This window comes from uncultured Helicobacter sp. (assembly GCF_937906905.1).
In the GTDB taxonomy this organism is placed as follows: domain Bacteria; phylum Campylobacterota; class Campylobacteria; order Campylobacterales; family Helicobacteraceae; genus Helicobacter_B.
This window is the reverse complement of the sequence record NZ_CALERY010000021.1, coordinates 1-57,671: the sequence shown is the minus strand read 5'-3', so window position 1 is coordinate 57,671 and position 57,671 is coordinate 1. Positions and strand designations below refer to the sequence as shown.

General features: G+C 46.0%; 59 protein-coding genes and 4 pseudogenes (1 of these 63 running past the window's edge). 27 read left to right on the top strand and 36 right to left on the bottom strand.

Going from position 1 to position 57,671, the window contains the following annotated elements:
• A protein-coding gene (thrB, locus tag Q0171_RS05065) for a homoserine kinase (protein ID WP_299327402.1) crosses the window boundary here: on the top strand, window positions 1-873 show its 3' portion. It extends 42 nt beyond the left edge of the window; the window shows 873 of its 915 coding nt (coding positions 43-915); the start codon falls outside the window, past its left edge; its stop codon occupies window positions 871-873.
• 72 nt (window positions 874-945) lie between these two features.
• Here thrB and Q0171_RS05060 read toward each other — a convergent pair whose 3' ends face one another.
• The 3 genes from Q0171_RS05060 to Q0171_RS05050 form a co-directional block, all read right to left on the bottom strand.
• Entirely contained in the window at window positions 946-2,448 is a 1,503-nt protein-coding gene (locus Q0171_RS05060) for a mannose-1-phosphate guanylyltransferase/mannose-6-phosphate isomerase (RefSeq protein WP_299327400.1), read from the bottom strand.
• Between the two features lie 227 nt (window positions 2,449-2,675).
• Window positions 2,676-3,878 carry a hypothetical protein gene (locus Q0171_RS05055; RefSeq protein WP_299327398.1) on the bottom strand — a complete coding sequence of 401 codons (1,203 nt, stop codon included), beginning with the start codon at window positions 3,876-3,878 and terminating at the stop codon, window positions 2,676-2,678.
• 63 nt (window positions 3,879-3,941) lie between these two features.
• A complete protein-coding gene (locus Q0171_RS05050; RefSeq protein WP_299327396.1) occupies window positions 3,942-5,543 on the bottom strand; it encodes a hypothetical protein in 1,602 nt (533 codons plus the stop codon).
• Between the two features lie 283 nt (window positions 5,544-5,826).
• Here Q0171_RS05050 and secG point away from each other — a divergent pair.
• The 7 genes and pseudogenes from secG to Q0171_RS05015 form a co-directional block, all read left to right on the top strand.
• Window positions 5,827-6,090 (top strand): annotated as a pseudogene (gene secG, locus Q0171_RS05045) (preprotein translocase subunit SecG); the annotation flags it as partial.
• A gap of 120 nt (window positions 6,091-6,210) precedes the next feature.
• Window positions 6,211-6,768, top strand: a complete 558-nt coding sequence (gene frr / locus Q0171_RS05040; RefSeq protein ID WP_299327392.1) for a ribosome recycling factor — start codon at window positions 6,211-6,213, stop codon at window positions 6,766-6,768.
• Complete coding sequence (gene pyrE, locus Q0171_RS05035) at window positions 6,768-7,415, top strand: orotate phosphoribosyltransferase (RefSeq protein ID WP_299327390.1); 648 nt, start codon at window positions 6,768-6,770, stop codon at window positions 7,413-7,415. The genes frr and pyrE overlap by 1 nt, the downstream gene beginning before the upstream one ends.
• A gap of 10 nt (window positions 7,416-7,425) precedes the next feature.
• On the top strand, window positions 7,426-8,019 hold the full coding sequence (locus Q0171_RS05030; RefSeq protein WP_299327388.1) for an RDD family protein: 594 nt from the start codon (window positions 7,426-7,428) through the stop codon (window positions 8,017-8,019).
• A gap of 56 nt (window positions 8,020-8,075) precedes the next feature.
• On the top strand, window positions 8,076-8,717 hold the full coding sequence (locus Q0171_RS05025; protein WP_299327387.1) for a hypothetical protein: 642 nt from the start codon (window positions 8,076-8,078) through the stop codon (window positions 8,715-8,717).
• 5 nt (window positions 8,718-8,722) lie between these two features.
• Window positions 8,723-9,328, top strand: coding sequence for a hypothetical protein (locus Q0171_RS05020; protein WP_299327385.1), 606 nt, complete (start codon window positions 8,723-8,725; stop codon window positions 9,326-9,328).
• Window positions 9,329-9,345: 17 nt separating this feature from the next.
• Entirely contained in the window at window positions 9,346-9,543 is a 198-nt protein-coding gene (locus Q0171_RS05015) for a hypothetical protein (RefSeq protein ID WP_299327383.1), read from the top strand.
• Between the two features lie 170 nt (window positions 9,544-9,713).
• On the opposite strand, the gene lolA is transcribed toward Q0171_RS05015, so the two are convergent.
• From lolA to Q0171_RS04890, 25 genes and pseudogenes are all read right to left on the bottom strand, one after another.
• Window positions 9,714-10,211, bottom strand: a complete 498-nt coding sequence (gene lolA / locus Q0171_RS05010) for a LolA-like outer membrane lipoprotein chaperone (RefSeq protein ID WP_299327381.1) — start codon at window positions 10,209-10,211, stop codon at window positions 9,714-9,716.
• A gap of 42 nt (window positions 10,212-10,253) precedes the next feature.
• Window positions 10,254-10,820 carry a peptidylprolyl isomerase gene (locus Q0171_RS05005; RefSeq protein ID WP_299327379.1) on the bottom strand — a complete coding sequence of 189 codons (567 nt, stop codon included), beginning with the start codon at window positions 10,818-10,820 and terminating at the stop codon, window positions 10,254-10,256.
• 2 nt (window positions 10,821-10,822) lie between these two features.
• Entirely contained in the window at window positions 10,823-11,755 is a 933-nt protein-coding gene (locus Q0171_RS05000; RefSeq protein WP_299327377.1) for a tetratricopeptide repeat protein, read from the bottom strand.
• 60 nt (window positions 11,756-11,815) lie between these two features.
• Complete coding sequence (locus tag Q0171_RS04995; protein ID WP_299327375.1) at window positions 11,816-12,310, bottom strand: OmpA family protein; 495 nt, start codon at window positions 12,308-12,310, stop codon at window positions 11,816-11,818.
• Window positions 12,311-12,392: 82 nt separating this feature from the next.
• Window positions 12,393-13,649, bottom strand: a complete 1,257-nt coding sequence (tolB, locus tag Q0171_RS04990; RefSeq protein WP_299327373.1) for a Tol-Pal system protein TolB — start codon at window positions 13,647-13,649, stop codon at window positions 12,393-12,395.
• Window positions 13,650-13,663: 14 nt separating this feature from the next.
• Window positions 13,664-14,218 (bottom strand): TonB C-terminal domain-containing protein, encoded by a 555-nt coding sequence (locus tag Q0171_RS04985; RefSeq protein ID WP_299327371.1) that lies wholly within the window; start codon window positions 14,216-14,218, stop codon window positions 13,664-13,666.
• 148 nt (window positions 14,219-14,366) lie between these two features.
• Window positions 14,367-14,768: a biopolymer transporter ExbD gene (locus Q0171_RS04980; RefSeq protein WP_299327369.1), complete on the bottom strand. Its 402-nt coding sequence runs from the start codon at window positions 14,766-14,768 to the stop codon at window positions 14,367-14,369.
• A gap of 8 nt (window positions 14,769-14,776) precedes the next feature.
• Window positions 14,777-15,331 (bottom strand): MotA/TolQ/ExbB proton channel family protein, encoded by a 555-nt coding sequence (locus Q0171_RS04975; RefSeq protein WP_299327367.1) that lies wholly within the window; start codon window positions 15,329-15,331, stop codon window positions 14,777-14,779.
• 12 nt (window positions 15,332-15,343) lie between these two features.
• Complete coding sequence (gene atpC / locus Q0171_RS04970) at window positions 15,344-15,733, bottom strand: ATP synthase F1 subunit epsilon (protein ID WP_299327365.1); 390 nt, start codon at window positions 15,731-15,733, stop codon at window positions 15,344-15,346.
• A gap of 71 nt (window positions 15,734-15,804) precedes the next feature.
• Entirely contained in the window at window positions 15,805-17,202 is a 1,398-nt protein-coding gene (gene atpD, locus Q0171_RS04965) for a F0F1 ATP synthase subunit beta (protein ID WP_299327363.1), read from the bottom strand.
• Between the two features lie 22 nt (window positions 17,203-17,224).
• On the bottom strand, window positions 17,225-18,133 hold the full coding sequence (gene atpG / locus Q0171_RS04960) for an ATP synthase F1 subunit gamma (RefSeq protein WP_299327361.1): 909 nt from the start codon (window positions 18,131-18,133) through the stop codon (window positions 17,225-17,227).
• A gap of 19 nt (window positions 18,134-18,152) precedes the next feature.
• On the bottom strand, window positions 18,153-19,664 hold the full coding sequence (gene atpA, locus Q0171_RS04955) for a F0F1 ATP synthase subunit alpha (RefSeq protein ID WP_299327358.1): 1,512 nt from the start codon (window positions 19,662-19,664) through the stop codon (window positions 18,153-18,155).
• 22 nt (window positions 19,665-19,686) lie between these two features.
• Window positions 19,687-20,214, bottom strand: a complete 528-nt coding sequence (locus tag Q0171_RS04950) for a F0F1 ATP synthase subunit delta (protein WP_299327357.1) — start codon at window positions 20,212-20,214, stop codon at window positions 19,687-19,689.
• Between the two features lies 1 nt (window position 20,215).
• Window positions 20,216-20,740: a F0F1 ATP synthase subunit B gene (locus Q0171_RS04945; RefSeq protein ID WP_299327356.1), complete on the bottom strand. Its 525-nt coding sequence runs from the start codon at window positions 20,738-20,740 to the stop codon at window positions 20,216-20,218.
• Window positions 20,741-20,757: 17 nt separating this feature from the next.
• The gene (locus tag Q0171_RS04940) at window positions 20,758-21,186 is read right to left on the bottom strand and encodes a hypothetical protein (protein ID WP_299327355.1); all 429 of its coding nucleotides are present in this window, start codon (window positions 21,184-21,186) and stop codon (window positions 20,758-20,760) included.
• A 54-nt stretch (window positions 21,187-21,240) separates the two neighbouring features.
• Entirely contained in the window at window positions 21,241-22,104 is an 864-nt protein-coding gene (locus tag Q0171_RS04935; RefSeq protein ID WP_299327354.1) for a ParB/RepB/Spo0J family partition protein, read from the bottom strand.
• Window position 22,105: 1 nt separating this feature from the next.
• Window positions 22,106-22,915, bottom strand: coding sequence for an AAA family ATPase (locus Q0171_RS04930; RefSeq protein WP_299327353.1), 810 nt, complete (start codon window positions 22,913-22,915; stop codon window positions 22,106-22,108).
• A gap of 3 nt (window positions 22,916-22,918) precedes the next feature.
• Complete coding sequence (locus Q0171_RS04925; protein WP_299327352.1) at window positions 22,919-23,704, bottom strand: biotin--[acetyl-CoA-carboxylase] ligase; 786 nt, start codon at window positions 23,702-23,704, stop codon at window positions 22,919-22,921.
• Window positions 23,698-24,621 carry a methionyl-tRNA formyltransferase gene (gene fmt / locus Q0171_RS04920; protein ID WP_299327472.1) on the bottom strand — a complete coding sequence of 308 codons (924 nt, stop codon included), beginning with the start codon at window positions 24,619-24,621 and terminating at the stop codon, window positions 23,698-23,700. Before fmt ends, Q0171_RS04925 begins: the two co-directional genes overlap by 7 nt.
• 239 nt (window positions 24,622-24,860) lie before the next feature.
• Window positions 24,861-25,622: pseudogene (gene motB / locus Q0171_RS04915) on the bottom strand (flagellar motor protein MotB); the annotation flags it as partial.
• 15 nt (window positions 25,623-25,637) lie between these two features.
• Window positions 25,638-26,408 (bottom strand): flagellar motor stator protein MotA, encoded by a 771-nt coding sequence (gene motA, locus Q0171_RS04910; protein ID WP_299327350.1) that lies wholly within the window; start codon window positions 26,406-26,408, stop codon window positions 25,638-25,640.
• A gap of 269 nt (window positions 26,409-26,677) precedes the next feature.
• Entirely contained in the window at window positions 26,678-27,721 is a 1,044-nt protein-coding gene (locus Q0171_RS04905; protein ID WP_299327349.1) for a radical SAM/SPASM domain-containing protein, read from the bottom strand.
• 169 nt (window positions 27,722-27,890) lie between these two features.
• Window positions 27,891-29,102 (bottom strand): outer membrane beta-barrel protein, encoded by a 1,212-nt coding sequence (locus Q0171_RS04900; RefSeq protein WP_299327348.1) that lies wholly within the window; start codon window positions 29,100-29,102, stop codon window positions 27,891-27,893.
• Window positions 29,103-29,115: 13 nt separating this feature from the next.
• Entirely contained in the window at window positions 29,116-29,808 is a 693-nt protein-coding gene (locus Q0171_RS04895) for an outer membrane beta-barrel protein (RefSeq protein ID WP_299327347.1), read from the bottom strand.
• 61 nt (window positions 29,809-29,869) lie between these two features.
• Window positions 29,870-30,577 (bottom strand): hypothetical protein, encoded by a 708-nt coding sequence (locus Q0171_RS04890; protein WP_299327346.1) that lies wholly within the window; start codon window positions 30,575-30,577, stop codon window positions 29,870-29,872.
• A gap of 198 nt (window positions 30,578-30,775) precedes the next feature.
• Between Q0171_RS04890 and panB the strand changes: the two genes are divergently transcribed.
• From panB to recG, 8 genes and pseudogenes are all read left to right on the top strand, one after another.
• Complete coding sequence (gene panB, locus Q0171_RS04885; RefSeq protein WP_299327470.1) at window positions 30,776-31,582, top strand: 3-methyl-2-oxobutanoate hydroxymethyltransferase; 807 nt, start codon at window positions 30,776-30,778, stop codon at window positions 31,580-31,582.
• Window positions 31,583-31,593: 11 nt separating this feature from the next.
• Entirely contained in the window at window positions 31,594-32,679 is a 1,086-nt protein-coding gene (gene ruvB / locus Q0171_RS04880; RefSeq protein WP_299327345.1) for a Holliday junction branch migration DNA helicase RuvB, read from the top strand.
• A 36-nt stretch (window positions 32,680-32,715) separates the two neighbouring features.
• Window positions 32,716-33,375: a hypothetical protein gene (locus Q0171_RS04875; protein WP_299327344.1), complete on the top strand. Its 660-nt coding sequence runs from the start codon at window positions 32,716-32,718 to the stop codon at window positions 33,373-33,375.
• Between the two features lie 19 nt (window positions 33,376-33,394).
• On the top strand, window positions 33,395-34,753 hold the full coding sequence (locus Q0171_RS04870) for a sigma-54 dependent transcriptional regulator (RefSeq protein ID WP_299327343.1): 1,359 nt from the start codon (window positions 33,395-33,397) through the stop codon (window positions 34,751-34,753).
• Between the two features lie 297 nt (window positions 34,754-35,050).
• Window positions 35,051-36,781: pseudogene (gene thrS / locus Q0171_RS04865) on the top strand (threonine--tRNA ligase); the annotation flags it as partial.
• The gene (gene infC / locus Q0171_RS04860; protein ID WP_299327341.1) at window positions 36,778-37,290 is read left to right on the top strand and encodes a translation initiation factor IF-3; all 513 of its coding nucleotides are present in this window, start codon (window positions 36,778-36,780) and stop codon (window positions 37,288-37,290) included. The pseudogene thrS and the gene infC, both read left to right, overlap by 4 nt.
• Window positions 37,291-37,340: 50 nt before the next feature.
• Window positions 37,341-38,990 carry a ribosome biogenesis GTPase Der gene (der, locus tag Q0171_RS04855; protein WP_299327340.1) on the top strand — a complete coding sequence of 550 codons (1,650 nt, stop codon included), beginning with the start codon at window positions 37,341-37,343 and terminating at the stop codon, window positions 38,988-38,990.
• Window positions 38,956-40,908 (top strand): ATP-dependent DNA helicase RecG, encoded by a 1,953-nt coding sequence (gene recG / locus Q0171_RS04850; protein ID WP_299327339.1) that lies wholly within the window; start codon window positions 38,956-38,958, stop codon window positions 40,906-40,908. Before der ends, recG begins: the two co-directional genes overlap by 35 nt.
• A gap of 201 nt (window positions 40,909-41,109) precedes the next feature.
• Here recG and Q0171_RS04845 read toward each other — a convergent pair whose 3' ends face one another.
• Both Q0171_RS04845 and fumC read right to left on the bottom strand, forming a co-directional pair.
• Window positions 41,110-41,769 (bottom strand): hypothetical protein, encoded by a 660-nt coding sequence (locus tag Q0171_RS04845; protein ID WP_299327338.1) that lies wholly within the window; start codon window positions 41,767-41,769, stop codon window positions 41,110-41,112.
• A gap of 13 nt (window positions 41,770-41,782) precedes the next feature.
• Complete coding sequence (fumC, locus tag Q0171_RS04840; protein WP_299327337.1) at window positions 41,783-43,174, bottom strand: class II fumarate hydratase; 1,392 nt, start codon at window positions 43,172-43,174, stop codon at window positions 41,783-41,785.
• Between the two features lie 175 nt (window positions 43,175-43,349).
• Here fumC and Q0171_RS04835 point away from each other — a divergent pair, with 175 nt between their 5' ends.
• Both Q0171_RS04835 and Q0171_RS04830 read left to right on the top strand, forming a co-directional pair.
• Window positions 43,350-43,598, top strand: a complete 249-nt coding sequence (locus tag Q0171_RS04835) for a hypothetical protein (protein WP_299327336.1) — start codon at window positions 43,350-43,352, stop codon at window positions 43,596-43,598.
• Window positions 43,532-44,530, top strand: a complete 999-nt coding sequence (locus Q0171_RS04830; protein WP_366113802.1) for a sugar-transfer associated ATP-grasp domain-containing protein — start codon at window positions 43,532-43,534, stop codon at window positions 44,528-44,530. The genes Q0171_RS04835 and Q0171_RS04830 overlap by 67 nt, the downstream gene beginning before the upstream one ends.
• A gap of 104 nt (window positions 44,531-44,634) precedes the next feature.
• Here the strand turns inward: Q0171_RS04830 and Q0171_RS04825 are convergent, their stop codons facing one another.
• The gene (locus tag Q0171_RS04825) at window positions 44,635-44,844 is read right to left on the bottom strand and encodes an alkylphosphonate utilization protein (protein ID WP_299327335.1); all 210 of its coding nucleotides are present in this window, start codon (window positions 44,842-44,844) and stop codon (window positions 44,635-44,637) included.
• A gap of 55 nt (window positions 44,845-44,899) precedes the next feature.
• Window positions 44,900-45,556 carry a hypothetical protein gene (locus tag Q0171_RS04820; RefSeq protein ID WP_299327334.1) on the bottom strand — a complete coding sequence of 219 codons (657 nt, stop codon included), beginning with the start codon at window positions 45,554-45,556 and terminating at the stop codon, window positions 44,900-44,902.
• 184 nt (window positions 45,557-45,740) lie between these two features.
• On the opposite strand from Q0171_RS04820, the gene Q0171_RS04815 reads away from it, so the two are divergent.
• From Q0171_RS04815 to Q0171_RS04775, 9 genes are all read left to right on the top strand, one after another.
• Window positions 45,741-45,983 (top strand): hypothetical protein, encoded by a 243-nt coding sequence (locus Q0171_RS04815; RefSeq protein WP_299327333.1) that lies wholly within the window; start codon window positions 45,741-45,743, stop codon window positions 45,981-45,983.
• A 74-nt stretch (window positions 45,984-46,057) separates the two neighbouring features.
• Complete coding sequence (locus tag Q0171_RS04810; protein WP_299327332.1) at window positions 46,058-46,558, top strand: RNA pyrophosphohydrolase; 501 nt, start codon at window positions 46,058-46,060, stop codon at window positions 46,556-46,558.
• Window positions 46,552-47,763: an aspartate kinase gene (locus Q0171_RS04805; RefSeq protein WP_299327331.1), complete on the top strand. Its 1,212-nt coding sequence runs from the start codon at window positions 46,552-46,554 to the stop codon at window positions 47,761-47,763. The genes Q0171_RS04810 and Q0171_RS04805 overlap by 7 nt, the downstream gene beginning before the upstream one ends.
• 16 nt (window positions 47,764-47,779) lie before the next feature.
• Window positions 47,780-48,328 carry a HobA family DNA replication regulator gene (locus Q0171_RS04800; protein WP_299327330.1) on the top strand — a complete coding sequence of 183 codons (549 nt, stop codon included), beginning with the start codon at window positions 47,780-47,782 and terminating at the stop codon, window positions 48,326-48,328.
• Window positions 48,329-48,352: 24 nt separating this feature from the next.
• The gene (locus tag Q0171_RS04795) at window positions 48,353-49,021 is read left to right on the top strand and encodes a DNA polymerase III subunit delta' (protein WP_299327329.1); all 669 of its coding nucleotides are present in this window, start codon (window positions 48,353-48,355) and stop codon (window positions 49,019-49,021) included.
• The gene (gene folP / locus Q0171_RS04790; protein ID WP_299327328.1) at window positions 49,008-50,219 is read left to right on the top strand and encodes a dihydropteroate synthase; all 1,212 of its coding nucleotides are present in this window, start codon (window positions 49,008-49,010) and stop codon (window positions 50,217-50,219) included. The genes Q0171_RS04795 and folP overlap by 14 nt, the downstream gene beginning before the upstream one ends.
• 51 nt (window positions 50,220-50,270) lie before the next feature.
• Window positions 50,271-52,298 (top strand): hypothetical protein, encoded by a 2,028-nt coding sequence (locus Q0171_RS04785; RefSeq protein WP_299327327.1) that lies wholly within the window; start codon window positions 50,271-50,273, stop codon window positions 52,296-52,298.
• Window positions 52,295-53,566, top strand: coding sequence for a glutamate 5-kinase (proB, locus tag Q0171_RS04780; protein ID WP_299327326.1), 1,272 nt, complete (start codon window positions 52,295-52,297; stop codon window positions 53,564-53,566). The genes Q0171_RS04785 and proB overlap by 4 nt, the downstream gene beginning before the upstream one ends.
• A gap of 8 nt (window positions 53,567-53,574) precedes the next feature.
• Window positions 53,575-54,915, top strand: coding sequence for a glutamate-5-semialdehyde dehydrogenase (locus tag Q0171_RS04775; protein ID WP_299327325.1), 1,341 nt, complete (start codon window positions 53,575-53,577; stop codon window positions 54,913-54,915).
• 32 nt (window positions 54,916-54,947) lie between these two features.
• Here Q0171_RS04775 and Q0171_RS04770 read toward each other — a convergent pair whose 3' ends face one another.
• From Q0171_RS04770 to Q0171_RS04755, 4 genes and pseudogenes are all read right to left on the bottom strand, one after another.
• On the bottom strand, window positions 54,948-55,913 hold the full coding sequence (locus tag Q0171_RS04770; protein WP_299327324.1) for an HTH domain-containing protein: 966 nt from the start codon (window positions 55,911-55,913) through the stop codon (window positions 54,948-54,950).
• 45 nt (window positions 55,914-55,958) lie between these two features.
• Window positions 55,959-56,048, bottom strand: a pseudogene (locus tag Q0171_RS04765) (methyl-accepting chemotaxis protein); the annotation flags it as partial.
• A 121-nt stretch (window positions 56,049-56,169) separates the two neighbouring features.
• Entirely contained in the window at window positions 56,170-56,880 is a 711-nt protein-coding gene (locus tag Q0171_RS04760; protein WP_299327323.1) for a glycosyltransferase, read from the bottom strand.
• 41 nt (window positions 56,881-56,921) lie between these two features.
• Window positions 56,922-57,206: a glycosyltransferase gene (locus Q0171_RS04755; protein WP_299327322.1), complete on the bottom strand. Its 285-nt coding sequence runs from the start codon at window positions 57,204-57,206 to the stop codon at window positions 56,922-56,924.
• Window positions 57,207-57,671: the final 465 nt, after the last annotated feature.

The window sequence follows — 57,671 nt, the reverse complement described above, 5'->3', positions numbered from 1 at the left end:
GGGCTTGATGTCCTAGGGCTTAGCCTAGATTTTCGCAATGAATTTCATATCGCAAGAGCCAAAGAGACAAGTGTCGAAATCCTGGGCGAGGGACAAGGCGTGCAGCGCTTCCTTGCAGATAATATGTTTGTCAAAATATTCCGCAAGACACTAGAATCCATAGACGCAGAAGATGAAGCGAGAAATGGGCATTTTCATTTTAGATTCTGCAACAAAATCCCTGTGTCGCGTGGTATGGGCAGTAGCTCGGCGGTGATTGTAGGGGCAATTACTGCTGCATATAAGCTTGCCAATCGCCCGATAGATAGAAACGAGATTCTGCGTCAAGCACTTGCCTATGAACCCCACCCTGATAATATCACCCCAGCGGCGGTTGGGGGATTTACTATGTCTATGCTTGGCACTGGGGCAGATTCTGGGAAAGTGATCTACATCAAGCATGCCATGCCCTCCTACCTACGCGCCGTCATGGTTATCCCCAATCGCTCAACCTCCACAAAATACTCCCGCCAAACCCTGCCTAAAAAATATTCCAGCCACGAAGTAGTTTTTAACATGTCGCACACTAGCATACTCTGCGCAGCAATCATGCAAGAAAAATGGGATATGCTTGCTCTAGCTAGCCGGGATAAACTTCACCAAGAACGCCGTATGCGCCAGTATCCAATCCTCTTTAGCGTGCAAAAATGCGCACTGGAAAATGGCGCACTCATGAGCACACTCTCTGGAAGTGGCAGTAGCTTTTTCAATCTCTGCCTAGCAGATGACATGAGCCATCTGCTCCAAAGCCTACAGGAGCGATTCTACCGATTTCGAGTCGTGCCCATGCGACTTGATAATGATGGGCTTATCATTACTGATGAAAAGCTCTAAAGAGCCAGGTTTTCACCACTTTACCGGCAAACGCACTCCAACACGAGCAAAGCGCGTGCCTATGCCTAGAATCTAGCTACGCTGGTAGTCATCGGCTAGGCGCACAATATCATCTTCACCAAGGTATTCGCCCATTTGCACCTCGATAAGCACAAGTGGGATTTTGCCCGGATTTTCCAGCCTATGGGGCTGCCCCATAGGGATATAAGTAGATTGATTGGTCTGCAAAAACACTTCACTCTCGCCAATTTGCACAATCGCGCTGCCATTGACAATAATCCAATGCTCATTGCGGTGAAAATGCTTCTGCAAGCTTAGGCGAGATTTTGGCTTGACGATGATCTGCTTGATTTTATAAAAACTAGATTCTAGGAGGATTGTGTAGCTCCCCCACGGGCGATATGTCGTGCGGTGTGTGCGTGTAAGCTCCGGGTAGGTTTCACGCAATAGCGGGAGAAGCTCTTTTATCCCAGCAGATTCACCCGCTTTGCTAATAAGCAAGCAGTCATCACTATCTATGACAATCATATCACTAATCCCCACGCCCACGACCGGGCGCGATGAGAGAACAAAATTATCCTTGCTATTTTTGGCGATGAAATGCGTGTTTGTCGCGTTATTTTGCGCATCTTTGGGGTATTCTTCACGCAAGGATTCAAAGCTCCCTACATCGCTCCAGTGTATCTGGCTTGCCACACAGGCGATATTTTGCGCTTTCTCCATGAGCGCATAGTCGATACTCTCATCGCTCAATTTTTCGCTTAGTGTGCGATCTAGCCGCACACATTCCTCGCCATCTATGCTAGTGCTTTGACTTTTGGCAAAAATCTCTTCGCAAAGCAAATAAATCCCACTAGCGTGCTCTCTAAGCCCCTCAAGCAGCGTGCTAGCCTTGAAGCAAAACATTCCACTATTCCAAAAATATTCTCCAGAATCCACATACTCGCGTGCTTTGCTGGATTCTGGCTTCTCATAGAAGCCTAGCACTCGCCCACTACCCTGCTCCACGCGGATATAGCCATAGCCCGTGTGAGGGCTTGTGGGTGCTATGCCAAAAGTTACAAGCTGGTTATTTTTGGCATGTGCGATTGCTTGCTCTATGGAGCTTGCATAGTGCTCAGGAGCGATGAGATGATCACTTGGAAGCGCTAAGATAATCTCATCATCTCCATAATGCTTGCGCGCGTGTAGAGCGGCGATAGCTAGAGCTGGGGCAGTGTTTTTCCCACAGGATTCTAGGATAAAATGCTCTATCTCCACGCCAATATCCTGGGCTTGATCTTTGGCGAGGAAGAAAAGTGCCTCATTAGTGATGACTTGCAGCTTTGGATTCTGGTTTAGCTCACGGAGAGCAGCGAGATTACGCAAGAGTGTCTCTTGAAAAAGTGAGTGCGGAGATTTGGCAGAAGTGCCATTAGTCTGGGGGTTTGGAGTATGGGCGATACGAGGTTGCATAAGTGTTGCGGATTTTGGAGACTCTTTAGGCAGAATCTGCGCAAACTGCTTTGGCAAAAGCTCCCGAGAAAGCGGGAAAAGTCTCGTCCCTGACCCACCACACAAAATACTCACCACCATAACCACTCCTTAGACTTAAATCATGTATGTTTATCATCACTTATGAAACTTATAGCATGCACAAATACAATGCAAAATGCGCAGATTATAACACAGAGAGCATAAACGCAGGTAAAACATGGATAATACAGAAAGACACAAATGACCGAGAAAAGACCAAACCCCCAGAATCCAATTTACACTAGATTCTGGGGGTTTAGATTCCAGCAGAAGCTAGAATCTAAACCCTAGTAGGAGAATTTCGCAAACACACGAAGCGCATTTGCGTTGAAGTTTGAGCTACTGCCTGTGATATTGTTTTTGATATACGCATAGCCACCACCGAGATCTAGCCCCATGCCCTTATGCTGCCACACATGGAAACTAGACATGATGGAGTATTCTTGGTATGTCCCAAATGCCGCCATACCATCAAGCCTCATCCACTTCATATCGACACCGCCAAACACATAGCCATAGAATGAGCCATTAGCGAAATATGGAGCTAAATTGCCTCCAGGAGCATTTGAGCCTGCAAAACTTCTACCATAGAATTTAGAAGAATCACTCATCGCATAAATATGGCTACCAGCACCACCTAGCACGCCAACAATCCCCGCACCAAAGAGGAACTGCTTCTTATAGCGGAATGACTGATCCCCCCAAACAAGCCCAGAGATAGAGTCTTTTGGGCGATCCCAGTATTGGAACATACCATGGAGAATCGTTGTGCCCTCTAAACCTTTAAAATCAAATTTATACCCAGCTTTGATACCCCCTTGGAGAAGCAGATTGTCGCTTATGCCTGCACCGCTGTTAAAAAGCACAAATGGCTTAAGCAAAAAGCCTTTATAGCTAAAATCCACGCCCCCAGCGACAAGCTCGCCTTGACCAAAACTGCTGTTTTTCGTCGTGCCAGACATATAGGCAGTTAAGCTGGAGAGATCGCTTGCGATTCTGTTGCCTTGGAGACTATTGTATTGTTTGCCATTGTAGAGATAAGAGTTGGCATAAGTAAACCAATATACCATTTTATCTTCATAGGTGCTAAAGCGCAGTGAGAGCCCTTGCACATTGCCCTGGAGCCAATCAAACTTCATAAAGTCATTTTTAAACCGCCCGGCATAGAAAGAAATCAAGCGGTTTTTATACCCAATGTAGGCTTCTGACGCATCGCCAGCACTCGCATAAGGCTGCGCCTTGCTATCGCTATCATAAGGTGTCCAAGCACCAATTGCGCCAAGCCCCCAGCGGAATCCATTTGTCAGCGAGAAATCTGCCCCAGCATTTGCTAGCACACCGGCAAAATGCTTGCTGCTGCCGCTAAAGTCAATCTGCCCCAGCGCACCAAGCTTGCCATAGGTGCTTACATTGATATCCACTGCATTTGCAGCACTAAAAGCTAGTAGCGAGCTAAGCGCCACGCTCTTAAAGCCTACGAAAGTTTTCATTGAAGTCCTTTTTGTTAAAATAAGCGCGGATTATAGCTAAAGTTTTCTTAAACCAATTCAGCGCTACTTCTGCGGCAACGCATAGATATAAAAATGCCCAGGTAGATTCCAAATATTGCCAGAAAAGACAAGATTGCTCGAGTCTTTTACAAGCGCGTATTTCATCAATGTCTTTATCCCCACAAAGCCTAGATTCCACCAATGATCTGCGTGATATACGCGCTTATAGCTAGAATCCAGTTTTGCAATATAATCGCTATTTATAGGATTGCTACTAAAGGGTGTTAGGATTAGATATTGCGGCTGTGGTGCATTGTGTGCCACCCTAGAATCCACTTTTTCAAAAGTGGATTCTAGGCTTTTGCGCAAAGGATTGTAGAGATCCCTATCAGGGACAATACTTGCCTCCACGCCAGAGTATTCAAGCCATTTTTCAAAGCTATAGCATATCTCGCTTTTTTCTATCAATGAGCAATCTACGCCTTCAAGCATTATCGTAGCAGGCTTGTTTTGGCTAGAAAAAAACGCTAGAGTAGATTGGAGATTTTGCCCAGTGGCTTTATAATGATTGATAGTAAAAACGGAGTAAAAAAGCGAGTTGCTTACAAAAATACCTGCGCAAAACACAACCACCACCATAGTAACTTTACGCATAATACTACCCATAACGCCAAGCAAAGCAGGGGTAGCACTCAATGCCACCAGCCCAAAGATATAGCCCGGAAGCGGATAATGTGCGCTAGAAGAGATATTAAGCACCAAATACGCCCCCATAAACGCCATAGCAGCACAAAGACTAGAATCCAGTATTGGCATAAATGGCAAGCTTTTAGGGCTTGCTCTATAAGTGCGCATAACCACAAACACACGATAGAAAAATATCAGCGGCACAAGCACGAACAAAAACGGCTCATTCATAATATAAGTGAAAAGATTTTTCCCAAATACGATAAGCGGATTATGCAGTGTGTCGCCATATCTGCCGCTAGTGGTTTTCTGCGCGATGACAAAGATATAGTAAGCAAGCACCCACACTACACAAGCGCATAGTAGCAGAACATCAAATGCGAGTAGCTTGCCATTGGGCTTTTGGCTAGAGTCATAGCGTTGATTGATCCAAGTTAGCAATAGGTGCATAAATGCAAAGCCGCCAATTAAGATGAAGCAAGTTTCTTTATAAAAGCAAGCAATCATCGCACTAAGCGCACCTATAATAAGCACAATCATACTTAATGCGCCCCTATTGTTTGCGACAAATGCGTAGCTTGCAAGCATAATGCTTAAAAACACAAGCTCCATTCTCTCAGGCACAAAAAGCCGAAACCACGAGCCACAAAATGCTGGGGTCAGCAAAAGCAATGCAGTCAATATATAGGCAGTTGTTTTAGGATTTTTGGTAGATGGGGCGATGATGGGCAGCAGTGTGGCGATAGCATAGCTAAGGCACAATCCCACAAGCAGCACACAAAGGGCATTAAACCCATAGAAAACAGAAGCAGAAGTACCAAAAATCGCGCTTAAGACATTGAGATCCTGTCCATCTAGTGGAAAAAATCTGCCAATTTCTGGGATAATAAAATGCGCTAGCGGGATATTTTGCCCTATAAGGAGATACTTTGTAAGCGTGTGGTCATCGATGATAGCAAAAGCACTATCGTAAAACACGATAAACGCATAGCAGCATAAAAAAGCGAAAAATACAAAAGTAGCGACAGAAGACGAGCTAGAATCTAGATTCTTTGCCCCCCCCCCCCCCCTTTTACACGAAATGCAGCGGGATTTGACATTAACTATCCTTTCGAATGATTTGTGTGTGAATGCTGAAAAAGCAAAGCTGCGATTATAATAAATGTTTGTTTTAGATATTGCTTAATTTGTCTTAACTTGCGTAATTTGTGGTAGAATTGCGCCCTTACACTAAAGCAAGGTTGAATCAATAGGAGTTACTATGAGTGTGCTTTTTATCACCATTGAGATTATTTTGGCTATCGCTATCACGGGCGTCGTGTTGCTGCAGAAGTCTAGCTCGCTAGGGCTTGGTGCATATAGTGGAAGCAATGAATCACTCTTTGGCGCAAAAGGACCAGCAGGATTTTTAACAAAACTTACAATCGCACTTGCGACGCTGTTCCTGGCTAACACAATTTTCCTAGGCTACCAGCTCAACACCCAGCAGCAAAAAAGCGTCTTTGACAATGTCAAAACAGAGAAAACCACCCCATTAAATACGCCGCTCGACACCCCACTTGGTGCACCGCTAGAACCAGAAGCCCAGAATCCACTCTCCAAGCCACAGCCCTAAACCGCCACAAGGAACACATAAGGAGCTCATATGACACAAGAAATCCTCTCTGGCACCAAGTCCCATATGGAAAAATCCCTAGAATCTCTACGCCGAGATTTTAGCACGCTTCGCAGCGGCAAAGTCTCTACAAGTATCCTTGATAATATCCGCATAAACTACTACGACACCCCTACCCCGCTCAATCAAGTAGGCTCTGTCATTGCCCAAGATGCAAGCACGATTATCATCACGCCGTGGGAAAAATCGCTGCTAAAAGATATAGAAAAGGCAATCCAAGAGGCAAACATTGGGGTTAATCCAAATGTCGATAGCGAGTGCATCAAGCTCTTTTTTCCCCCGATGACCCAAGAACAGCGCAAAGACATAGCCAAGGAAGCAAAGGCTATGGGCGAAAAAGCCAAAGTCGCTGTGCGCAATATCCGCCAAGATGGCAATAATCACATCAAAAAACTTGAAAAAGACAAGCAAATCACCGAAGATGTAAGCAAAAAAGCCCAAGATGATGTGCAAAAGCTCACCGATGAGTTTGTCAAAAAAATCGATGAAATGGTGCGCCACAAAGAAGAAGAGGTCATGAAAATCTAATGAATAAATCACAGCTAGAAAACATCTATAAAGAAGCACACGCGCTCTTGGAGGGGCATTTTCTCCTAAGCAGTGGCAATCACTCCACCCACTATCTCCAATCCGCCAAAGTGCTTGAAAATCCACAAATCGCTAGCCAGCTAGGCGATGCGCTAGCAGCACAGATCAAGGCTGCTGGCATACAAGCTGATACGATTTGCTCTCCGGCTCTTGGTGGGATTCTCGCGGGTTATGAGCTTGCACGATCTCTTGGCGTGCGCTTTATTTTCACAGAGCGAGTCGATGGACAAATGCAACTTCGACGTGGGTTTAATATAGAATCTGGCGAACGCGTAATTGTATGTGAAGACATCATCACCACAGGTGGATCTGCGTTAGAATCCGCACGCTGTGTGGAATTTTTAGGCGCAAAGGTTGTGGCATACGCTGGGCTTGCTAATCGCGGATTTTGTGTGCGCATGGATTTTGAAAGCAGAGTATCCGGCGCAAACCCCAAGCAAAAAAAACCCGAGTGTCGCCTACCCGATTCACTTCCACTCTTTGCGCTAGGGGATTTCGAGTTTGAAATGTATGCACCAGAAGAATGCCCGCTCTGCGCCCAAAACCATAGCAAAGCTACAAAGCCCGGATCTAGGGGCAATAGCTAAGGAGCGGAAAATGGACTCTGCTCCCAGATTTCGCGAGATTAAGAAATCTCTCAAATCCCAAAATACCCCCAGCCAATCCAAGCAAATAAATAAACACCAGGCAAAATCTACACTCCTACAAATCGCACACGAACTCTATCTCAAGCGCAGGCTAAAAGCCCTGCTGGTAGATATATTTATGATTTATACGCCTATCGTCTATCTTGCTTATGTCATCGTAGGTGGTGCGCAGGAGTTTCGCAGCAATCAGCCCATCATCTTTGCCTGCTTTCTTGCGTATGCATGCATTAGTGCGATATTTATCGCAAAAAGTGGGCAGACACCGGGGCTACGCTATGTAGAGCTACGGATCGTGCGCGCAGATCGCGCAGAATCCGTAGATTCTGCGGATACTTCAGCAAACCCAGAATCCAAAACATCTACAATAGGATTCTGGCAAGCACTTTTGCGGGAGTTTGCATGGGCATTTTCTTGTGCCATAATGGTTGGATTCATTGCGCCATTTGTAGGCAGCCATCATCGCAAATCCCATCAATGCCTGCATGATTTGTGGCTTAGGACAAGGATTATCGAAGCGCCAACAACACCCAAAAAGCCAGAATAATAAAATTGGCACACCATTTGCTTGGATATTACCAACTTTCGAAAAAAGGATGTTTGATGACGAATCTCACACAGAATTTTAGGGCAGTATCAATCGCCGCTGTCGCAGCACTCAGCCTAGCAGCCTGCATGGGGACACAAGAGAGTGTTGGGCTCACACCGCCAAGCGCAGATTTCCAACCTACGGGGATTGAAAATCCTGGGTTTGGCATAAATGGAGTCAATCCCCCCATGATGAATCCACCACTCGCCAATCCGCTTCCAAGCCCAATCATTGGAAATAATCCAATGATTGATGATGACCAAGCTGACATGGGCGCACCATCTCGTGGAAGCGAGCCAATCATTCAAAACAACCCCAACCTAACACCAAGCAATATTATTGAGCTACAAGTTACAGGCACTGGTGTCGCGCCACAAAATTCTATCTCCCCAGCACAATCCACCGCGCTTGCCAAGCGAGCAGCAATGATTGATGCCTATAAACTTCTGGGTGAAAAAATGTATGGTGTAAAACTCAATGGTCAAGACACAGTGGAAAACATGGCAATCACTAGCTCAACGGTAAAATCTAAAGTCCAAGCCCTCGTGCGTGGCGCAGATGTGGTAAATGTCGATTGCAAAGCCGGACTATGCCAAGTAACCATGGAGCTAAAACTCGATGGTCGCATTTGGTATCGCGCACTTGGTGGGCGATAGGCGACGTGTTTAAATACACCAGAGCTCTGTGTGCTAGTGCGCTTGTTCTTGCTATAAGTGGGTGCGCCAATTTTGCTGCACTAGATTTGTTCGTCGATAAGCCTGTGAGCAAGGACGCTCGCACAGAATACGACAAACAAAAACAAGAAAATGCTCCCAAGAAAGAGAGTGGGAAGCGTATCTTATACATCAATGCAAAAACATTTCGCTACTATGAGTATGTAACGCTTGCTGTGAATAAAAAGCAAGAGATTTTCATCGATCTTTTTGCTGCCGGAAAGTCTCTGGGCACACTTGAAGTGCGCAAGCGCAAGATTTGCTTGCTCAAAGACTGCGTGCGCAAGTGGCCCGCTGCGAAAGAGTTCTTCGGCAAAGTAAGCTATGGCGATTTGTTTGATGATATCTTCTTTGGGCGTGATATTTTTGGCGGAGTAGGTAAGGTTATCGAGAAAGATGGGACATTGGTGCAGCGATTTCAAAAAAATGGCGAAATCATCTACTATCGGCGCACAAGTGAGGGCGTGTTGTTTAAAAACATGAGTAACGGGGTTGTTGTATCGCTACATCAATATCAAGAACCAAAAGTCCCAAAAGAAATGGAAGACAACTAGAACAAAAGGAAAGTAATATGAAAAAAATATTTGGGAGTGGCATGACAAATATAATCGTTTATGCGCTAGTTTGGGCGATTGGACTTGTGGGGCTTAGTGCATGCGCAAAAAAGCCCCACATGCAAGGAAACTTTAAAGCTACTGAATGCAAAACAATCTGCAATAATAGCGAATGCAAGACGCGTTGCCTAAGTGCTGATGGAAGCTTCAAGTAATTGTCAGCAGGAAGCAGAATCTACTTGCTTTGATTATGCCGCACCACCGCAATCTAGCTGTGAGTTTTGCCAATTTTGCGCCAACAGAATCTAGCTAGATTCTACACCAAATTTTGCACGGACTTCTAGAAATTGGTGCAGCTTAAATTCCAGAAAAGACGCCCAAAGCCCTAGAAGCTTTCAATTATATCAACACCTGCAGGCGCAGTGAAGACGAACTCACTCTCGTTAATCGGGGTATTGATCTGCACTTTTGAGAATATAATTTCCACGACATTATCAAACTCATCTACAAATGCAAGTTTTTTGGGCAAATCTTTTTCTAAAAGCAATGTATAGCGGATATTTTCAAATTCTGTGGTGTATGTGCCATCTGGCTGCCTGGTAGCCTGTCGCAAAATTTTAAGAAAATCGATCTTCGCATGTCCCATGCTAGCTTGCTCGAGCAGTGGTTCATACACGACAGCTTTCCCCTCATTGATATAGATTTCTTTTTGCGTAGGCTTCTCATAGATCCATTTTGCTCTAGCGGGGGACTTTACATATAGCTTGCCACCATACACAAGTGTATTGCCCTGACTTTTTGTATATTGAGTAAAAGAAGCCTGCAGCGTCGTAATATGCTCGCCAAGACCATAGGAACAAATATAGCAAAAGCTAGCAACCAATAACACTCGTAACAATCAAAGCTCCGCGCAAGTCTTCAAAGCCTAGTGGCAGCCACAGGACTCGCCACCACCGCCACAGCAACCACCTCCACCATGATCATGCCCATGCTCGCTATCACAAGATCCGCCACCACAGCAACCGCCCCCTGCCATACCGCGTAGCACCTCATCTGGCGTAGCTTCACGAATATCCACGATCTCCACATCAAAAAGCAATGTCTTCCCAGCAAGTGGGTGATTATAATCGATCATTACGCTACTATCGCTAAAATCCTTTACAATAACTTGCACGGTCTGTCCATCTTCGGCTTGCCCAAACAATGTCATACCCTTTTCTAGCACAATCCCATCAAATTGATCTCTAGGCACCTCCTGGATAAAATCCTGCTGATACACACCATAGGCATCTTCTGGGTTTATGGAGAGGTTCAACTTATCTCCCACTTTTGCACCAGCAACTGCCTGCTCAAGCCCGCTTATCACCTGACCAGCACCGAGTAAAAACTCTAGTGGCTTAGCTGCTAGGTTGCTATCAATCACCTCCTTAGTATCAGCCTCCTTAACTTCATACATGATTGCAACAACCTGTTTTGCTTCTGTAGAACTCATGTTTATCCTTTAGTTTTTGATTTGCGTAAGTCTTTGGCTTTTTTGCCTTGCTCAGATTCTGGATATAGTCGAATCAAAGAATCCAAGAATTTATTGTAATTATCCATATCTTTAGAATACCTAAAAGCCCAGGCTGTATGCCATAGGAGAATAGGCATATAGCTGGCTTTGTCATCTAGGGAAGCGCTTTTTTTATAGTAGCCTATCGCTTCTTGAAACTTGCTGCGCTGATATTCGATCTCGCCAATCATATAGAGTGATGAGGCGGCTTTGTAATTATTTTTCACAAGCCATTCATAGCGCTTTTTCGATTCTGCAAGATTTTTCTCCCGATAGAGCTTCCTAGCCTCATCAAGAATCTCTTTATTACTAAGCTCTTTAAACGACCTATCTGCACTATTAGTTTTGCCAGAGGCTTGCTGCTTATCGGTTTTTTTGGGAGAATCTATTTTGGAGGGACTTGGCTTTGTCTCACTAGAAGTGCTTGATAAGCCAGGCGCACCAGAACCACCCTTTGCGCCGGAATCCATAGCGGAGCTAATCCCCAAAATATCCTCATTAAGCTTTGCTAAATCCTTAAGCTTACTATCAATCTGCTCAATTAAAGCAGCATTCTGTCCTATGGACTTTTGGAGATTCTCTATGGTTGCCTGCTGCTGCTTTATTGTTTCATTTTGATAATCTAAGCTTGATTGGAGAGCTTGGATTTTTGTCTCTTGCCGACCTACAGTATCCAGCAGTGATTTGATACGCAATGCCTGTCCATCAAGCACGCTTTGTAGCCCATCTTTGGATTGTTCAAGCACTTGGATTCTTGCACTATAATCAATTGCTAGATTTTCAAGATTTTTGTTTGTAGTCTGGAGATTCTTGAGCTCTTTTTTTGTGGCGCCACTTTGGAGCTCAAATGCAGAAGGCTCAGCTGCAAGCGACACAACTAAGCCAAGCAAAAAGCAAGCGATAATGCAAATATGATTCACTATGCTTTGCTCTTGTTACTTTGATGCTTTAACATCCGATCTGCGGTTTTCTTGATAACATTCTTTTGTTTTATCCATACATACCGGCTTACTTTCGCCAAAACTAATAACTCGAATATTATCTTTGTTTGCACCTTTAACAACAAGCGCATCACGCACGGCAATAGCACGCTTTGTCCCAAGTGCATAGTTATATTCATCTGTCCCAAACTCATCGGTATTGCCTTCTATGACGATTTGTGCAGATTGCTCCTTAACTTTCTCGGCAATTTCATCGACAGCACCTTGCATATCAGGACGGATGACAAATTTATCAAAATCAAAATACACACTGCCTAGCAAATCAGTAGCGGACTCGGCTGGCAAAGGTGTAGAGATAGGATCACCGGATTCTGGGGCTTGTGTTTGGATTGTCTCATCACCACCCCCCACAACATTCACCTTTTCCTTTGGACATCCCGTGAAAACAAAAAGCGCTGCAATTGCACCAAAAATCACCACATTTTTCATTTGAAGCTCCTTATGTGAGTATATAGTTGGATTATACCAAAGTTTTATGATTTTTCTCTGCTTTTTACCGACTTTCCACACACTACCAGTCAAAAGACTGGATATTAGCCTTGCTTAGCGGAAAGAGATAGCTTTTATTATGATCAAGACGAATCACACCCAATGCCGTCTGCCCAGAAGTATGCTTCAAAAACATCACACTCCCCCCGTCTTTAGAGAATCTAGGCATCTGGTTGTTCCCAATGGCAGTTAAGCGGCGAATATAATCCGTTCTCATAGAAATGAGATAGATATTAAAGGTGTTTGCACCAAACTCATTATCGCTCTCGCGACTTGAATAGGCTACATAATCGCCATGTGCAGAGATAGAGTTGTTATTACGCCCATGATAGACCACCTGTTCTGCTGGGGCTTCGAGATCAAGCTTCTTGGCGTAGATGTTGGCATAGCCAGAACGATCAGAGACAAACACCATAGAGCGCTCTTTATCTATAAAATACCCCGATACATCGATACCAGAATATTTTGTGAGCTGCGAGAATGTTTTGCTTGAGACATCAAACAAATAAATATCTGACTGGTGCTTAGGCGCCAGGGTGATGAGAAGCTTTTTTCCATCCTTACTTATGTCTGAAACAGCCGCCATTCCATCACTATCGACAATATGTTCCGATTTCCCCGTGTAGATATTGTGCCTCACAATCGTTGGGCGTGTGAGATATTTAGTATAATAAATTTCTTTTTGCGTAGAATCCGCCCATTTGGGGAATATATTTAGCCCACCTGTGATAATAGGCTGCCTGTATGTCAAAGTATAGTCGCTTAGGACGATATCCGCAAGTCCAGAGCTTGTGTATTGAGAAAATACTACATAACGATTCATCCATTCAATTGTAGGAGCTTTGATATAGGCATTAATCTCCACAGCCATTTTGTGTGCAATAAATGGATAAAGCGCACTATCAGTAATTTGATATGTTTTATTGATCTGCAGCGTCGAGGCATTATTATCATAGACAAGTAGCGAAGCCTTAAGAATCTTATTTTCTTTCACAACTTGCACAATACCAACAAGATCAATTTTTTTACTTTGGTAGGCGCTAAAATCTATAGTATTTTTGCTATACACATTGCCATCGATCGGCTCAAAATGCCCAGAGACATTAAGATCTCCCAATAAGACCTTATAGATTCTCTTAGCCAGCACAGAATCCCCGCCTGCAATGTAGCCTACCTCGATCTTTGGCGTGCGGTTAGTAGATTTAATAATATCAATTGTCGCATCTGCTCCAAACAACAAACCCATAGAACACAACATAACCCATAGAATCCTCTTCATACCAGCTCCTTATCTTAGTCTAGTCTAAAATTTACTTCTATCTCTATCATTTTACCTTTGGGGTATGGAGGGAAACTTTCACCCTTTAGCGATTCCAAAAGCGCTATGATATTTTGATTGTAGTCTTCATACCTCGAAAGGCGAGTGATGCGATAATGAAAAGCACCTGTGTTTGTTATACGAAGCAATGCCGTAACCTCTGCGTCCTGATAGTATTTGGCCTGCCATTTTTGGTAGATTATATCATAGATTTTACCAAACCATTCATTATACTCACCATCAGCAAATTCTGGAGAAATGCTTTGAGACTGGACATTCAAAGCCTTGTTCTCTATAGCATTAAGATTGGAATTTAATTTATTAAGGCTGTCTTGGATTGATTTTAGTCTATCTCGATCCTTTTTATTTTTTGTGTTTTTGGCATTTTGGCTACGATTATCCCCCTGCTCTTTTGCTGTAGTGGTGGTATCTGGGATAGTGGAGAAAATATCCCTCACCCCCATACCCTCAAGATGTGTGCCAGAATCTTGCTTACTGGAATCCTGTGGCTCAAATACACTCAAATCCACAGATATGGACCGCTCAAGGATCGTGTCGGCTCTTGGAGCGTATTTTTTCGTAAAAACAGAAGAGAGTTCAAAAATCAAAAACAACAACACAAGGCAATATGACAAAAACGCATATATGCCACTCCAGACTAATAGCGATTGCCTCCGCTCACCCATTGGTCACCAGAGAAACTTTAGTAAATCCAGCTTCTTTGATACTTTTTAAGATATATACAACAGACTCATAGCTCAAATCTTTGTCTGCGCGAATAAATACCGATGTATCTTTCTTACTATACTGCTTTGCTAGGAGATTGAAGCTATCGGGGAAAATTTTATAGTCATAGGTGGTATTTTTGATGTAAATTTTTTTATGTTTATCAATACGCACTTCAAGCATATTATCCTGAACTTTTTTCACAGACTTGCTACCTTTAGGCAGGGTAATATCCTCCTGATACACAATCGTAGGAGTAGTAACCATAAGAATAGCTAACAGCACAAGCATAATATCCACAAGCGGGGTAATATTTAACTCTGGCTTATCCTCCCAAAGATACTGCTCATCCATACAGATACCTACTTTGCGGAGGTGAGATAATCAATCTGCATTTGGACATAGATACCAAGATCATATACCCTGCGCTTTAAAATCATGAAAAACGTATATGCTGGAATCGCGGTTAAAATCCCAGCAGCAGTAGCAACAAGTGCTTTAGAAATCACAGGGGCAATAATATCAAACGACACTTGCCCGGTATTGCCGAGCCGACCAAACGCATCAAGAACCTCCACCACCGTGCCAAACAACCCAATAAACGGGGAAGTGGATGCGATAATACTCAAAAATGAAAGCCCGCCGGTAGCTTGCTTGAGCGTCTCATTCTTCCAAAGCGAAAATATCCCAGAGCCCACATTATAATCCACGCTCAGAAAAATCGCCCCTCTAGGAAACTTCTGTTCGCCCTTCAAGATAGATTCCAGAGACTCACGCTCATCTTTGACCATTTTAGAAATGGCGAGATATTTGTAGAAAAAAATCCAAAGTGTAAGAAAACAATATAAAGACAACCAGCACAGCGTGATGATTGTAACAAAATTAGATTCATCAAAAAACTGAAAAATAGCACCCATTACAAATGACTTCTATAAACGACTTTTTGCTGCCTGCTCAATTCTTGAGACAACAGAATAAATAGCCACCTTATCATTTGAAGCTTCCTCGAGCAATACCTTTGCCTGCGCAATAGCTTCTGAGACACCGCTTTCGCTCTGACCGCCAATAGCCACAGCACCATTTGCAACGATATCCACCCTAGATGAAGTAATCTCGGCGTAACCCCAATCAATAGCTACCAAATCACGCGAATGCCCCTGTAATATCTCGATTACACCGGCTTTCAACAGAGACAAGAGATTTGAATGTCCATAGAGAACACCAAATTCACCATCTACACCGGGCATAGTGATGCTATCAACAGCACCAGAAAAAATCTCTCCATAAGGGGTAACAATACTTACTGCTAGTTTTTCCATGCACCATACCTAATCTTATTTGTTCGTTTTGCTTATATTTAGCCTTGTGCTTTGCGCCACACTCCAATGAGCTACTTATTCATTTTCTCTGCTTTTTCTATCGCCTCTTGGATATTGCCAACCATATAAAAGGCATTTTCTGGGATATGGTCATATTTCCCATCCAAAATACCTTTAAAGCCCTCAAGCGTTTCTTCTAGCGTAACATATTTGCCCGGACTCCCAGTAAAGACTTCTGCGACAAAGAATGGTTGAGATAAAAACTTCTCAATTTTTCTTGCCCTCTCGACGGTTTTTTTATCTTCTTCAGAGAGCTCGTCCATACCAAGAATCGCAATAATGTCTTGCAGGTCTTTATATTTTTGCAAGATTTGCTGAATACCAGTAGCAACTCTGTAGTGATCATCACCCACAATTTGTGGGTCAAGGATCCGCGAAGTAGAATCTAGCGGATCAACCGCCGGATAGATTCCCTTCTCGGCAATTTTCCTATTCAAAACAGTAGTCGCATCAAGGTGTGAGAATACAGATGCAGGAGCTGGGTCGGTCAAGTCATCTGCCGGGACATACACAGCCTGCACAGAAGTAATTGAACCTTTCTTTGTTGAAGTAATGCGCTCCTGCAATCTGCCCATTTCACTTGCTAGCGTAGGCTGATACCCGACTGCCGAAGGGATTCTCCCCAGAAGTGCTGACATCTCTGCACCAGATTGGGCATAACGGAAGATGTTATCTATAAACATCAACACATCAAGCCCTTTCTCATCACGAAAATATTCAGCCATGGTAAGCCCTGTAAAAGCGATTCTATTTCTTGCCCCTGGTGGTTCATTCATCTGCCCATAGCACAAGGCAACCTTATCTAGCACACCCCCTTCTTTCATCTCGTGATACAAGTCATTACCCTCGCGAGTTCTTTCTCCAACACCCGCAAACACGGAATACCCACTATGTTTATAAGCAACATTATGAATAAGCTCCATGATGACAACAGTTTTTCCAACACCAGCCCCACCAAACAAACCAACTTTACCGCCTTTAGAGTAAGGAGCAAGCAAATCTACGACTTTGATTCCCGTCTCAAACATCTCGGTTTTCGTGCTTTGATTCTCAAATTTTGGCGCTTCCCTATGAATGCTCCATTTTAGCTCTGTTTCAACAGGCTCTCCACCATCAACCACATCACCCACGACATTGAAAATTCTACCAAGAACCTGCTCACCAACTGGCACCTCTATCATTTTGCCACGCGCCACCGCGACCTGCCCGCGTGTCAAACCCTCAGTCATATCCATCGCTATAGTTCGCACACGATTGTCTCCAAGGTGTGCTGCAACTTCTAAGACCAAACTTTTTTTCTCTCCATCAAAATCATAAGCAACATCAAGTGCCTCATTGATTGAAGGAAGATATGAATCAAAATCCACATCCACCACTGGACCCATTACCTGAATAATCTTTCCTTCCATACTCATACTCCTTTAGTCAAATTTACTTCATTGCTTCGACACCAGCATTAATCTCCACAAGCTCTGTTGTGATAGATTCCTGCCGCGCCTTATTGTAGGAAATCGTCAAATCCCGCACAAGTTCACCAGCATTTTTGGTGGCAGCATCCATAGCCTGCATTCTCGCACTATGCTCGGCTGCCAAAGAGTCAATAAGCGCATAATACATATTATACTCAATATACTTTCGAGCCAATTGATCCAACACCATATCCTCCTCATCATCAGGTTCAATATTGACGCTAGATTTTGCCGCTTGCACATTCTCGATCTCATCTGCCGTATGTAGCCCCAAAGGCAAGATGCTCTTGGTTTTCATTTCTTGAGAAAGCTTATTCTTAAACCCATTATGCACCAAAATAACCTCATCAGTCAGTCCATCCAAATAATCCTGGGCAACCTTTTGAATAAAGTCGCTAGACTTCTCATAGTCAGGCGTAGAACTTAGCCCAACAATCTTATCCATTATCTCAATTTCATTAAATGTAAAATACGCGATGCCTTTTTTCCCTACACCACGCAACCTCACTTTAATTCCTTGAGATTTAAATTCTGCAACAAGCCGCAAAACCTCTTTAATTGTCGCAGCATTAAACCCTCCACACAGCCCCTTGTCAGCAGTTACAAAGATAATATCCACTTTTTTAATTTCTTTGTGCTTCACATCGACAAAAAAATCACTGTTGATGTTATCGAGCCCACGCACCTGAACCTTTGAAACAATATCTTCAAAGATACTATTAAGCTTGTCGGCATAGACACGCGATCGTCTTGCCATCTCTTCAGCTTTTTTTAGCTTCGATGTAGAGACTAACTTCATTGCACGCGTAGTTTTTTGTGTATTTTTTACGCTCTCAATCTTCGTCTTAATCTCTTTTAGGTTATTTCCCATCACCCTACTCCAACTCTATTTAGCTGAAACTAAGCTTATACTCTTCAAGAGCCTTTATCGCAACTGCTTCCAAATCCTTATCTAAGGCTTTTTTATTGCGAATCTCTTCAAAAATTTTAGGATACTTCGCCTCTATGAATGGGTATAGATCATTCTCAAAATCTACAACACGATTCACAGGAAGATCGTCCAAGAATCCTTTTGCCCCAGCAAAGACAATAAGGACTTGCTTCTCGATTGCCAAAGGTGAATAGGGAGATTGCTTCAATACTTCTACCATCCTTTGACCTCTTTCCAGTTGCTTGCGACTTGTCTCATCTAAATCGGAGGCAAATTGCGAGAACGCCTGAAGTTCTCGGTATTGCGCAAGATCAAGGCGCAATGTCCCAGCAACTTGTTTTGTCGCCTTAATTTGTGCAGCTCCACCTACACGAGAAACAGACAGCCCTACATTGATCGCTGGACGCACACCCGAATTAAATAAGTTTGTTTCCAAAAATATCTGTCCATCGGTAATGGAAATTACATTTGTAGGAATATATGCTGAAATATCTCCAGCCTGTGTCTCAATAATTGGCAATGCCGTCAAAGATCCAGCACCCTTCTCATCAGATAATTTCGCTGCACGCTCAAGAAGCCTAGAGTGGATATAAAAAACATCTCCAGGGAATGCTTCGCGACCAGGAGGTCTGCGCAGGATCAAACTCATCTCCCGATAAGCAACAGCATGTTTGCTCAAATCATCGTAGATAATAAGAGCATGGCGTGCATTGTCTCTAAAATACTCGCCAATAGTTACACCTGTATAGGGAGCAAGATACTGCATGGCAGCGGATGAGGATGCTGGCGCATTGACAATAACAGTGTATTCCATCGCACCATGCTCTTCAAGCTTTCTTACCACTTGTGCAACAGTGGATTCCTTTTGTCCTATTGCCACATAAATACAAATAACATCTTGTCCCTTTTGGTTAATAATCGTATCTATTGCGACAGTAGTCTTACCTGTCTGCCTATCGCCAATAATCAACTCCCTTTGTCCTCTACCAATCGGAACAAGTGCGTCGATTGCCTTTATTCCTGTTTGCAACGGTTCATGAACTGACTTTCTATCCATGATACCAGGAGCCTTTTGCTCTACGAAACGAAATTCACTCGCTTCGATGGCGCCTTTCCCATCAATTGGCTCACCAATAGTATTGATAACCCGACCAACAACCCCATCGCCAACCGGAACTTTCATAAGACGCTTAAGACGCTTTACAGACATGCCCTCTCGAATGCTGCTACCATTCCCAAGGATAACAACACCAACATTACCTTCTTCCAAGTTTGAAGCTAGCCCAACATCACCCGTCTCAAACTCCACCATCTCATAAGACATAACATTTTTGAGTCCATACACCTTTGCCACACCATCCGCATAGCCTATGACCCTACCAGTTTCAGCTATATCAACACTAACATCAAAGCTATTGATTTTGTCTTTGATGATTGAACTTATTTCCTCTGACTTCAGTTTTTTTACCACTTGCATACTCCTTGTGCTGAATTTATATGGATTTTACAATATGCGATTTAAGATTCTCGAAAAATCTTTTCTTGAGGAAAGAAATTTCTACCCCTAAATCCTCAACAACCAATCGAATCCCATCAACCTTAGCTGAAACCTGCTCAACATCAAGATTAACACCAAGCCTACCCGATAGATTCTTCACAATACCAGAAACCGTATCGGAATCCAAATTCTTAGGCGCATATAGAACTGCCTTATAGCTATTTCCTAACATGCGCAGGTGGGATTGTATAACATCGCCTATGAAAGGCAAAATATCCAAACGACCATTCTCAATTAGCAAATTCAAAAATGAGTCTAGACGCTCATCGTTATTAAACAACGACAAAAGCAAATTCTTTTTTTGCTCTCTTGCCACATATGGAGAATACACAATATCCCTAAATTTCTCCAGTGCAAAAGCCTGTGAAGCCCCATGAAACAATGCTGCAATTTCTTCTAAATCTTTTGTATCAAAATGCTGTATCAGCGCGCAAGCATACTTTTTTGCAATAATCTCTTCCATACTACGCCACCTTCTTACTCAAGATTCTCACATACTCTTGCGTATCAATGTCGGCTGCCTCACTATTAAAAAGCTCTTTAAGCACAGATTCTACAAGCTCCACCTTTGCTTTTCTCTGCTCAAAAGCCATGAGTGATTCGTTTGACTTAATCAAGCTCTCGATATCGGCGCTACACTGCTCCTCGCATCTCTGGGCTATGACAATAGCTTCTTTTTTTGCCGTAGTGATAATATCACTCGCCTTTTTTCGTGCCTCATCAAGCTGCTTTTGTGCCTGCTCTTTTGCTTTTTTTGCAACGCTTATCTTGCTTTGCACTTCGTCAAATCTCTTGCTAATCCCTGCTTGACGAGCTTGAAGCAACGCTTTAAGCCTATGCGCACCAAGATACCATAAAATAGCAAGAAAAATCGCAAAATTTATCACGCGCTCACTAAAGTCAGTCTGGGCTATATTCACCTCAGCCGCACTAGCCACACCGACAAAGCAAGCCAGAACCAGACCATATCGAATGCCGTGTTTCATCATATCTACTCCCATGCCCACTAAATTGCCCGAATCTTGTCTTTCAAAGCCACTTCAAATCCACTTAAATCAGCCAAAAGCTCCTGCCGAGCCCGAAGCTTCTGCTCCTCAAGTTCAGCGCGGAATCGATCTGTTTTACCCTGGATCTCACTTGCAATCTTTGCCATTTTAGAGTCATACTCCGCCTTAGCGCTTTCTGTAGCTTCCTCTATAATCTTACCCGCCTGCATTTTAGCATCCGCAAAAAGCGCTTGAATTTTGGCTTGAATCTCCCGCACCTCATCATTATCGCCTGCGGCAGTATCCATATCCTTACGCAGTGAATTCTCACGCTCGTCCATGAATGCAAGTAGCGGTCTAAATAACCAAGAGTTAAGCAAAAACATCGTGATAAGAAACACCACAAAAATCAGTAACATCAGGTATGGATCAGGAATGGTAATACTCATCTGTATCCTTATTTTGATTTGACTTTACTGGATTGTAGCAATCCAAACCTTAAATCAAGATTTTAATTTTTTGATCAGCAACAAAATTTCATCACCCTTTGGCGTGATGGTAATCTTTCCACGAGCTACCTGCGCAGAAACACCCATTTCTTCGAGCACTATCAGCAATTCTTCGAGTGCCTCATTACTACTAGAATTTTTAGTTTTCTTAGGTGCTTGCCTGTTTGATTGACCAAGCTTCATGTTTTTAGCCAGCTGCTCTGTCTCTCGCACAGAAAGCTTCTGCCCAATCACAGAATCCGCCAAAACCTGCTGCTCTTTCTCTGGCAATCCAACCATAATTTTGGCATGCCCCTGAGTCAGTTTGTTTTGCACAATGAGATCTTGCACATACTCGCTAAGCTCAAGAATCCGCAGGGTGTTAGTGATCTGGACACGAGATTTTTTCAGCTTTTTAGCAAGCTCTTCGTGCGTGATGTTGTAGTCATCAATGAGTTCTTGATATGAGTGTGCAAGATCAAGTGGATTTAGATTCTCGCGCTGGATATTCTCTACAATCGCCAGCTCACGCAGCCTACCCTTATCAATATATTCGTTGGCAATGACAGCTTTTATCGTGCCTTTTTTGGCTAATTTACTCGCGCGAAGCCGCCGCTCCCCCGCGATCAAAAAATACTCCCCCTCATCTTCATACACCAGCACTGGCTGGAGTAGTCCATGCTCTGCAATCGAGCTAGCCAAATCTTTTAGCGCCTCTGTGTCAAATACCTTCCTAGGCTGAAAAGGATTGGGCTTAATAATATCAACACTTAACTCAACAATAGATTCTGTGTATTCGCCTAGGTTTTTCTCATACGCATTTTGCACTTCACCTAGCAGCTCACCCAGCCCACTTCCTAGAGCATTTTTCTTTGCCAACTTACGCTCCTTGCAAAATCGCTTGGGCAAGATCTTGATACGCTATGCTACCGCTAGATTTGATATCATAGAGCAAAATTGGCTTCCCAAAGCTTGGAGATTCTGCAAGCTTGACATTACGAGGAATGATGATGTAGTCTTTTTCCTCCTCTCCAGCTTTTTTTCCTCCTGCCTTTTTAAAGAGTTTAGAATCAAAATGTCGCGACAAGTCTGTAAAAACCTGCTTAGAAAGGTTGTTTTGCGCGGAAAACATCGTAGGCAACAGCCCGCGGATCTCAAGCCCAGGGTTTATTCCATTATCTTTAAGCAAACGAATCGTATTGATAAGCTGCGCCAAGCCTTGAAGCGCATAATACTCGCACTGGATAGGGATAATCACAGAATTTGCCGCAGCAAGCGCATTGATTGTAAGTGGTCCAAGTGCAGGCGGAGAATCAATAATGATGAAATCATACATATTTTCCACTTCAGCGATTTTTTTCTTGAGGATCAACTCCCTACCGCTTTTATTGGCATAAAAATTCTTCTCAATCCCCACAAGACCGATATCCGAAGGCACAAGGTCCATAAATGGGATATTGGTTTTTTGGGTTACCTCGGAGATTTTTTTACTTCCCATAAGCACATGATAGATATTAAACTCAATATCCGATCGGCGCAACCCCAAGCTTGTTGTCGCATTTGCCTGCGCATCAAAATCTATGAGCAGCACCTTTTTCTCAGCGATCGCCAGAGAAGCCGCGAGATTCACAGCTGTGGTCGTTTTCCCTACACCACCTTTTTGATTTGCTACAGTGATTACCTCATACATAGCCTACACCTCACGATCTCGTAAATTATAAATCACCCTGTCGCCCACACGCACACTACCATCTTCGAGCAGCTGTGCATTCTGGAGTGAAATTTTCTCATCTCCTGCATGAAATGCGAAAGGATAATTTCGGCAAAATTCTAGCTTATAGTTGCTGAAAATTTGCTTCCAGCTTGGTGGATTTTGCAGTCGCAAAAATAGTGCAGACAGAAATTCCTGCACATCTAGCGCAATATCCAGCGCGCCAAATCGCTCACTGCGCAGATTTATCCCCACACCACACAGCCACACTCCACGCCATTTCTCCACCAAAATCCCGCCAACCTTTCTCGCACCCGCTTGCATGTGTTGCACTCTTTGCTCTGTGCTGATATACAAATCATTTGGATATTTCAGCCAGACCTGCGATCCAGATTCTGCCAGAATCTGTTTGATGATATAGCCTAGAAATATCGCCATACTCTGGGGTGGGAGGTCATCTGGCAGGCGAAGTGGCGCAGCATAAGAGAGCGAAAACATCAGCCCTCCCTCATCACTCCACGCATTTCCACGCGACCCACGCCCTTTGGTCTGGGATTTGGCGATGATACATAGCGCTGGGTTGTTGGCACTAGAATCCTGTGTGCTAGATTTTGCCAAAATCCGCCGCAACTCATCTTGCGTAGAATCCACGCTCTCTAAGCGCACCACACGCACTCCGCCAATCTCACTACACTCCATGACCACGCTTGTTTTAGCACCAGAATCCAGCATACAAGGCGTGCGAAAATCTCGAGCGGATTCTAGCATAGCACATCTCCTACGCGCTTTTGCTGCGAGAGAAGAAACGCGCTTGCGTCCATGCGATTTCTACTAGGAGCTTGAAGCTCATCAATTTGCAATGCACCCTCCTCACAAGCAATGACACATGGCTTCACGCTTAGAATCTCACCAGCGCGCGCACTTGTGCTAGTAGTGGGGCAAGTCGCGCTAGATTTTGGGTTAGATTCTGGCACCACCCTAATCCCAAAAAGCTTAATCCCGCTTGCTAGAAACACTCCGGGCCACTGGCTAAAGGCAAGCCATTTTTTGTAGATATTCTTGGCATTATCAAAGCATACCAGCCCATCATTTTTGCAAATCTTTTTGCAATAAGTCGCCTTAGTATGATCCTGTGGAATAGGAGTGATAGTGTCCAGATTTTCCAGCACCTCTATAAGCTTATGCGCACCAAGCTGGGCGAGCATCTGCCCTAGCATTGCGGTAGTGGCATGCGCTGCATGTGAGCTACGAGGAATCCTAGCCACTCCTAAAATATCCCCGCTATCAAGCCCAGAATCCATTCGCATGATACTCACGCCAAATTCCTCATCATCGCTCAAAATCATCTGCTGGATAGGGCTTGCTCCACGATAGGCTGGGAGGATAGAGGCATGGACATTGATACAAGGTGCGATGTGGAGTATAGATTCTGGCAAGATCTTCCCATACGCCACGACGATAATCGCCTCCGCCCCCAATTGCGCGAGCTTCTCACTCACACTAGAATCTAGCTTTTGGGGCTGGAGCACAGGTATGCCACGCGCAAGCGCAGCAAGCTTCATTGGCGGGGGCGTTAAAATCTGCTTGCGTCCCACTGGCTTATCTGGCTGCGTGCAAACAGCCACAATCTCATATTTCTCACAGAGCTGCTCAAACACCACGCACGCAAACTCCGGCGTCCCCATAAACACAAGCTTCATATTTCTTCCTTGCTATACCAAATCTACCCCAGAATCTAAACCAAAACCCTCTCAACCAGCACAAACACAATACATACTAGAATCCACTCCGCTAGATTCTAGCAATCCTGCCCTGCTCGAGCTAGAATCTACTGCCCGCTCGTGCCAGATTCTAGCACCGAGCCAGCGCGCGCACCAGAATCCACTCCGCTAGATTCTGCGCCACTAGTCTCCACTCCCGAGCTATCAAGCACGGATTTAATCGTCCTAATGCTACTTGGCGAGCTCGAGAGAAAAATCTCTACGCGATTGTTTTTCGCGCGGTTTTCTATCGTCGTATTCGGTGCCACAGGGCTGTATTTCCCATAGGAGGAGTATGAGAGTTTATTGGGATTTACCCCGTTGGCAAGCAGCTGTTTCGCTACCGCATACGCCCGCGCAGAGGCGAGCTCATAGAGATCGCTGTATGCCGATGAGCTAGGTAGCGACTTATCATCTGTATAGCCACGCACATCGATTTTCACATCTGGCGGGAGCTTTTTGATGATTTCAGCAATTCTTCGCACATAGGTAATCATCTCTTCGTTGTTTAAATCCGCGCGCCCCTCTTCAAAGAGCAAATCCGCTGGCAAGCGCAGTATCACACCTTGCTCGATTTGCTCTAGCACACCGCCCTCTTGGATCATCATTTGAATCTGTGCGATAGAGTCTTTTACTGCCACAGCAGAAGCGCTTCCATCGGCAGTTTGCGGCTTCTCTCCCTCTGTGCTTTCCTGGATTTCACCAGGATCTGGTGGGCGCTGGAAAATCGGCTGAAATATGCTTGATTTTGGCGGGTTATTAAACGCAGTAATCATGGCTTGACTTAGCGCCTTTGCCTTTGAGCTCTCTGTGCTAGAAATCGCCCAGAGCGCGATAAAAAGCGCGAGCAGGAGCGAAAGAAAGTCCGCATAAGGGACCGCCCATTTCTCTCCTGCTGGGCATTCTGGACATTTTTTCTTCGACATTATCGCTTCCCCACCCTACTCAAATTGCGAGATTTTTGGCTGATCTGGTCGCAAGAAGCCTAGTAGCTTGCTCTCAAGGTTGCGTGGGTTTTCGCCATTTGCAATCGCCAAAATCCCCTCCATGATGACAATTTTTTCTTGCACGATATAGAAAGAGTTGTTTTTGATTTTATTACCCAGGGGACCAAAAATAACATACGCACACATAATCCCCGTAACCGTCGCAGTAAATGCACCCGCAATCCCTGCTGCCATAGCAGTAGGATCTTCAAGAAGCTGGAGAGCGAGCATAAGCCCCATAACCGCCCCGACAAGCCCCATAGTCGGCGAGGTCTCACCCGCGGTAATCCAATAGTGTGCCGCACCATGGTAATAATGCTCTAGCTGCTCGATTTTGATCTCCAAATCCTCTTTCACAGATTTTGCATCACGCCCGTCAATCACCATACTAAGCCCCTCGCGGAAGAAATCATCTTCAATCTGTGCTGCGCGCCCCTCCAGTGCTAGAATCCCATCTCTACGCGCCAGCGAAGAGAATTCCACGGTGTCTTTGATAGTCTTTGTGAGATCAAGCTTAGGTCCCATAAATGCCAACCCCAGCTCCTTATACGCCGCCTTAATCGCCGCAGAATGCGTAGAAACCATCGCGGCAAACAAAGTGGTAGGAATAATGATGATACAAGAGCTTAGGTGGATAACATGCAGCGGATTCCCGCCCTCCAAAATATCCCCGATGGAAATAGAGGTAATCGCCAGAATAATCCCAAGTAGTGTTGATAAATCCATACGCACGCTCGCAAGTTAATATAAACACTTCCCACTCTCGCACGCACCAATGACGCGCAACGCTATGGGAGATAATGCCTTGGCATTATGAAGCAAATAATATGCCAAAGCCGGCTAGTAGCTCGCCAGCCCTGCTACCACACAGACTGCACAAGCCACCAGGCACACTACTATAAATCGTTTGAAATCGATAATTTTTGAATATATGCAGAATCCGCACTAGTATTGAGACAAATTGCGCACGATAGTTGTGCCAGAATCCAAGCCCACTAGAGCGAGTAGAACCAATCTCGCCTCCTATCGCTACAATCAGCGCAGATTCTAGCGATAGATTCTGCGTGCGCGCCATTGCCACAAGGTGTGCTGGAGAAAAGCCCCCGCCTCAAGCTAGCCGCCCTCTCCCCGAAAAACACTTCAAATACATCGTGCGTATTGCAATCACCCAGGATAAAGTCCTCATGCGCACGCTCATCGCTGCGCGTATGACAGCAGGGCATGACCAAGCCATTATAATCGACATATAGGCTAATTGCTGGCTGGAAGCAGCCAGAATCCACCCTCCTAGCACGCTTCATAGACTCTAGTGAGCCGCCACGAGACTGCCCGCTTGTATCTGGATTCCACACACGATAATCGATATTAAGCCCCGGGATCTCAAATCGCACGCGATACTCCTGCACGCTATCTTCCATAACTTCATAGGGGAGAGAGAGCTTTTGGGACATTTTTTTCATCGCTGGCAAAATCGTCTGCTCCTTGTCAAAGCGCTTTTCCTTGCCATAGTAGTAGGACATAAGAATGTGATTTACCCCCGCGTCGCGCAGTGCTTCAAAATACTCCCTCTGCGCATAATCACCATTGGTAAAAATCGTGAAACGCGCCTTTGGCAGCTTCTGTCTTGCTTGTGCGATACGCTTTAAAATAAGCTCGCGATTGGCTAGAGGCTCGTTAAAGCGGTGGAAATTGAAGTTTTGGTCGTATTCTATTTCTGCGAGATTGTCCAGAATCTTTAAAAAAGTGGATTCTGGCAGCTCTATGCTTGTGCTTTTTCTATCGATATGCGAGTTTGGGCAAAACCAGCAAGTGCGATTACAAAAGCTTGCAACCTCAACTTCAACCATTTGTAAATATCGCTTGAGAATCGTTTTTTGCTGTGCTTTGTCGGTGATTGGCACACTTAGAGCAAAAGCAGAGTCCAAAAAATCCTGCGCTTTTCTCGTATGGAATCCATCAGTATTAGCAAAATTGCGGAATTTGCGTTTGAAAATCTCGGGGGCTTTGAGGTAGGCAGACTGCAGAGCGCGCTTAAGCATGAGAGACCTTTATCTAAAATAAAGCCCGCAATTTACAAAAAAAAAAAAAAATGAGTCAAGGGAGAGCAGAAGCAGCTAGGCTTGCGGTATATGCAGCAATCTAAACAAAGGGAGTGGGAGATAAAAGGAGCTGCTTAGAGAGTAGGCAGCCAAGCCGCCACCACAGAATCTAAAACAGCATAATAAAGCTTACATAGTAAGTCGGGGTGCGCTTGATGATAATGTCTTTTGAGACTATGGAATCTAGCTCAGGGTTGCCCAGATTGTCTTTGCTGCCATCGCCGTAGGTAGCAGTAGATTCTAGTCCTAGGCGCAGCTCACTAGGCAGTCCTACCACACTCATAGGCACTTTTGCCCCCAAATCCACCTTATAGCGCGGGGAAATGGAAAAGCTAAAGCCAAGATTGAAGCCATAATCCACCTGCAGTAAGTAATTCCACAAAATATCTTTGCTTTGATATGTGCCGCTAGGCGTGGTGGCAAGATGTTTTTTGAGATTCTCATCTGCTTTGTCAAAAAGCAGCATGACTCCTATACTAAGTCCCCCATACACGCCAATGGCGCTCTCCTTGAAAACCCCATTTTTCACAAACAAACTAAATGGCAGTTCAGCGAGCAAATCGACATTCATGCCGCCAAGCACATACCACAAGCTCCCCACAATTTCACCATCAATCTTCTCGCTCCCTGTGCTTAGCATGCCATCGCCATAAAGCCTTGTGCCAAAGTATGGGGTAAAAAACTTTTGATACCCAAATCCCCCGCCAAAGACAAAAAGATTAGATTCTAGGTTAATCCCACCAGGGCGCGTAGCGTTTAAAAATATCCCGCTTGTCTTGCAGCCGCTTTTGTCTGTATCTGTGCAGACAAAGCCTGCTTCATCTTTGGGGACATTGTTTGTGCGATTATAGAGTCCGTCTTGGTAGTTTTGCGTGAGATTAGCAACACCTAGCATGACTCCACTAAAAGCACCACTTTTCCTATCTGCTATGCTATAAGATTTCGCGTGCTTCATACGCTTAGATTCTGGCTCATCGATAAAGCGCGCTTCTATGTAGTCTTGGGATTTGTAGGGCATGGAGCGCACTGGGATATGATTGGCTTCTAGGAGATGTTGGTAGTAGAGGATTTTTTCCTCTGTGGATTTATCCCGGATATCGCGCTCATGCGCACGCATGATGTCGATAATATCTACACGCTTGTTTTCTATGGTTTTGAATTGCTCATCACTTAGCATGAGCTGCTCGTTGCTTAAAGCCCCAAAGCTATCGACTAGATTCTGGCTGGGGGATTTGCCAGAGGAAGTGGCAAGCAGCGGGAGTGCGCACACCATACCTAGCGTCAATACCCTCTGCCAGTGTGCTGTTATGTGAGTTTTCATTCTATCTCCATGGCTAGAAAAGATACGCATAGCCCACCAAATACATAAGCCCCAGCTTGAAATCCTCACCAAAGGCACTTGGCGGGACTTTCACCCCAGCTTCTAAGCGATGATGATACGCAAGCGTAGCTGATAGACCAAAATTCATCACACTCCCCACAACCACGCGCACACTAGATTCTGGCGCGCTATATGATCTCTGCATAAACGCCTCCACTCCACCGCCGACACCCGCATACGCACCTAGGTAGTAGCCATCATCTGTGATTGCCAAATCACCCACAAAGTCAATATTAAAGCTTGCCAAATGTGTCTGCACGCTATCGCCGATATTGTTCGATGAGCCAAATGCAGCGATATACTGCCCATACACGCGCACACCTATGGGCGCTGCACCGATATAGCGCGTATAGCCCCCGCTTAGCCCTAGCGCAAATGGACTCATGGAGACTGGGTATTTGCGACCATTGCGCTCAAGCGTGATTTCAAGCTCGCTAGATCCCAGCACCACGCCCACAAATGCGCCACTGCGACTTAGATTCTCGCTTGTCTGGGCAAGCTTGCGTAAATGCTCATAATACTGCGCGCGCAAGAAATAGAGCTGCTTTTTTTGCTCCTGCTCGCTCAAAGCAGCATCTAAGCCAGAATCTAGCGGAGCAGCTTGCGCTATGCCAAAAGCTAGAATCCACACTTGTGCCCCACTCATCGATAGCTTCCATGCTTGCGCCAATGCTGTGTGAAGCTTTCGTCTAAGCATAGATAGGCGATTAGAACACATAGCTATACCCCACAAGTGTGAGCGCACCAAACCAATCAAGCCTATCGTTGATGATAAATTTCAGCTCGGCTTCCACGCGGTGTTTAGTAGCGACTATGACATCAAATCCAAGGTTTATTACCCCGCCAAGCGAAGCGTCAGTTTTTCTATCATAAGTCATGCTAAGTAGCCCGATCCCCATAATCGCACCAGCTTCCAACCCTTTTGCCACAGGCATATCTACCAAAATATCCGCGCTCACACCCAATGCACTAAAGCCGATGTCTGCATAGTGTAACTCTTTGGCATTACTGCCAAGATATTGAAGATAGATTCTGCTGCCCACGATATTAGGCACAGAGAGCGTATCATAGAGAGAGGGATAAAAGCTCTGGTATCCAGCCTTGGCACCATAGGCAAACGCATTGCCTTTGAGATAAGCAGGCTCACCCGTAGCATTGTGGAAAATCCAGCCACCATAAAGCCCGATAAACACACCGGTTTTTTGATTTGATGCTTCAAGATTATTGACTAGATCTATAATCTCCTCATCACTCACTGCACCATAGGCGATGATATATGGGTAGTAGGAGAGATCAAGCTTGTCATAGTCGATTGGCTTGCCTGGCTCGAGTGTGTTTTCTGGGAGGCTTTTGGTCTGGCGGACATCAGCATGTGCAAGAGTCCCGCCAAAGCACAATGCCAAAACCAAAAACACACAACAGCATGATAGTGCCTTGTGGCAATCCGCTCTCACTCATAGCCTTTCTAAAATATGTGATGGATTTTGGATATAATCGCAACCATGTAGTGCGCAAATTATAATCCATGAAAGTTAAGATGAGTTTAAGGCTATCCCTGCACAAAGAATCTAACAAGTTCCCACTAGCCCATAAAACAAGGAGCAAACATGTCTATCACGCCAAAGTCCCAGCCAAAGAAAGTTACCCTAAACTCCTTGCAGAAGAAAAAAGGCACAGAGAAAATCACTGCTATCACTGCTTATGATGCGCTCTTTGCTGGGATATTTGATGAAGAAGTTGATGTGATTCTCATTGGTGATAGCTTGAATATGAGCTTTGGTGGGAAGCGCGATACTACAAGTCTAAGCCTAGATGCTATGATCTACCATGCCAAAGCCGTATGCTCTAAAGTAAGCCATGCTTTTCTCATCGCAGACATGCCCTTTGGCAGCTATGCTACCCGTGATAGTGCGCTCAAAAACGCCACAAAACTCATCAAACACACGCAAGTCGATGCGATAAAGCTCGAGGTAACGCACAAAAAACTCCCTATCATCGAAGCACTCATCGATGAGGGGATCGCGGTCATGCCGCACATTGGGCTTATGCCCCAATACATCAAAGCAGAAGGTGGCTACAAGATAAAAGGACGCGAGCAAAGCCAGTGTGCAATGCTTTTAGATTCTGCAAAATGCCTTGAACAAGTGGGCGCATTTGGTCTGCTGCTAGAGGGCATTAGTGCGCCCTGCGCCAAGCACATCACGCAAAGCCTTCGCATTCCAACCATTGGCATAGGCTCTGGGGTGGATTGCGATGGGCAGATTCTAGTGTGGAGTGATATGCTAGGACTCTATGATGAGCTACACCCAAAATTTGTGCGCACCTATCTTGAGGGTGCAAAGCTCATTAAACAAGCCGTGCGTGAGTATGTAAGCGATGTGCGAAGTCAAAACTTCCCAAACCAAGATGAAAGCTACTAAGAACTAAGATTATGGAAAAAATTTCACTTATTTTTGAAGAAGATTCTGCCAAAACGCCTAGCCAAACATCACATCAAACTGCGCATAAACTGCGCCATGGCGAGAATCGAGTTGTAAGTATAGAGAAGCTTGATCTTGAGGAGCGCAGTGAAATCTCGCTGCGCCCAAGTATCTGGGGGGACTATATCGGGCAAGAGCGCGTGAAAAAAAACCTAGAAATCGCAATCCTAGGCGCTAAAAAGCGCGGAGAATGCCTTATGCACACGCTACTCTTTGGACCGCCAGGACTTGGGAAAACAACACTAAGCCATATTATCGCGCATGAAATGAATGCGGCGATTAAGGTTACTGCTGCGCCCATGATTGAGCGTGCTGGGGATTTAGCCGCGATTCTTACTAATCTCCAGGAGGGCGAGATTCTTTTCATTGATGAAATCCACCGCCTAAGCCCAGCCATAGAGGAAATGCTCTACCCTGCTATGGAGGATTTTCGGCTTGATATCATCACTGGCTCTGGACCAGCGGCACAGACGATCAAAATTGATCTGCCGCGCTTCATGCTTATTGGCGCCACTACGCGCGCTGGCATGCTCTCCCACCCACTACGCGATCGCTTTGGCATGGACTTTCGTCTGCAGTTTTATGACACAAGCGAGCTAGCCCAAATCATCGCCAAAGCTGCGCAAAAGCTTGGCAAACAAATCGCCAAAAACGCCAGCGATGAAATTGCCGCACGATCAAGAGGGACTCCTAGAATTGCGCTGCGACTACTGCGGAGAATCCGGGATTTTTCTGATGTGCGCGAGGAGGAGGAGATCAGCCTTGAGACAACAAAGTGCGCGCTAGAAGAGCTAGGAGTCAATGCGCTTGGCTTTGACGCGCTTGATCTGCGCTATTTGCGTGCAATAGCCCAAGCCAAAAAGCCCATAGGACTAAACACAATCGCAGCAATCATCAGCGAAGATGAAGAGACAATCCAAGATGTCATCGAGCCCTATTTACTCGCACAAGGGTTTCTAGAGCGCTCCGCTCGCGGGAGAATCGCCACTGCTAAAACCTACGAGCTTTTGCATTTGCAAAATCCCCAGCTATTTTAGAGAAATGACGCTAATTGTAGGCGGTAGAAAAAGACAATGAAATGCGACACAAAGCCTAAACCACAAAACAAAAGGTGGATTCTAATGCGCCAGATTCTAAGCATTTCACGCGCGAGGTTATTTGCAGGATTGTTTGTAGTATTGCTCGCCCAAGCACTCTATGCAGATTCTTACACGCTCCAAGCCGATTCACAAACACCCCATCTTGTGCCCCAAAATCCCCCAAGACCAATCCCCCAAGCAATAATCCCCAAAAACACGCATGATACAACCGCACCTAGTGCGCTTTCCCCACAGAGTGCGCAGCTTGAAGCCACCGAGCCGCTTATCAAGCTAGAGTTTATCATCTCCTATAAAGCCCAGAGCCAAGATGGGATCATCACAGGCGAGCGATACAGCGTCTCTGATCCCATTACACTAAAATCTCAACATCTTACCACTGCTTACACTTGCAAGCTCGACACCCCTATCAACAACCTCATCACTGATGATGAAGCCTATGCGCTAAAATATATTCTTAGCAATTACAAAGATGAAGTGATAGCATGCCTACAAAAAGGCAGAGCTGATGTGCGCTATGATGGGAGCTTCTCACAGAATGTGCGCGTGCAAGATAGCGCGCTACTACATTTTCCGCCCCAGAGGATTCTGGCGTATTTTGAAAATCGCTATCTTGTGATAGATGTGCTAAAGTAGCTTTGCCAAAAGGAGTGTAATGAAAATCGCAATCGTAGAAGATGATATCAATATGCGCAAAAGCCTTGAGCTGTTTTTCGCCGAGCATAAGGACTTACGCGTAGTAACTTTCCGCAGCCCCAAAGATGCGCTAAAAGAGCTAGATTCTAGTTTCCAGCTTGTCATCACAGACTTAAATATGCCGCATATGAATGGGCTAGACTTCCTAAAGCAGCTTAATAATCGCTATGAAATGATTGTCATCACCGGCAATGCCACGCTGCATTCTGCGATAGATTCTATACGGCTTGGGGTCAAGGACTTTTTCCAAAAGCCCTTTGAGCCATCTCTCCTGCTCGAAGCTGTCTATCGCAGTAAGCGGGTGCTAGAATTCCAGCAAACCCACACCAAAACCACCTCCCCCAAAGCCCAGGCTATCAACAAACAAAATCCATTTGCTGCTTCAAGCCCACTGCTAGAATCTCTCCAAGAGCGTGTGAAAAAAGTTGCGCCCACAGATTCTAGCGTGCTACTCATGGGGGCTAGTGGCGTAGGCAAAGAAGTGTTCGCACGCTATATCCACGAGCACTCCCACCGCGCCAAAAAACCCTTCATCGCAATCAACATGGCAGCAATCCCCGAGCACCTACTAGAATCCGAGCTTTTTGGCTATGAAAAGGGCGCATTTACAGACGCAGTCTCTGCCAAACAAGGGCTATTTGAGCTAGCAGATGGCGGGACACTATTCCTTGATGAAATTGGCGAAATGCCCATTATGCTTCAAGCCAAGCTCCTGCGTGCTTTGCAAGAGCGTGAGGCGACTCGGCTTGGGGGGAGTAAGCCTATTGGCTTTGATGTGCGAATCATCTCTGCGACAAACGCGAATCTCGAGCAAAAAATCGCGCAAAAAGCTTTCCGCGAAGATCTCTTCTACCGCCTCCAAACAATCCCCGTGCTAATCCCACCACTAAAGGAGCGCACAGAAGAAATTCTGCCAATTGCGCAATGGAAGCTCTCGCTTGTGCTAGCCCAATACAATCTCCCCGAAAAATCTTTCTCCAAAGCCGCTAAAGACGCACTACTAGCCTATGAGTGGCATGGCAATATCCGCGAGCTACTCTCTGTCATCGAGCGCGCAGCAATCCTTAGCGAAAGCGAGCAAATCGAGCCCAAAGACTTATTCCTAGAAGCGCGCAGCGGGGATTCTAGCGCTAGAGGCAGTAGAAGCGCAGCAGAATCCAGCCAAGCCAGCAAAATAGAATCACTAGAAAAGCAGCTACTCCAAGAAGTCCTACAAGAGAGCGATGGCAACATCGCGCGCGCGAGTGCGCTACTAGGCATGAGCGAGGAGATTTTGCGACATAAAATCGCCAAATACGCCATAGAAGCAAAGATTTAGTAAAAAATAATGGATTCTGTGCTAGTATCGCGCCTTTTAGCGCAACAATGGCGCAATCCTTAAGAGCGCAACACCGATGATACAATCTTTCTTAAACAAGGACATGCAAGGAATACAATGGCAGAGATTATAGGGTTCAAGCGCGCGTCAAATGCAGCTCATAGCGCCAATGATAAAGCTAGCGAGATTATTGATTTGCAAACTATCGCAGCCAAGCAGGGCGCTACGCTCGCACAGCTGCGCGAGAATCTACAAGCAAAATCCAGCGATACAAGCGATTTTAGCAGCTTTGGCACACCCATATATTTTGACAACTCCCCAGACGCACTTTCAATCATTCGCCACTCCTGCGCGCACCTGCTTGCCCAAGCGATTAAGCAGCTCTATCCTGATGCGAAGTTTTTCGTAGGACCTGTGGTAGATGAGGGCTTTTACTACGATTTTAAGACAAGCAGCAAGATTAGCGAGGAAGACTTAGGCACGATTGAGACGCGCATGAAAGAGCTTGTAAAAAAGGGTGATTTGATTGAAAAAACCACCATAACCCGCCAAGAAGCAGAATCTAGATTCTGTGGCGATGAGCTTAAAATCGCCGTCATGAGCCGCATACAAGGCGATAGCTTTGGAATCTATGAGCAGGGAGATTTTGTAGATTTATGTAGAGGACCACATCTCCCTAGCACTAAGCTTTTACAGCATTTCAAGCTGACCAAGCTCGCAGGTGCGTATCTGGGCGGCGATGAGAGCGCGGAAATGCTTATTAGAATCTATGGCATAGCATTCGCTGATAAAGAAAGTCTCAAATCCTATCTCCACCAGCTAGAAGAAGCCAAAAAGCGCGATCACAGAAAGCTGGGGCAGGAAATGGGGCTATTTACTTTCGATGAGCAAATCGGCGCTGGACTGCCCATCTGGCTGCCAGCTGGGGCAAGATTGCGCAGACGAATCGAAGAGCTGCTCACTCGCGCGCTTATCCAGCGAGAATACGAGCCCGTGCGCGCTCCTGAAATCCTAAAAAGCGAAGTATGGAAAATCAGCGGACATTATGATAACTATAAAGAAAATATGTATTTCACCACAATCGATGAAGTCGAGTATGGCATAAAGCCGATGAACTGCGTGGGGCATATCAAGGTCTATCAACACACCAAGCGCAGCTACCGAGAGCTGCCGCTTAGATTTTATGAGTATGGAATCGTGCATAGGCATGAAAAAAGTGGCGTGCTGCATGGATTGCTACGCGTGCGGGAATTCACCCAAGATGACGCGCATATTTTCTGCATGCCAAGCCAGATAGAAGCAGAAGTGCATAATATCTTGGACTTCACGCGCAAGATTATGGGGGCGTTTGGATTCCACTATGAAATGGAGCTCTCTACGCGCCCGGCAAAATCTATCGGCGATGATGGGGTGTGGGAGATCGCGACTAGTGCGCTAAAAAGCGCGCTAGAATCTAGCCAGATCCCCTACCAAGTCGATGAGGGTGGTGGAGCATTCTATGGACCAAAAATCGACATCAAAATCACTGACGCCATTGGGCGTAAATGGCAGTGTGGCACGATACAAGTGGATATGAATCTGCCTGCTAGATTCTCTTTGGAATACACTGATGAGCACAATCAACCCCAGCAGCCAGTCATGCTCCACCGAGCGATTTTAGGGAGCTTTGAGCGATTTTGTGCGATTTTGTGCGAGCATTTTGGCGGGGAGTTTCCGTTTGCTATTGCGCCCACCCAGGTTGTCATTATCCCAGTAAGCCAGGAAGCAGCCACCTACGCGCGCCATATCCAGCTGTCTTTACGCGAGCTGGGCGCATATGCCGAAATCCACGACAAAAACGAAACACTAAGCAAGCGCGTGCGCACAGCAGAAAAGCAACGCGTGCCCATGATTGTGATTATTGGCGACAAGGAAGTGGAATCCAAAATGCTTGCAGTGCGCGATAGACGAGCCAAAGAGCAATACAACCTAGAAGAAGGAGCGTTTTTTACCATGATAGAATCCAAGATAAGAGAGGTTAGCTTTTGAGCAAAGAAGAAGTGCTACTAAATGATGAAATCCGTTTTAGTGAAGTGCGCTGCATCGATGATGATGGCGAAGTATATGGGATCATTTCTTCAAGGGAAGCCAGGGATTTAGCACAGGAGCGTGGGCTGGATCTTGTTTGTGTCTCGCCAAATGCCAAACCCCCTGTGTGTAAAATCATGGACTATGGCAAATACCGCTACCAATTAGAGAAAAAGCAAAAAGAAGCCAAGAAAAAGCAGAAGCAAATCGATATTAAAGAGATCAAGCTCTCTGCTCAAATCGCGCAAAATGACATCAACTACAAAGTCAAGCATGCCAAGGAGTTTATTGCAAATGGCAAGCATGTGCGATTCAAAGTCGTGCTAAAAGGCAGGGAGGCGAGCGATCCCCAGCTTGGTGTCTCTGTGCTAAAGCGTGTAGGCGAGATGATAGAAGACATCGCCCAGCCCGAGAAAGAGCCTAAAACCGAAGGGCGCTTTGTGAGCTGGCTTTTTGTGCCTAAACGCTAGAATCCAGATTCTGCGTAGATTTCATAAGAAGCGTGCAAAAACGACATAGCATGAAAACAGACGCCAAAACACATGCCAAAATAGCTGCCACAGCCCCTAAGCAAGTCGCCAAAACTATCGCAGCTCAAACAGCGGCTACCAAGACTATTGCAATCGTTGGCAGACCCAATGTTGGCAAAAGCTCACTTTTTAACCGCCTGGCAAAAGCGCGTATCGCCATTACTTCTAGTATCGCTGGCACCACACGCGATACAAATTCCGCGCAAGTTTCCATAAGCGACACCCCTATCACAATCATCGACACAGGCGGCATAGAGGAGAAAATCGAAGAAGAGCGCGCAGAGCTTTTTGCTAAAGTCGCTGCCAAAGCCAAGCAAGCTGCCAAAGAAGCCGATCTCATACTCTATGTCGTCGATGGCAGGGAGATCCCAAGTCTCCAAGATCGCAAGCTATTTTTCTCCTTGCAAAAGCATACACCCTGTCTCCTTGTAGTCAATAAAATCGACAATGACGCCCAGAAAGAATATGCCTACAATTTCGCAGAATTTGGCACACAAGAGATGTATTTCATCTCTGTAACGCATAATCGCGGCATAAGTATCTTGCTAAATGCCATTGATAGAGCACTTGCTGACAAAGAGCCCCTCGCAGTAGAAGCCGACATAGAAGAAGAGCTGCTTGAGCTTCTAGAATCCCCAGCTTCCTCTCCGCTTGACTCTTTAGATTCTGCTACGCCAGATTCTAGTGATTTGCACTCTAGCACCGCAGAATCTAGAACATCTAGCGAGCTAGATTCTAGCGACTCGGTAGTGCAAATTGGAATCATCGGGCGCGTAAATGTGGGCAAAAGCTCGCTGCTCAATGCGCTTGTAGGGCAGGAGCGCAGTGTGGTGAGCGCGCAGGCTGGGACGACGATTGACCCCGTAGATGAGGAGATTATATATGGCGGGCAGACATTGCGCTTCATTGACACTGCTGGAATCCGCAAAAAAGGCAAAATCCAATCCTTAGAAAAATTCGCGCTTCATCGCACAAGCAAGGTGCTAGAGCAGGCAGATATCGCGATTTTGGTATTAGATTCTAGTGCGCCGCTTGTAGAGCTTGATGAGCGGATATTCTCCCTAGTGCAAGAACATGCACTAGGCGTGATTGTCGTGTGGAACAAATGGGATATCAAGCACACGGATTTTGCATCGATGAAAGCAGAATTCACGCGTAAATTTCGCTTCCTAGAATACGCGCCATTTCTCACGCTTAGCGCACTGCGCGGTCGCCACATCAAAGAGCTAAAAGATACAATCCTAGAAGTCTATGCCAACTACTCCTCCAGAATCCCCACCGCCAAGCTCAACGACGCCATCGCTGCAGCGACCAAAGCCCACCCGATTCCAAGTGATCATGGCAAGCTTGTCAAAATCTACTACGCCACACAATACGCCACCAAGCCCCCCCAAATCGCGCTCATGTGTAATCGCCCTAAGTCGCTACATTTTAGCTATAAACGCTTTTTGGTTAATCGTCTGCGCAAGGAGTTTGCACTTAGTGGCACACCTGTGCTGCTCGCCCCTCGCCCCAAAGATCAGCGATTTGATGAGAATCTAGCCCCAGAAAAGCTCAAAGAAAATCCAAAAGAAGCCCCAAAGCGCAAACGCGCGCCCAAAAGCCGTGGCACAAAGGATTCTAGGAAAAATCCTAGATAGCCTAGAATCTAGCCACATGAGCACCACATCTGCCACCACGCTCCAAGAGCACTCACCCTCCCAAGAGCAGCTGCGGCAATTTGGATTCTCCCATCTTCTCGAGCTTGCTACATTCGCGCCACATAGTTATAGCTCGAGCTTTTTGCTACGCGAGCTTAAAGAGGGTGCGCAAGGAGTAGTGCGCGTGCGTATCGTCCAGCACCACTCCTATGCCAAAGTCCTAAAAATCCACGCCCACGCGCTGGACTTTGATGAGCCTTTTACGCTTGTGTTTTTTCACCCAAAACCCTATATCAAAAAGCTTTTTGCAATTGATTGTGAGCTATTTGTGCAAGGAAGCATTAAGCTTGATGGGCTCTCTAGCGCCCATCAAGTGAGCATGATTCAGCCAAAAATCGTGCGCGAAATCAATGTCATCACCCCGCATTTCAAATCCCCACACAAAAACGATCAGCTCATCAAGCTTACCCGCACTCTCATCACGCAAGAAAATCTACAAGCCTATCTGCCAAACGAAATAAGCATGGCACTAGTGCGGATATTTCACCCAGATGAGCAGTTTTTCGCGGATTTTAGCACACGCAAAGGATTTGATGAGCGCAGTCTCTACGCGCTGAAGTTTTGCGAGATTTTCGCGCATTTATTGCGACTCTCCACCAAGCGCATGGATTTTCCTGCCAAATATCGCTGCAGCGGTGATTATCAATCTTGGGCACAAAGCCTGCCATTTTCTCTCACAGGCGCACAGCAGCGCGTGTGCCAAGAAATCGCGCGCGACCTAGCAGGGGAGCGCGCGAGCAAGCGGCTTATCATGGGAGATGTAGGCTGTGGGAAGACACTTGTGATTCTCGCAAGTGTGATGATGTCCTACCCTAAAAAATCCCTTCTCATGGCGCCAACTAGCGTGTTAGCAAAGCAGCTTTATGAGCAAGCCAAGCTCTATTTGCCAGATTTCGTGCAAGTGGCATTTATCAGCGCAGAATCCAAACAAGAGCTTGGTGGGCTATTTGCCGCTCAAGTGGATTTCATCATCGGCACACAAGCCCTGCTCTATCGCGAGATAAACGGCGATGAAATCGCGCTGGTGATGAGTGATGAGCAGCATAGATTTGGCACAAAGCAGCGCCACTATCTTGAGAAGCTCGCCACCGCACCAGAATCTAATGGGCAAACAAGCAAGCCCCATATCCTGCAGTTCTCCGCCACACCAATCCCCCGCACCATGGCAATGCTAGAATCCAAAATGATTGATGTAAGTATCATCGATGAGCTCCCCTACCCTAAAAATATCACGACAACAATCATCACCAAAAGCGGCTTCCAAGCCCTGCTCTCTCATATCCAAAGTGAGCTAGCACTCGCTCATCAAGTAGCCATCATTTATCCGCTGGTAGAAGAGAGTGAAAAAAGCGAGTATCTCTCACTCAAAGAAGGTGAGGGGTTTTGGAAAAATCGCTTTGCAGGCGTATATAGCACCTCCGGGCAGGACAAAGAAAAAGAGCGCGTGCTAGAGGAGTTTGCTCAACAGGGCAATATCCTGCTAGCCACCACGCTTATCGAGGTAGGAATCTCGCTGCCAAAGCTCTCGACTATCATTATTATCGCCCCAGAGCGCCTGGGGCTTGCTACGCTCCACCAACTTCGTGGGCGCGTGAGTCGCAATGGCTTGCAAGGCTACTGCTATCTCTATACGCATACACCAGATTCTGCCAGACTGCGCGAGTTTGCCGCGCATTTAAGTGGATTTGACATCGCGCAAATCGACTTACGCTATCGCAAAGGTGGGGACATATTACAGGGTAGGACGCAGAGTGGAGCGCAGTGGGTGTGGGCAGATCTAAGCGAAGATGAAGCGATTTTCACCCGTGCAAACACGCATTTACAGACATATTTACAGCACAACGCCAAACAAGCATAGCAGCGCACATACCTGAAGCAGATTTTCAAAACAATGGGCACTGCCCACCGCAAGCGATGTTTCTTAAGAATGCCCAAAATCGTTTTGCCACAAATCTAGCCATTCCGCCCAAAATCCACTTTTGTTCTTTGCGAATGACAGAAATATTTCACAAGCAATACGACGCACAAAGCGTAGATTTTTAAGGTAGATTCTGGAGGGCTAAAGCAGCGTGAAAACTAGCTGGATACTTTGTGTGATACTCTCAAAATATGGGCTGCTAGGATAGAAGCTCACGCGATAGAGCAGCTCGGCATTAAGCGGAAACCACTTAAAAAGCGCGAGTCCGCCCTCTACATATCCGCCTACGCTTTGCGCATACGCATTGCTTTGCACACTTAAGCCCCCACCTAGCACAAAGGAAAATGGCGTGGGGTAGCCATCTGGCTTGCCCTCGCAGTCTTTATGTGTTTGGAGTGCGCCACTTGCGCGGTGGTAGGGATTGGGGAAGGGGTGGAGATACAAAAGCCCACCGATGTAGTGGGTGTTGCGATGAAGCTTGGGCGAGTGGCTAAAGAGATAGCGCCCTCTCCAGCCATAATCAAGCTCTCTATCATCTTCTGGATTCATATATATTACCCCGGCACTAGCACCCACAATTGGTGTGGTCGCTGCGGTGCGCGCTTGGTTTTGCGTGCTAGAATCTAGCGCGTTAAAATCCGCGCCCACGCCTGCGTGCAAGGAGAGGATTTGCATAAGTGTCCCGCCCCAAAACTTTAGCTGCTCGGATTGGGATTGACAAAGTGGGATAGCAAAAAGTGTGGGTGAGATAAGGACTAGGAGCAAGGCAAGCCTAGCTCCTAATGCAGAAACAAGCCCCATAGTCTAATACGGCTTATGCTTTAGGCTTAATCATATTTTCTGGGACGACAAATTTGTCAAAATCCTCCGCGCTGACAAGTCCTAGCTCTAGGGCGGATTCTTTTAGGGAGATGTTTTTCTTATGCGCGTTTTTGGCGACTTTTGCCGCATTTTCATAGCCGATGTGAGGATTGAGCGCGGTAACTAGCATAAGAGAGTTGTGGAGATTGTGCGCGATTTTCTCTCTATTTGGCTCAATGCCTACTGCGCAGTGGATATTAAATGAGTGCATTGCATCGGCTAGCAAATCAAGGCTTTGCAAGAAGTTATAAATAATCACAGGCTTAAAGACATTAAGCTCAAAATTCCCTTGAGATGCTGCAAAGCCAATTGCCGCGTCATTCCCCATAACTTGCACTGCGACCATTGTGAGAGCCTCGCATTGTGTGGGATTGACCTTGCCGGGCATTATAGAGCTTCCGGGCTCATTTTCTGGGATTAGCAGCTCGCCTAGCCCACATCTAGGACCGCTTGCTAGCCAGCGGACATCATTGGCGATTTTCATAAGATTTGCTGCTAGGGCTTTTAGTGCGCCGTGTGCAAACGAGATGGCATCGTGGCTTGTTAGGGCGTGGAATTTATTAGGGCTTGAGACAAACTTCACGCCTGTGAAGTTTGTAAGCTCTGCACTTACCTTTTCACTAAGCTCTGGGTGGGCGTTTAGCCCTGTGCCTACCGCTGTCCCACCAATGGCAAGCTCACGGAGTGTAGGAAGTGAAGCGATGATTTGCTCTTTGGAGTGCTCTAGCATTGAGAGATAGCCGCTAAACTCCTGCCCAAGTGTGAGAGGGGTGGCATCTTGGAGATGTGTGCGCCCGATTTTTACGATAGAGTCAAACTCTTTGACCTTTTTGGCAAAAGTGCTTTTAAGCTCTTCTAAGGCTGGGAGCAGCTTTTTCTCTAGCTGGATTACAGAGACGATGCTCATCGCTGTGGGGAAGGTGTCATTAGAGCTTTGGCTCATATTGACATCATCATTTGGGTGGATTTTTTTCTCCTTGCGGAAGTCCGCGCCTAGAATCTCGCTAGCGCGATTGGCGATGACTTCATTCATATTCATATTGCTTTGTGTGCCAGAGCCTGTCTGCCAAATAGCTAGAGGGAAGTTGTCATCAAATTTACCTGCGACGATTTCATCACACGCTTGCACGATGGCGTTTTTCTTTTCACTATTTAGCTTGCCTAGGTTGTTATTGACCACTGCAAGCGATCGCTTAAGCTTTGCAAAGCTATAAATCAGCTCTTTTGGCATTTTTTCTGTGCCGATTTTGAAGTTTTCAAAGCTGCGCTCTGTTTGCGCTCCCCAATACTTGTCATTAGGCACTTTCACTTCGCCCATTGTGTCGTGTTCGATACGAAATTCCATAACCAACTCCTTGCAATGTTAAGATGTGGCTAAAGTGTAGGGGATTTTGTGTAAGAATTTACTTAAAACCTAAAATCCACTGCTCAACCCTAGCCCAAAAGCCAGCACCTTAGCAAATAGGCACAGCTAGATTCTGCTACAATACCCGCTCCACTATCTCACACAAAGGACATAAATGAGTATCAAAACTTCTCTCAAATCCTATCTCAAATCCGCACTCTATGGACTAAAAGCACGCAAAGACTATCAAGGAGCTAGAATCTACTTCCGTGCAAAAACCGCTAGCTACCTGCGCTACCTTGACTCCCACAATCAGCTAAAGCCCCTCCCCCAAGCACACGCCAAGCAGGTTGTAGAATACTGGACGCCTTTACTCTCTCTCTCTCTCGTGGCTTCGCGCGAAATAGCTTACAAGAGCGCATAGATGAGCTACTCTCCTGGCATACAATCTACCACAGCATAAATCCCCACCACCCCCTAGATATCGCCTACCTAGACAATCACTTCTACTACTGCGATATTCTCCCCTACTTCAATCCCAAATCCTACCAAGCCGCCTTTAGCGATAAAAACTACTACGATGTGCTTTTCTCCCACTTCCCCACGCCACGCACACTGCTAAAGCGCGTAAAAGGCAGCTACTACCGCCCCACGCAAGAGCGCAGCCACACACCCCAAAGCCTAGAATCCACTTTAGCATTGCTCAAAGACTATGACCGCGTGCTGATAAAGCCCACGGAAATGCACGCCACGGGGCAGGGCAGCGGTATCCAAATCATAGAGCCTGCCACAATGAGTCAGCAAGCACTCACCGCCTTGTTAGAATCCTACAAAAGCGACATCGCAATCCAAGAAGTTATCGCTCAACATAGCTTCCTAGAATCCCTGCAGCCAAACTCGGTAAATACTTTTCGTATTATGACTTTTATCTTTAATGAAGAAGTGCATTTGCTCTCGGCATTTCTAGCCATAGGCAGTGGCGGTGATATTTCTAATGGCGATAACTCCAATAGAATCGGTATCGATGAAAATGGCGTGCTGCGTGATTTTCTTGTGAAAGATAGCTTTATTTTGAAAGACAAAGGAGCTGCGCCAGATGATGACACCAAAGCAGAATCTGTATTTGGCACCAAAGTTCCGCATTTTGATGAAATCATCAATACTGCCAAAGCTATGCACCTTGTGCTACCACACTTTGGGATTATCGGCTGGGATTTTACGCTTGATGAGCGCGGCAAGCCTGTGATGATAGAAGCAAATATTGACTGCCCGGGTGTCGAGCTACCGCAGTTTTGCAACGCCCCGCTCTTTGGCGATTTCACCGACACAATCCTTACGCGTATGCTAGAGCGCTAGATTCTAGCTCTTCTAGGACATGCCGCGCGAATCTCGCCTGCTTGCAGCAAGCAGCCCTTTAAGCAAACAATCTCGCGCTTATCGCGCGAAACTACAATCCCCAATCATATCTTTTTTAAGAAACAAGTCTTTAGCACGATGACCCCGCATTTATCGACTTTCGCCTCAATCTCACTCTCATTGCTTGTTAGGCGGATATTTTTAATCGTCGTGCCACGCTTAATCGTGCTTGAAGCACCTTTGACTTTCAAATCCTTAATCACACTCACACTATCGCCATTCTCTAATGTAGCTCCATGTGCGTCTTTTGCCATACTATCTCCTTGCAATCTATAATCAAATACCAAATCTCATTTGCTAGATTCTAGCTTACGCGCTCATCAGCCCGCCACTGATGTAATTTACCATGTGGAGCTTTTGCACGAGCTGCGAGATAAGCCCGCGCATTTCTCGGCTTAGGTTGTCGTTTTTTATCATCGCGTCAAAATCCTGCAAGCTGATGTTTGGCGACTTGGCACTTAGAAAATCCACCGCCATCATGTCATCGCGATTTAGCACGCCATCAGCCTGGAGCTGGCGCGCCATGAGCTTGAAGCTATCCACATCAGCAAGCCCATGCTTCACATAGCTCTTGGCATTCATCGCGGCACTTAGCTCTTTGGAAGGAGTGAAAGTGTCTTTGATTTTATGGAGTGAGTCATAGGGGTCTTGCGCACTACCAAGATTCTCATCAAGCCCCTTAACCCCGCTAACCCCCTGCGCCGCCTGGGCTCTGGCTAGCTCACTTGCTTGTGTATTTGGCGCAAGGGCGTTTAGGAAGCTTTGCATACTAAAATCCTCTTTCACAGCATTTGTGGATTCTGGCTTAGATACCGCGCTCTCTGCGGATTTACTAGAATCTAGTTTGGATTGTGCGTTAGACTCCGGGGTGGCTTGGAGATTGCTCTGGAGATTTGCCCTCTGGGCAAAAAGCTCGCTTAGGGCTTTTGTCTCTTGCGCGCTGGTGCTACTTGTGATGGTATTCATGGATAGTCCTTATACGATATTATGTTATTCACCAAAGCAAAAGCCATTCCCTAATCCAACAACATTAACATACAAGCACACACATTGCCAATACCCCATAAATGCGCTAGAATCTCGAAAGTCCCAATCATTCATAAGTCTTGCGCACAAGCATACAAACAAAATTAAGAGTAAAGGAGCATTTATGGCGCTATGTGGCTTTTGCAGAAAATTGCGCTTCCGCCCCAGCGATGTGATTTTCATGGTGCTGATGTGTGTCGCGCTGTATTTTGTCTATCAATACCAGTTTGCAGAAATCAAGCGTGAGCATGCCCAGAAAAACGCAGCGCGCAAAGAAGCATTCAACGCCTTGCAAAAAGCTTGTCTCATGGGCGATGAAAGTGCATGCCAAAAAGCCTATGGCAGCACTGCAAAATCCACCAAATAGCGCCAAGCGCCTAAGCTCTCATTTAAGCATTCTAGGCTACAATCGCGCTTCAATTTTAACCCTAAAGCAGACTTATGGATACGCACTCTCTCTATCGCCCCAATGTCGCTGCGATTTTGCTCCACCCAGACTATCGCCCAGAGCAGCCTAGCACGCGCTTGTTTTTTCTCGCCGAGCGCCTTGACATGCCAGAGATTTGGCAGTTTCCACAAGGCGGAATCGATGAGGGCGAGAGCCCAGAGCAAGCACTCCTACGCGAGCTAGAGGAGGAGATAGGCACGCGTGAGGTGGAGATTCTCGCAGAGTATCCAGAGTGGGTGAGCTATGACTTCCCAGAATCTGTAGTTACCAAAATGCGCCCCTACATAGGGCAAAGACAGCGGTATTTTCTCGCTAGACTCCTGCCCCATGCCACAATCACACTCGCCACACACACGCCAGAATTTTCACGCTATGAGTTTGTGAGCTATCATGAGATTTTTGCGCGTGTGAAGCATTTCAAGCGCGATGTGTATAGGCAAGTGCTAAGTGGATTCCGCGATAAGCTGGAGCAAAAAGGAGCCAGAGAATGTTGATCGTCCAAAAATACGGCGGCACAAGTGTGGGGGACTGCGAGCGGATCGAGAATGTCGCCAACCGCGTGATTGACGCACTCCATACGCATGAGAATCCCCAGATGCTCGTAGTCGTAAGCGCGATGAGTGGGCAGACAGATATGCTGATAAACTACACCAAATACTTCACTCCACTGCCAAAGCCCAGGGAAGTGGATATGGCACTAAGCGCTGGGGAGCGCGTGAGCGCGGCACTACTAGCTATCGCACTAGAATCCAAAGGCTACAAGGCAATCTCACTTAGTGGGCAGATGGCGGGGATTTTGACAGACTCCACGCACACAAAAGCACGCATAGAATCCATCGACACCACCTACACCAGATCGCTGCTAGAGCAAGGCTATATTGTGATTGTCGCGGGATTCCAAGGTGTGGATACTAAGGGCGAGATCACCACGCTTGGGCGAGGTGGGAGCGACCTCTCTGCTGTCGCACTCGCAGGCGCACTAAAAGCCGATCTATGCGAAATCTATACCGATGTCGATGGCGTCTATACCACCGACCCTAGAATCGAAAAAAACGCTAAGAAAATCGACAAAATCAGCTATGATGAAATGCTAGAGCTTGCGTCAATGGGGGCAAAAGTCTTGCTTAATCGCTCTGTGGAGCTAGCGAAAAAATGGGGCGTAACACTTGTAACGCGCAGCTCTTTTACTCAAAAAGAAGGCACACTTATCACAACAGAGGAGAATATCATGGAGCAGCCCATTGTAAGCGGAATCGCACTCGATAAAAACCAAGCGCGCGTAAGCCTAGCTGATGTGCGCGATCGCCCGGGCATTGCCGCAGAGATTTTTGGTGTGCTAGCTAGTGGGAATATCAATGTGGATATGATTGTCCAAACAATCGGCAGAGATGGCAAAACCGACATAGACTTCACAATCCCACAAACCGATGTCGAGCAGACAAAGCAGATTCTCGCGCCATTTGCCAGCGATGTAGAATCTATCGACTATGACTGCAATATCGCCAAAGTCTCTATTGTGGGCGTGGGCATGAAGTCCCACTCTGGCGTGGCAAGCGTGGCATTTAAGGCATTGGCAAATGAAAATATCAATATTATGATGATTAGCACAAGCGAAATCAAAGTCTCCATGATCATAGAATCCAAACATGCAGAAATAGCCGTGCGCGCGCTGCATAATGCCTATGAGCTCGACAAATAGGCTAGATATGGAGACTATGGATTTTCGCACTTGGCTTGTGGAGAGCATGCGTGCAGAGTGCAAAAAATGGGCAAACGACATCGCATGGCTTGAAGTCGAGCGCAATCTCTTTGCCGATACGATTATCCGCGCGATCAAGCATATTATAAACGGCGGTGCGCTCCTGCTTGCTACAGATGAGAGACGCGAGTGGTTTGGCTCCTATGCGCTCTCTCGATTCTACTATGGCGGCACGCAGCGCCCGCTTATGCCTATTTTCTCACTAAACCGCATGCTCGATCAAGACTTTCGCCTCCAAAAATCCAATATGGAGCATCTCATCAATATGCTTGATATCGCCTATGGGGATTATATGTTTTGGTATGTCGGGCAGCCAGAATCTAAGCTTGCAGATTTGTGTATAAGTAAGGAATACGGGCTTTTCTGGGTGCTTGGTGGAGGGATTAAAGGTGCGTTTTCACTCAATCCTAGCGATGAGTTCCTTGACTACAAGCTCATCGAAATGCTCAAGCTTTTTGAAGCAGCCATTTATGAGAGCATGCTTAATCGCATTATTGTAGAGTAGAAGCGGGCGATTGGCAGGCATGGCATGATAGGCGAAATCATCTTAGTAAATAGTATCGAGCAAGAGCTAGAATCCCAGCTTGAAGCCCTGCCTCCAAGTGGCGTGCGCGTGTATGAAGACAAAGAAATCCAGCAAAAGCACATTCATGAGATAATCACCGAAGCCCACATCGCCACAGATGAGTTAAAAACAATCATCATCGCCGCACACTCTTTCCGTATCGAGGCGCAAAATGCCCTGCTAAAAATCCTAGAAGAGCCACCAGAAAATGTGAAATTTCTTCTCATCTCACGCAACAAAACTGCCTTTATCCCCACAATCCGCTCGCGGCTTATCCTCCAAGACAAGCGCAGCAAGCAGGCTATCGTGCCTTTTGCACTAGATTTGCGCACACTAAGCCTAGAATCCATCTACCACTTCACCCGCGAGCTAGCAAAAGATGAGCGCGATAGCAGAATCCACGGGCGCGAGCTCATCTCCTCACTCCTGCTCTCTGCCGCCCAATCGGGCATAAGCTTAAGTCAAAAAGAGCTAGAGAGCTTTGATAGCGCGCTACATGAGCTAGAAAACTACCGCCCCAAGCACCTTGTGTGCTTAAATCTCCTGCTCATGCTTAAGCGCGTGCATTCTGCCCCAAGTGCGCAACATCAAAACCGCCAATATCCCCAAGGACGCTCCCATGCACTGCACTAGAATCGCGCCAGAATTTTTGCACGCCGCGCTTGATTTCATAGGCTGCGACAAAAGTGGGGCGCACATCATGGGAAAAAAGGGTGAGATTTGGCTGTTTTATCTCCGGGACTTGCGCCCAGAGCAGCTCCATATCCTAAAGCAAGAGCTTCTAAGCGTAGGCGGTGATCTTGCCACACCAAGAGAAGCGATCCTTAGCCAAAATCCCCCCTACAACGCCCTGCTTATCGCTACAAAATCCCAGCTTGAGCGCGTGATTGCTAAATGCAAAATCCAGCCATTTGGACTAAAGCTTCTAAGCCAAATCCTGCGCGACCATTTGCGCCATAGCACAGAATCCACGCCACAATCTAGCACAGAATCCACCATGGATTCTCATCAATCCAGCCGCCTAGATTCTCCCATCATCATGCCTATTATCAACCTAACTCCCGATAGCTTCTATGCCCCATCGCGCCATGATAGTGCGCGCGCCATAGAGTCCATAACCGCACTTATTGAGCAAGGAGCAGCACTCATCGATATCGGCGCAGCCAGCTCACGCCCAGGCAGTGCGCTGCTAGATTCTGCCACAGAAATAGCGCGGCTTAGAGAGGTATGCGAGTTTATCAAACATGAGAATCTCCATAAGCGCGCGCAATTTTCTATCGATACTTATAATGCCAAAACTGCGGCATTCGCACTAGAATCTGGATTCTCCCTCATTAACGATGTCAGTGCGCTTGGCGATTCTGGCATGATTGATGTGATACGAGATTTTCATGCTGATGTGATTCTTATGCACACGCGTGGCACGCCAGAAAATATGAGCACGCTTACAGACTATGCACACCTTATCAGCGAGATAGATGAGTTTTTCACACGCAAGCTTGAGCTACTAGAATCCAACAATGCAGGCGAGGTGATTTTAGACATCGGCTTTGGCTTTGCTAAAAACACCGCACAAAATCTCGCGCTTATCCAGCATCTAGCGCATTTTAAGCACTTTGGCAAACGCTTGCTTGTAGGAGCAAGCCAGAAGCGCAGTATCGGCGAGATCTTAGGCGATCCTGATAGAGAGCGTTTAAGCGGCACTCTCTCCTTACACCTCCTAGCTCTCCAAGCAGGGGCAGACATCATTCGCGCCCATCATTTTGCAGAGCATTGCGATATGCTAAAGATTTTTCGCGCCGTAGGGCAAGCAAGCATGTATGCGCTATAATGCCAAGCATTTTGTCTGCTTAGCACACATAACACACGACAAGGAGAATTTGTGAAAAAGCTGCTACTTTGGCTACTTGGGATTATCGCAGGGCTGCTATTTCTGGTTTATATCCTGCTTTTTAGCCCCATTGGCAATGCGATATTTAAGCCCATTATCCAATCCCAAATCAACACCCACTCGCCAATCCCTCTAAAGCTTGACACATTCTCGCTAGGGCTCACAGGCGCACACATCGTGCTAAACCACGATGAAAAGCTTATCATCGATCTGCATGGCGACTATAATCTTTTCACACTTGGAGTGGATTTGGGGCTTTTGATAGATGCAAATGATATTTCACTTTTTGGCGATATGGTGGGTGTGGAGCTAGCTGGGAGCTTTGAAGTAAGGGCAAGAGCGCAGGGCAAGGTATTTGACACGCTTGCAATCAATGCCACCAGCGACATCGCCAAGTCTAAAAGCGTGCTAAATCTCACACTTGAAAACCTCGCCCCAACAAAAATCACCGCAGACATTAGCGCGCTTAGGATTGATGAGGCGCTTGCCATGGGAGGGATCAAACCCTATGTGAGCGGGATTCTAGGGCTTAAGGCTGACATTAGCAGCAAGGAAAATGCCTTCAATGGGCGGGCAAATCTGGCTATCACACAAGGCATATTCTCCCAAGCCCTTATCCAAAAAGACTTTGATATCACAATCCCACGCACAAGCTTCACCACAAATGCCAGCGCAATTTTCAATACCGATACCATCAAGCATAATCTCGCCTTTAATGCCAATGTAGGCAAAATCCTCTCCTCTGGCACGACCCAAATCGCCCCACTTCTCACCAAAAGCACCTATGCCATTAACCTTAGCGACATTAGCGCATTTACTCCGCTGCTTGGCATGAAAGTGCGTGGTGCTCTTCGCAGTAGCGGCGAAGTCGTAGGCGGCATGGAGTCGATGAAAATCACAGGTCAAAGCGACATCGCAGAATCTAGCACCACATACAGCGCCTTGCTAGAGTCATTTGCTCCACAAAAAATCGCATTTGACATTAAAGGCTTGAGAGTCGAGCGCATTCTCTCCATGCTCTACCTACCACAATTTATCACAGGTATAGAAAGCGCCAGCGGGGAAGTGTGGGATTTTGACAAAGGCATAAGCGCACAAGTAACTTCTAGCCTAAAGGGCACAATCCAAGGCGCAGTGGTGCAAAAAGAATTTAACCTTGCCATGCCAAACACGCCTTTCTCCTACAAGAGCAATGCGCGTTTGCAAAAAGGCATGGGCGAGGCGGATTTCACAATGGACTCTAAGCTCGCAGAAATGGTGCTAAACCCTATCAAAATCAATCTAAACTCCACTGCCATATCCACACCCTACATCATCAAAATCCCCAACTTAAAAGCACTCAAATTTCTAACAGGAATCGAGCTTGCAGGGAGCATAGAGGCAAGTGGGCGCGCAAAGATTAGCGACACTATTCAAGCTGATTTTCAAACCACCAGCCTAGGTGGAAAAATCAATGCAAGCTTGCAGGGCGATGATTTTAGCGCCAAGCTTGATAATATCGATACGACTTCACTGCTAAAAATGCTCCAATATCCCCAAGTTTTTAGTGCTAAGGCAAATGGGGATCTCACCTACAATCTCACCAAAGAGAGTGGGAATCTACACGCGGTGCTCTCCCATGGGCATTTTATGAAAAATGATCTCACAAATGCAATCCAGCGCTACACAAACACAGATGTTACGGGGCTGCTTTTCGAGGGCGTAGGCGTGGATTGCGGGATTGATAAATTCAAGCTCACGACGAAATTTGGTGCAAAAAGCGGGGATTTCTCCATGTATGGCGAAAATATCCTAATCGATCTTGAAAGATCCACAATTAACGCCAAGCTCAAAACCGCGATCAAACAAGATTCTGTCGATGTGCATATCAATGGCACAATCAATGCACCAAAGGTAGATGTGGATTTCTCTGAGCTGGCGAAGAAAAAGGCAAGCGAAGCACTCAAAAAAGAGCTTAATAAACAACTCGACAAAAACAAAGACCCCGCACTTGATATGCTAAAAGGCTTGTTTAAATGACCTGCCAAAATGCCTCAAACATAGCAAGGGCACTGCCCACGCCCAAGCGCTTGGTGATAAAAATTGGCAGCTCGATACTCACACAAGCGCTAGATTCTACTTTTGAAAATATGGATTCTGGTCAAACACAAGTAGATTACCACGCTGCTGCCACAGCACCTGGCAATGAGGGCAAAACGCCTGCTAGCCAAAAGGTGGATTCTAGTGTGCAAGTAGCGCGCATACAAGCTCTGTGCGCAGAAATTGCCGCACTTAAAGCCACTATCCCAGAAATCATACTCGTCTCCTCGGGTGCTGTGGCATGTGGCTTCAGTCTGCTTGGCTTCCCTAGCCGTCCCAAAGACATTATCGACAAGCAAGCCTGCGCAGCAGTGGGACAAGCACGCTTGCTATGGCATTATGAGCAGGCATTCCGCGAGCATGGCTTACAAATCGCCCAAATCCTGCTCACCAAAGATGACCTCTCCAACCCCAAGCGCTATCTCTACGCTAGCGCAGCACTTCGCAGACTGCTGGAACTGCAAGCTATCCCTATCATCAACGAAAATGACCCTGTGCTTGTCGATGAGCTCAAATATATTGAGACATTTGGGGATAATGACAATCTCGCTGCACTAGTGGCGGGCATGGTTGATGCGGATTTATTACTTATCCTATCAGATGTCGATGGGCTCTATACTGCCAATCCAGCGACCAACCCAAGTGCCAAACGCATTGGTGAAGTGCATGCGATTGATGAGAGTATCTTCGCACTTGCAGGAGAGAACCCCACAAGCGGCGCAGTAGGCACAGGAGGCATGGCAAGCAAGCTCCATGCTGCCAAAAAGGCAGTGCAGCGCGGCTGCAATGTAGCTATCATCAAAGGCGATGATGCGCGCAATATCAAAGCATTTCTCTCTGGGGCAGACATAGGCACCTACTTCCACCTCCCCACAAGCAACATCAAAAAGCGCAGATTCTATATCGGCTATGTCGCTATCCCTCAAGGCAAGCTTATCGTGGATTCTGGTGCGCTTAGGGCGCTTAGGGCAAACAAATCTCTCCTGCCAAAAGGCGTGCTAAGCGTGGAAGGGATCTTTGAAGCGGGCGATGTAGTGAGTGTGTATGATGAGTGCGGGCAAGAAATCGCGCGCGGGAAATCGCGCTACAATGCACACGATAGTCGCCTCATCATCGGCAAAGACTCGGCGCGCATTGGCGAGATTCTGGGGCAAAGCTATGGCGATTGCCTCTTGCACAAAGATGACATTGCCCTACTTGACACATAAGGACCCACATGAAAGCGATATTAGAGCATATCAAACGCGCTAGCCAGATTCTAGGACAAAGCGATACACGCACGCGCAATGGCGCACTGGCAAATCTCGCCAACGCGCTAGAATCTAATCGCGAGCAAATCAAAGCAGCAAATGCCAAAGATATCCAAGCTGCGCGAGAATCTGGGCTCAAGCAATCTCTCATCGATCGGCTTGTGCTTGATGATAAGGCGATAGACTCCATGATACGCGCAGTAGAAGAGATACGCGCACAAAGCGAGGTGCTAGGCGCTGTTACTGGTGGAGGAGTGCGCCCTAGCGGGATTACAATCACCCAAATACGCGTGAGTCTTGGCGTGGTGCTTATCATCTACGAGTCCCGCCCTAATGTAACGATTGATACAGCAGCGCTATGTCTAAAATCTGGCAATGCGGTGATTCTAAAAGGTGGGAAAGAAGCGAGATTTTCTAATGCTGCGCTCATGGCATGTATCCACCAGGCACTAGAATCTAGCGCACTCCCCAAAGAATGCGCTTACGAGATAAACTCCCTCTCACGCGAGCAGATCGCCACGCTTCTCCAAGAGCGCGGATATATCGATGTGGTGATCCCGCGCGGAGGCAGTGCGCTTATAGATTTTGTCGTGTGCCATAGCAAAATCCCTGTCATCTTCCATGATAAAGGTGTGTGCCATGCCTATATCGATGAGAGTGCAGATGTGGAGTGTGCCGTGCGTGTGTGTGTGAATGCCAAGGTCTCGCGCCCAAGCGCATGTAATGCAATAGAAACAATCCTTATCCACAAATCCTGCTTAGAATCTATCCTGCCCTGTTTGGCAAAGGCGCTGTGGGATAGCGGCGTGGAAGTGCGTGCAGATTCTATCTGCTATGGGCTACTAGAATCCAAATCCCATAGGGTTGCCAAAGAGCCTAGAATAGATTCTGGTGATTTTAAAGGGCTAGATGTTGCGCTATCTAACCCTGGCTTGCTGGCGCAAGGGAGCGAGGAGGATTATGGTGTGGAGTTTGGCGCTAAGATTCTCGCGCTCAAATGTGTAGAATCCATGGACGAAGCGATTGCCCATATCACACACCATGGCTCTAAACATAGTGAAATCATCATCACACAAAGCCTAGAAGCGAGCAGGAGATTCTGCGCACTTGTCGATGCGAGCGCGGTGTTTGTAAATGCTTCAAGTCGCTTCAATGACGGAGGGGAGTTTGGACTGGGGGCAGAAATGGGCATTAGCACGCAGAAGCTCCATGTGCGTGGTCCCATGGGCGCAATCCACCTCACCACTACGAAATACATCGTGCATGGCGAGTGTAGCGACGATTGCAAAGGCACTATCCGCGAGTGAGAATCTAAAAGGTGGGTAGAAGTGAAGGCTAGCTAGAATCCCTCGATTTTCTTTTGTCTCATATAGTGCTCTAGCTTCTCGTCGGTTTTAATTTCATCATAGAGACTCTTTGAAATACGACTCCGCTCTACATCAATATCAGCAATGACATTTTCAATAAAGTGTTTAAAATTCTCATTTTTGCCGATAAGCTCATCAATCACACTCAAATCTGGCTCATCTTTATGCTCTGCATAAATCTTAATCTCAAACTCCTCCAAACGCGTGCCAAAGGTGATCACACCAATGCCAAAGCGGCTATTTAGCTTATTGAGCTCTTCTAAAATCTCACTTTCAATACTCCCAAACACTGCTAAATATCCGTAATCTGCCCAACTAGAATTAGAGACTGCTTGAAAATAGCTCTCTTTTAAGTTATGCCAGCCTAGATTTTTCTTTAGCTCAAAAGAGTAGAGCTGCGCTTTGGGGCATTCCAGTTTGTTTAGCAGTATTAAAGTTTCCTCCTCTCGAAAATCACTAAAGGCAAAACGCACGCCTACGATGTCTGGATATATCCACTTATCTCTACCTTTTTTATCTTTTTTGCTCTCCTCGTGATAAATGGTTTTGCAAAGCAAATTTAACTCACTTTCATTTGCAAACTTTACAAACAGCGGGTGCAAATCACGCTCATGGAAGCTTGCTTTCTCCCCTTTAGATTCTGCGCTTTGACTTTCTTTATCCTCTATTTTGGCAATCTCGCTTGGCGTATGCTGATAGCTTTTGTCTCTTAGCCCAAAAAGCCTAGGGCGCTTTGAAATACTGATGAAAGGGGAATTTTCCTTTTTCACACTTGTGTAAAGTTGTGCAGCAAGCGTATGCTCCGGTGTAGCCCCTGTGGAGCCGATTTTTTTATCAAGCCCCTTTTGTAGAATCTTATCCCAAATATCAAATACCTTAAGTGGCGTAGGCGAATCCCATAAAACCTCGATAGCTGCTTGTAAAAATGTGTAAGCCATTTCATCACTCCTTTACATGCTTAAAAACAGCGCAAAAGCACAGGTAGCAAAGCCCCGCCCGTGCTCCCCAGCACGAGCTGCTTCAATCGCGGCATTTAACGCTAAAAGATTAGTTTGATCAGCAATCTCTGCGATAAATCCTAGAATCTTTTTAATATCATACCACTTCTTGCGCCTTACTATCAACACCCTGCATAGATTCTGTAATTTCCCTTACCGCATTTGCCGTCTCTTCTAGCGGCTTGCGGCTAACTTTCTAGCAAGTCTCTATATCGCACAACATCTCTTTGACTATGTATTTTGGGCGCGCTTTGATCTCTTGATATGCCTTGCCAATATACTCTCCAATGATCCCAAGGCTTAAAAGCTGCACCCCGCTCAAAAAGCACAAAAGCACTGCAAGAGATGTCCAGCCTTGCACTGCTTGATGGGCAAAAATCTTTACCCACAGCACATAGAATCCAAACAAAACAGACAGCACAAATAGCGCACCCCCCACCGCACTCACAAACCGCAAAGGCGCGATAGAAAAGCTCGTAATCCCACTCCACGCAAAAGAAAGCATTTTTCTCAGGCTGTATTTAGACTCGCCAGCAAATCGCGGCTTCACATCAAAATGCACAATATCCTGCTTAAGCCCTATGTCTAGCACAATGGCACGCAAGAACAAATTAGATTCTCCATATTGAAACAACGCCTTGAGTGCGCGATGACTAAGCAAGCGATAATCAGCGTGATTTTTTACAATCTTTACTCCAAATACTTCCATAAGCTTGTAGAAAAATAGCGCGCTATATTTTTTAAACACAGAATCCGTGTCTCGATCATTGCGCACACCAAGCACCACATCAGCACCATTGCAAAACTTCTCTACAAACTCTATAAGCTTCTCTTCATCTTGCTGCAAATCACAATCAATACTAATAGCACAATCACACTTGCCAAGCGCGTAATGTAGCCCAGCCAAAAGCGCGCTTTGATGACCGAAATTCCTTGCAAGTCTTATGGCTAGAAATTGCGGCTGATTGCTCTTAACGGGGGGGGGGGGGAATTTAGCGCAGCATCTCTCATATATCGCTCATCAAAATGCGCCTTGGCAATCTCCCAAGTCCTATCGCTACTGCCATCATCGACAAGCACTAATGCGCTTTCTTTAGCTATGGCGTTAGATTGTATCATTTGTGCGAGTTTAGATTCTAGCACACACAAGGATTCTAGCAGCACTTGCTCTTCATTAAACGCCGGCACAACTAGATAGAGCTTAGGGCTTGCAGCCACTCTTTTTGCATTCATTTTCTTACCACCCTCTTGCCACCGATGATTATAAAACAACATTAGAGCATAAAACCGCTTAAACAGCACATAAGCTAGCTCTATATGGAATCTAACTTCACCCTAAGTTCTTATCGACAACAAAACATATCTACCTATAGTTTCACTTCATCTACTGGGAGTAAATCACTATCAAAATACAACCTTCCATATCATAACTTTAATACAAACAAGCGTGCCTATCTCCCCAAACACCATATAAAAACATCAACCACCCAACACATATCAATAAAAAGAGATAATAAATACATATAGAATCTAAACAACCCCAAGCAAACATAAAAAAGCAACAAAAGCTAGCAATAAAAACATAAAGCAGACAGAATAAAAGAGTAAGAATAAAAAACTATCGCAGTAGCAAAAAAGAATAAAAACAATCTCCCTTATCCCTGCATCGACCTACATTCCCACACCTGAAAGATGCAG

What these genes read in the sequence shown, in the direction of transcription:
- Q0171_RS04775 (WP_299327325.1), top strand. Translation starts at nt 53,575, where the DNA reads ATGAAAGCGATATTAGAGCATATCAAACGCGCTAGCCAGATTCTAGGA.
- Q0171_RS04825 (WP_299327335.1), bottom strand. Translation starts at nt 44,844, where the DNA reads ATGGCAAAAGACGCACATGGAGCTACATTAGAGAATGGCGATAGTGTG.
- atpG (WP_299327361.1), bottom strand. Translation starts at nt 18,133, where the DNA reads ATGGGAAATAACCTAAAAGAGATTAAGACGAAGATTGAGAGCGTAAAA.
- Q0171_RS05015 (WP_299327383.1), top strand. Translation starts at nt 9,346, where the DNA reads ATGAAAAAAATATTTGGGAGTGGCATGACAAATATAATCGTTTATGCG.
- Q0171_RS05005 (WP_299327379.1), bottom strand. Translation starts at nt 10,820, where the DNA reads ATGAGTTCTACAGAAGCAAAACAGGTTGTTGCAATCATGTATGAAGTT.
- Q0171_RS04845 (WP_299327338.1), bottom strand. Translation starts at nt 41,769, where the DNA reads ATGGGGCTTGTTTCTGCATTAGGAGCTAGGCTTGCCTTGCTCCTAGTC.
- Q0171_RS04950 (WP_299327357.1), bottom strand. Translation starts at nt 20,214, where the DNA reads ATGGAAGAGATTATTGCAAAAAAGTATGCTTGCGCGCTGATACAGCAT.
- motA (WP_299327350.1), bottom strand. Translation starts at nt 26,408, where the DNA reads ATGGATTTATCAACACTACTTGGGATTATTCTGGCGATTACCTCTATT.
- Q0171_RS04810 (WP_299327332.1), top strand. Translation starts at nt 46,058, where the DNA reads ATGGATACGCACTCTCTCTATCGCCCCAATGTCGCTGCGATTTTGCTC.
- Q0171_RS05030 (WP_299327388.1), top strand. Translation starts at nt 7,426, where the DNA reads ATGGACTCTGCTCCCAGATTTCGCGAGATTAAGAAATCTCTCAAATCC.
- Q0171_RS04940 (WP_299327355.1), bottom strand. Translation starts at nt 21,186, where the DNA reads ATGAGTATTACCATTCCTGATCCATACCTGATGTTACTGATTTTTGTG.
- Q0171_RS04800 (WP_299327330.1), top strand. Translation starts at nt 47,780, where the DNA reads ATGGATTTTCGCACTTGGCTTGTGGAGAGCATGCGTGCAGAGTGCAAA.
- Q0171_RS04755 (WP_299327322.1), bottom strand. Translation starts at nt 57,206, where the DNA reads ATGAATGCAAAAAGAGTGGCTGCAAGCCCTAAGCTCTATCTAGTTGTG.
- Q0171_RS04820 (WP_299327334.1), bottom strand. Translation starts at nt 45,556, where the DNA reads ATGAATACCATCACAAGTAGCACCAGCGCGCAAGAGACAAAAGCCCTA.
- Q0171_RS04945 (WP_299327356.1), bottom strand. Translation starts at nt 20,740, where the DNA reads ATGATGAAACACGGCATTCGATATGGTCTGGTTCTGGCTTGCTTTGTC.
- Q0171_RS04895 (WP_299327347.1), bottom strand. Translation starts at nt 29,808, where the DNA reads ATGAGTGGGGCACAAGTGTGGATTCTAGCTTTTGGCATAGCGCAAGCT.
- Q0171_RS04815 (WP_299327333.1), top strand. Translation starts at nt 45,741, where the DNA reads ATGGCGCTATGTGGCTTTTGCAGAAAATTGCGCTTCCGCCCCAGCGAT.
- ruvB (WP_299327345.1), top strand. Translation starts at nt 31,594, where the DNA reads ATGGAAAAAATTTCACTTATTTTTGAAGAAGATTCTGCCAAAACGCCT.
- atpC (WP_299327365.1), bottom strand. Translation starts at nt 15,733, where the DNA reads ATGGAAAAACTAGCAGTAAGTATTGTTACCCCTTATGGAGAGATTTTT.
- proB (WP_299327326.1), top strand. Translation starts at nt 52,295, where the DNA reads ATGACCTGCCAAAATGCCTCAAACATAGCAAGGGCACTGCCCACGCCC.
- Q0171_RS04905 (WP_299327349.1), bottom strand. Translation starts at nt 27,721, where the DNA reads ATGCTTAAGCGCGCTCTGCAGTCTGCCTACCTCAAAGCCCCCGAGATT.
- pyrE (WP_299327390.1), top strand. Translation starts at nt 6,768, where the DNA reads ATGAATAAATCACAGCTAGAAAACATCTATAAAGAAGCACACGCGCTC.
- Q0171_RS04875 (WP_299327344.1), top strand. Translation starts at nt 32,716, where the DNA reads ATGAAATGCGACACAAAGCCTAAACCACAAAACAAAAGGTGGATTCTA.
- folP (WP_299327328.1), top strand. Translation starts at nt 49,008, where the DNA reads ATGCACTGCACTAGAATCGCGCCAGAATTTTTGCACGCCGCGCTTGAT.
- Q0171_RS04980 (WP_299327369.1), bottom strand. Translation starts at nt 14,768, where the DNA reads ATGGATGAGCAGTATCTTTGGGAGGATAAGCCAGAGTTAAATATTACC.
- Q0171_RS04795 (WP_299327329.1), top strand. Translation starts at nt 48,353, where the DNA reads ATGATAGGCGAAATCATCTTAGTAAATAGTATCGAGCAAGAGCTAGAA.
- Q0171_RS05060 (WP_299327400.1), bottom strand. Translation starts at nt 2,448, where the DNA reads ATGGTGGTGAGTATTTTGTGTGGTGGGTCAGGGACGAGACTTTTCCCG.
- Q0171_RS04930 (WP_299327353.1), bottom strand. Translation starts at nt 22,915, where the DNA reads ATGTATGAGGTAATCACTGTAGCAAATCAAAAAGGTGGTGTAGGGAAA.
- Q0171_RS04770 (WP_299327324.1), bottom strand. Translation starts at nt 55,913, where the DNA reads ATGGCTTACACATTTTTACAAGCAGCTATCGAGGTTTTATGGGATTCG.
- fmt (WP_299327472.1), bottom strand. Translation starts at nt 24,621, where the DNA reads ATGGGGACGCCGGAGTTTGCGTGCGTGGTGTTTGAGCAGCTCTGTGAG.
- Q0171_RS04835 (WP_299327336.1), top strand. Translation starts at nt 43,350, where the DNA reads ATGAGTATCAAAACTTCTCTCAAATCCTATCTCAAATCCGCACTCTAT.
- Q0171_RS05025 (WP_299327387.1), top strand. Translation starts at nt 8,076, where the DNA reads ATGACGAATCTCACACAGAATTTTAGGGCAGTATCAATCGCCGCTGTC.
- Q0171_RS04805 (WP_299327331.1), top strand. Translation starts at nt 46,552, where the DNA reads ATGTTGATCGTCCAAAAATACGGCGGCACAAGTGTGGGGGACTGCGAG.
- der (WP_299327340.1), top strand. Translation starts at nt 37,341, where the DNA reads ATGAAAACAGACGCCAAAACACATGCCAAAATAGCTGCCACAGCCCCT.
- atpD (WP_299327363.1), bottom strand. Translation starts at nt 17,202, where the DNA reads ATGGAAGGAAAGATTATTCAGGTAATGGGTCCAGTGGTGGATGTGGAT.
- tolB (WP_299327373.1), bottom strand. Translation starts at nt 13,649, where the DNA reads ATGAAGAGGATTCTATGGGTTATGTTGTGTTCTATGGGTTTGTTGTTT.
- Q0171_RS04925 (WP_299327352.1), bottom strand. Translation starts at nt 23,704, where the DNA reads ATGCTAGAATCCGCTCGAGATTTTCGCACGCCTTGTATGCTGGATTCT.
- Q0171_RS04995 (WP_299327375.1), bottom strand. Translation starts at nt 12,310, where the DNA reads ATGAAAAATGTGGTGATTTTTGGTGCAATTGCAGCGCTTTTTGTTTTC.
- Q0171_RS05055 (WP_299327398.1), bottom strand. Translation starts at nt 3,878, where the DNA reads ATGAAAACTTTCGTAGGCTTTAAGAGCGTGGCGCTTAGCTCGCTACTA.
- Q0171_RS04900 (WP_299327348.1), bottom strand. Translation starts at nt 29,102, where the DNA reads ATGAAAACTCACATAACAGCACACTGGCAGAGGGTATTGACGCTAGGT.
- Q0171_RS04975 (WP_299327367.1), bottom strand. Translation starts at nt 15,331, where the DNA reads ATGGGTGCTATTTTTCAGTTTTTTGATGAATCTAATTTTGTTACAATC.
- fumC (WP_299327337.1), bottom strand. Translation starts at nt 43,174, where the DNA reads ATGGAATTTCGTATCGAACACGACACAATGGGCGAAGTGAAAGTGCCT.
- Q0171_RS04870 (WP_299327343.1), top strand. Translation starts at nt 33,395, where the DNA reads ATGAAAATCGCAATCGTAGAAGATGATATCAATATGCGCAAAAGCCTT.
- frr (WP_299327392.1), top strand. Translation starts at nt 6,211, where the DNA reads ATGACACAAGAAATCCTCTCTGGCACCAAGTCCCATATGGAAAAATCC.